Here is a 53,989-nt window from a genome sequence, read left to right as displayed (position 1 = left end):
GGTGATGTCAGGTTTCTTTCTTGCTAGCTCAAGTGGTAAACCATATAAGACTTTACTCATAATCAACCTGACATTTAGTCAACTTGATTGTGAGATATCCTGACGGAAAAGAAAGAAGGGCTATACCCTCCGGCCAAAAGTAACTTTCCAGCCTTCGAACCCTCTCCGGATGGTATTTTGGCACTTCTGCCGAAATTAATTTTCTTACGCACAAAAAAGGGGTACTGCTCCCAATAGGATGTTCCTCTGAAAATACAGAGTCGTGAAGGAAAAAAGTGGTGACGCATTGCTGCAAAGTTAAAAGCTGACGCTTTTCATAAATTGGCTTTGACGCTTGTGCTGTATGTTGAATTGCCCATGTTATTCAAAATGCCTAGGAGGTTGGCAGCGTATATTTTGTTAGTCAGAAGTATCGGGTTGTCCGGACGAAGGTCCGGCAACGGGCGGAGCTAAATCAGTATAAAGTTTTATCAGTCTCACTTGGCTCTTCTTCTTTTCGTCAGGTTTTCTTCTCCACAGAAACATTTTGCTAAGAAAAAGCGGTACCCTGGTTTTGAGCTAACAAGAAAAAAGTGACATACCAACGATATGAAGAAATTTAAAAAACCCAAAAGTGTATGCTGAACATTAAAACAAGAAAGTTGAAATGCAATCCGGGCAATACATCTATTAAATATAGAATCGAGAGGAATGTGATATCACCTTGAATGTCATAACATTTTTACAGACAGATCTAAAAAAATCAGATATCGTAATATCGTTATCGATAGGTTTCTGACAACAATTCTCTATAAAGCAGCTGGTATATTATAAATAAAAGCTATATAATGAGACTCACTCTCATTTATACCACCTATCCGTGGTCTTTATGCCTTTTGCGACAATTTTGGTATAAAAATTGTCACACTTGTCTGCCACACATTTTTTGTCACCAAAATGAAAAACACCCTAAATCATGGCGGTTTAATGACAATTGATCAAAAAAGCGAAGCGCTGCATAATCTATTCTTACAAATATGTCCGGTTTTACGACAATTGTCACTGCATTAATGATTTTGTCCCTTTTTAGAGGGCAAAAAACCGGGAACAGACAATGCATCTATTGCTGCGAAGTACATGGACGGGTCTTAACGGAGTCGTTTAAAACAAGGAGAATAATATGGCAGAACTTCGCCAAATTGCATTTTACGGAAAAGGTGGGATTGGTAAATCAACCACATCTCAAAACACGTTGGCTTCTATGGCTCACTACTTTGAAAAGAACATTATGATTGTCGGTTGTGATCCAAAAGCGGACTCGACTCGTCTCATTCTTCACGAAAAAGCACAAAACACTATTCTTCAGCTTGCTGCTGAAATGGGTACTGTTGAAGATCTTGAGCTTGAAGATGCATGTAAACCGGGTGCAGGTATGTTTGCTCCAGACACACCGGGCGGTTGGATCAACTGTACTGAGTCTGGTGGACCAGAGCCGGGTGTTGGTTGTGCAGGTCGCGGTGTTATTACAGCGATTAACTTTCTTGAAGAAGAGGGTGCTTACGAAGAAGAAGGTCTAGACTTCGTCTCTTATGACGTACTTGGTGACGTTGTTTGTGGTGGATTCGCAATGCCGATTCGTGAAGGTAAAGCACAAGAGATCTACATCGTTATGTCTGGTGAGATGATGGCAATGTACGCTGCGAACAATATTTCAAAAGGTATTTTGAAGTATGCAAACACGGGTGGTGTACGTCTTGCAGGTCTTATCTGTAACGCTCGTATGACAGACCGCGAATACGATCTTGCATGGGCATTGGCTCGTGAACTTGGTACACAAATGATCCACTTCGTACCACGTAACAATATCGTTCAGCACGCTGAGCTTCGCCGTATGACAGTTGTTGAGTACAGCCCGCAGTCTGACCAGGCTCTTGAGTACAAAGAACTTGCACGCAAGATAATTAACAACGACATGAAAATCATCCCTACGCCACTTGAGATGGACGATCTTGAAGACCTTCTAATGGAATACGGTCTTGAAGAAGAAGCGGATGAAGAAAACGTAGGTAAGGCAGCGGCAGAAGCGTAAGCCTCTTTCGCCCGTCAAATAATCTATAGGATGTCCCTTGGGACTAAGGTAGCCTGAGAGGCTATGCCTCTTGGGTGCATTCTCATAATGAAAAGAAAATAACAGAAAAAGCAGGAGAATTACAATGTTTATTTTAGGTTTCCACTTCCCAGCAGAGATGGGTAATACAGTTCCAGATGAAGCAGTTGTTCAAAAACTGGCAGAAGCAGATGTTGATACAAGCGATATCAATGAGATCAAAATGGTGAGCGAGTCTCACGGTGTTAAAGAAGAGCTTTCTTATACGAATAAAGACACGTTCATGTTCAAAGCGTTGGCGCACTACATCAAAACGGCACCGACGGATTACATGATCTATACAAACCGTTACCAGATTTCTGAGCTTTCTAAACGTTTAGACAGTGATGATGAGACAATGGCTCTTTGTAAAAAATTCGACTCAATGGCTCATTTTAAAGTAGCAGCTGCGTAAGCAGGCTGTCAACACACCGACAAGCAGAGCCCTAGGCCGGCTTGCTTGTTTCTGACATTGCAATCATCCCCTTTTAGAGGTCAATTCCAGTGTTCAGAAGTTGAGTATCAAAAAGAATTTGAAGGAGAATACTATGGGTCCAGAATCATTGGAAGCAAAACAGAAAGCAGCTATCGAGGAAGTGCTTAAGGCATACCCTTCGAAAGCGGCAAAAAACCGTGCGAAGCACTTAGGTGTCGGTTCACCGGAAGACGAAAGTCAAAAAACATGCGGTAACGTCCGTTCGAATAAGAAAACTGTTCCAGGTGTAATGAGTCAACGTGGTTGTGCTTACGCCGGTTCAAAAGGTGTTGTATGGGGTCCGGTAAAAGATATGGTTCATATCTCTCACGGTCCTATCGGTTGTGGTCAGTACTCACGTGCCGGCCGTCGTAACTACTACATCGGTACAACTGGTGTCGATACATTCGTTACGATGAACTTCTCTTCGGATTTCCAAGAGAAAGATATCGTTTTCGGCGGGGATAAAAAACTTGCTGTATGTTTCGAAGAGATTGACGAGCTTTTCCCGTTGAACAACGGTATCACAGTTCAATCTGAGTGTCCGATCGGTCTGATCGGTGATGATATCAATGCGACATCAAAACAGTATGCTAAGAAGACAGGTAACACAATCGTTCCGGTAAACTGTGAAGGTTTCCGCGGGGTTTCTCAATCTCTAGGTCACCACATCGCAAATGACACGGTTCGTGACTACGTTTTCGACGGTAACATCGACACATTGGGTGAAGCGATCGAGCAGACTGATTATGATGTTGCTATCATCGGTGACTATAACATCGGTGGTGATGCATGGTCAAGCCGTATCCTTCTCGAAGAGATGGGTCTACGTGTTGTTGCTCAGTGGTCAGGTGATGCTACTCTTAAAGAGATGGCTGCCACACCGAAAGTAAAATTGAACCTACTTCACTGTTACCGTTCAATGAACTACATCTCCCGTCACATGGAGAAAGAGTTCGGTATTCCTTGGGTTGAGTACAACTTCTTCGGTCCAAGCCAGACGATCAAATCACTTCGCAAGATCGCAGCGTTCTTCGACGAGTCTATCCAGGCGAAATGTGAAGAAGTGATCGCGAAGTATCAGCCGATGATCGATGCTGTAACTGAGAAGTACCGTCCACGTCTTGAAGGCAAGCAGGTTATGTTGTTTGTCGGTGGTCTACGTCCTCGTCACGTTATCGGCGCTTACGAAGATCTTGGTATGGAAGTTATCGGTACAGGTTATGAGTTCGCCCACGACGACGATTACAAACGTACTAAAGATGAGATCTTCCGTTCGACTGTCATCTATGATGATGTTAATGAGTACGAACTTGAAGCCTTTGTTAAAAAACTTGAGCCAGACTTGGTCGCTTCAGGTATTAAAGAGAAATATGTGTTCCAGAAAATGGGTCTGCCATACCGTCAGATGCACTCATGGGATTACAGCGGTCCGTACCATGGATATGACGGATTCGCGATCTTTGCAGCAGACATGGACCTTGCTATCAACTCTCCGGTTTGGGGACATAGCAAAGCACCTTGGGAATCAGAAGGAGAAGCGTAATGCAAGAAGTCGATAACATCATGAACGGCCAAAAGCTGTTCCAAAGACCAGAGTACCAAGACGTACTAAAGAAGAAAAAAGAGTTCGAAGGGGGTTACGGTGCCGTAAACCCTGAGAAAGTAAAAGAGATCGCTGAGTGGACAAAAACGTGGGATTACCGCGAGAAAAACCTTGCCCGCGAAGCGATCACGGTCAACCCGGCAAAAGCGTGTCAGCCGCTTGGTGCCGTTATGGTTGCACTAGGATTTGAAGAGACAATGCCGTATGTTCACGGTTCACACGGATGTGTTGCGTATTTCCGTTCATACTTCACACGTCACTTCAAAGAGCCGACACCATGTGTTTCCGACTCGATGACAGAAGACGCGGCGGTTTTCGGCGGTCTTGTCAACATGAAAGACGGTCTTAAAAACTGTGCGGCTGTCTATAAGCCGAAAATGATCGCTGTCTCTACAACATGTATGGCAGAGGTTATCGGTGATGACCTTTATGCGTTTGCTACAGCGGCGAAAGAGGAAGACGGCGGCGAGTACCTGCCGGAAGACTATCCGATCACATATGCGCATACACCGTCATTTACAGGTAGCCACATTACGGGTTACGACAACATGATGCACGGTATTATGTCGCAGTTGACAGAGGGTGTTGAAGAGAAGAAAAACGATAAAATCAACATCATCCCTGGTTTTGAGACATATATCGGTTCGATCCGTTCTATTAAATCTATCGTCGAGTCTTTCGGTGCCGAGTACACTATGTTGGGCGACCACTCTGACCAGTGGGACATGCCGGCTGGTGATTACAAAATGTTCGCCGGCGGTACGACGATCGAAGATGCTAAAGATTGTAAAAACTCTAAAGCAACGATCTCTCTACAGAAGTATGCAACAGTAAAAACCATGAAAATGGTGACAAAACGTTGGAAACAGAAAGAGAGCGCAAACCTTAACCCGATCGGTCTTAAAGGGACAGATGAGTTTGTCATGAAAATCGCTGAGTTGACAGGAAAAGAAGTACCTGAAAAACTTAAAACCGAGCGCGGCCGTCTTGTCGATGCTATGCAGGATTCTTATCCGTATATGCACGGTAAGAAATTCGCGATCTGGGGTGACCCTGACTTCCTGATCGGTGCGGTTTCATTCCTACTCGAGATGGGTGCTGAGCCGACACACGTGCTGTGTCACAATGCACCACGCGGTTGGGAAGAAGAGATGAGAGCACTGCTTGATACTTCTCCGGCTGCTGCTGACCTGAACGTCTGGGCTGGTAAAGACCTGTGGCACATGCGTTCACTTCTCTTTACTGAGCCGGTTGACTTCATGATCGGTAACTCGTACGGTAAAGAGCTTATGCGTGACACGGGCGTGCCTTTGATCTACATCGGCTTCCCGATCTTTGACCGTCACCACCTACACCGATACTCTATCTCAGGGTACGACGGTGCGCTGAACCTGTTGACCTGGATCACAAACAAGGTCCTTGATCAACTGGATGAAGATACTAAAGGTATCGCGTCAACAGACTACTTCTTTGACCTAATCCGCTAAGAAGTGTTTTAACTTTAATTTCAATCTCCTTAAGCTGTCCTCTTCGAGGGCAGCGACTTATCCCTTTTCTACTTACAGTTTTTTTGAACTACACAATGTATTCGTTCTTTGTATATCGCTTGAATGTTTTAGCTTTATCGACCATATTCTTTCCTTTTTGTCTCGCCAAAAACGAAACCAAAAAGCGCTCGTGACGGCTTCGAGGTCGGCGGCTGCTGACTTCCTTCCTTTCAGTTGTTCACGTCCTAAAAACGACAAACTCGCTACGCTCAGACAATGCCGTTTTTTTAACGGCCGTTCTCTCCTTACAGTCTGCTCTGCAGATGCCACGAAGCATTCAAACGGTAACGCATCTATTGAGACTAAAAGCTAATGCTTTTCAATTCGGCTAGGCCTCATTGTACGGAAAATAAACCATTCAACACTGTCTAAAATGTCTTAAAAGGCGGGGGTATATCGTTTGTTAGTCGGAAGTATTAGGTTGACCGGACGAAGGTCCGGCAACGGGCGGAGCCTGTCAAGTGCAAAGTTCAGGCAGGTTCATTTTGCACTTTCTTTTTTCCGTCAGGATATCTCATCGTCAAGCTGACTAAATGTCGGGTTGATAATGAGTAAAGTCTTATATGAATTACTTTTTGTGCAAGCAAAGAATAAAACACTAAAGTGTAATGCAGAGCGGCACTAAATGCCGCATCGCAAAAAGTGACATGCTAGTGCTATGAAGTAACAAAAGAAATTTGAAGGCCAGAAGAAGTAAACCTCTGTCCAAAGCACTGAACCAAAATTTGTAATGGCTTGTTTCAAAAGACCTTCCACTGGCACACTTAATGCATAATCCTTCACAAAAGGATAAATCATGAGTGTACAAGAACAGATCAAAGAGAACCTACTTAAAGAGATATATACAGACATCGACAAGATGTACGATTTTATGTCCCAGCACTTTATACTTGAGACTGAGCACGAAGATCTTATTATCAAACAGCTCAACAAGCTCAAAGACCAGTTCTACCTGATCTCCACCAACAGCAGGCTTTCGTAATGGCCCATCACATTGTTCTCGAAAAGCTCTGCTCCTGTGCCAGAAAACAGAGAGTAGAGCAGATTCGCACCTTCGAGAGCAGGGAGGAGGCAGAGGAGCATGCTTACGAGTGGGCCGATGCGCTCAACAACAATTTCTGCGGCAAACACGGCTTCGATATTGTCGAAGTGGATGACAATTTTGTCATCTCTGTCGAAGAAGGCGGTTTTGTGGAGGCTTGCGAGATCTGAAACCGAACTGCTTTTTCTCTCTTTCTCCCTCTTTAAACCCCAAAAAACAGGCCTGTAAACGAGTTTTTGACTGCGCACGGGAATAGTACATGCAATGGTTAGGATGAATGTCGTCTTTACAAACCTTATGCGGTCCCAGTTACGACTAGAGGTCTAGCTAATATGTTGGGGAACATAGGTCATTCTTGCAATACTGCGACCGCATAGGGTTTTTAGAGTAACACTGATTTTTTAAGAGAAAAGGAAAGATCATGGAATATCATGTAGTAGTGGAAAAAATGTGCGGGTGTGCCAAGCGCCAGAACATGCCTCAGATCAAAACATTTGATGACAAGGAGAATGCTTTGCGGGTCGCACGTGCATGGGCACAGCAGCTCAATGAGTCTTTTTGCGGAAAACATGAGTTTGACGTGATCCCGGTTGACGAAAACTTTGTCATCTCTGTCGGTGAAGGCAGTTATTAGGCATAATAGTACAAAAGGACTGTGTTGTCTGCAGCATAGCCTACGCTCTTTTAAAAGGAGATCAGATGATTATCGGTGTACCCAAAGAGATCAAAACGGATGAATACAGAGTCTCCGTCACGCCTGCGGGCGTGGCTGAGTTGGTTAAAGCAGGGCACAGAGTCTATGTCGAGAGCTGCGCCGGTGAGGGGAGCGGTTTTAGCGACAGTGCGTATGTCGATGCCGGTGCATCGCTGCTGCTGGAGGCGGCGGAGGTCTTTGAACTTTCAGAGTTGATCGTGAAGGTCAAAGAGCCGATTGCGAGCGAATACCCTCTCTTTAAGCCGGGACAGACACTCTTTACCTATCTCCACCTTGCCGCTGACGAGCCGCAGACCCGGTTTCTTCTCGAGAAGGGGATCCGGGCCTTCTCCTACGAAACGCTTAACGTCAAGGGCCGCCTGCCGCTGCTGGAGCCGATGAGCGAAGTCGCGGGCAAGATGGCGGCACTGATGGGTGCGGTGCACCTCGGCCGTTACCAGGGCGGCAGCGGTCTTCTGGCCGGCGGTGTCGTCGGGACAGCGCGGGCAAAAGTGATGGTGCTCGGCGGCGGTGTTGCCGGTAAAGCGGCGGCGGAGGTTGCCGCCGGTCTGGGTGCGGACGTCACCATTCTCGATATCAACACGGAGCGTCTGCACTATCTCAATGACGTTATGGCACCAAATATCGCGACGCTATACAGTTCAAGCGAAGCCATTGCGTCCCAGCTGGCGCAATGCGATATCGTTGTGGGCACGGTGCTCATCCCCGGAGCAAAAGCGCCGAAACTCATTACGCGTGAGATGCTAAAAAATATGAAACCCGGCAGTGTCCTGGTCGATGTCTCCATCGACCAGGGGGGCTGTTTTGAGAGCTCCCACGCGACGACGCACACGGACCCTACCTTCATTGAAGAGGGTGTGGTGCACTACTGTGTCGCCAACATGCCGGGCGCCTACCCGCGCACCTCGACCTATGCCCTGACCAATGCGACCCTGCCGTATGTCAAGGCGCTTGCCAAGTTCGGGGCCGAAGACATCTGTCGTGAATACCCTGTGATGATCTCGTCACTCAATACGTATGACGGCGTCCTCTATAATGAAGCTGTCGGCATTGCACATAATATACAAAGCAGTAAGTACATTGTATAAACACACGCTTTGCTAAAGTGCTTTTATACGTTGCAAAAGCACTTTGACTTCTCTTCCATATATAACAATTATTAAAATTACCAGCTAATACTCCACTTACTCACATGGATTATACTTTCGTCGTTACACGATAAAGGATTTGACATGAAATTACTATATATGATTCCACTTTTTATGGGAAGCACGCTCTTTGTAAGCCAGCTGAATGCGGATATGACAGAGCAGATACTTGCCGAAATTGAAAGTGGTGAAAGAAGTATTCGAAGCGAGATTCAGTCACTGAAGACCGTCCCGGTTCCCGAACCTACGGATTTGGATCTATATGTGAAAAATAAGAAGAACGCCATTGCTTTGGGTAAAGCGCTTTTCTGGGACATGCAGCTGGGAAGCGACGGTGCGACAGCATGTGCGTCATGCCACTTCAGTGCCGGTGCCGATAACCGTGCCAAAAATCAGATCAACCCCGGTTTTGCACGTTCAAATCAAGACGGTACATCTGACCACAGTGATGAGTTTGACAGTGACCAGGGTCCAAACTACCATTTAAAAAGATCAGACTTTCCGCGTCATGTTAAGGCGGACCCGAACCTGTTTATTTCAGATGTCCTGCGGGATACAGATGACGTACTCGGTTCGCAGGGCGTGCACTATACTCTCTTTACCGAAGCCGGTGAAGAAGAAATTGTAGCAGACCCGAATGGCTTTGACGTCGGCGGTGCAAATACAAGGCGCGTCCAAGCGAGAAACTCGCCCACAGTCATCAATGCCGTATTTAACCATCGCCAGTTCTGGGATGGCCGTGCAAGCAATATCTTCAACGGTAAAAATCCGCATGGGGATGCCGATAAAGATGCGCTTGTCTATAAAGTCATCGACGGTAAAGTCACCGGCGTCAATGTCAGCATCGACAATGCCTCTTTGGCGTCACAGGCTACAGGGCCTGTACTGAGTGACATTGAGATGTCTGCAGATGGCAGAACCTGGACAGATGTAGGAACAGAGGTCTTAAGTACCGATGCCGGAACATCCCAACTCAGAAGCGAACGCATCGCGGCAAGAACGCGTCAGATTCTCGCGTCACGGCCGTTGGCTTTACAAGAGGTTTCGCCTACCGACAGTGTTTTGGGAAAACTTGCAGATCAAAAAAACGGAACAGGCTTGCAGGTAGCGAGTTATGCACAGATGATCAGTGCTGCTTTTCAACCTGAGTGGTGGCAGTCAAATGATGCGATTGTATTGGATGACAATACGAGTCACACCCAGATGGAGATGAACTTTTCACTCTATTTTGGTCTCGCCGTTCAGCTGTATGAAGCGACGCTTGTGTCCGACAATACCCGCGTCGATCAATATTTAGAAGGGGATACGTCCGCTTTGACGGAGCAAGAGATAGTCGGTTTTCATTTGGCTGATGCTGAAGCACGTTGTCTTAACTGTCATGGTGGAAGCGAACTGACATTTGCATCTGTAAGTCGTATTGACCAACAGGGACTGACACGCAACAGAAAAGGCGATCTGATCGATGAAGGTTATAACAATATCGGCGTGCGCCCTACCTTGGAAGACCTTGGCGTCGGTGGTACAGATCCTTTTGGCAATGCCCTCGGGTATGCACGTCAAACGCAACTGGGTCTGTATGATAATCCCAATATTGACGGCATTGAAGAAGAGCTGACCGCCGATCTCGGAAATGACGGTGCTTTTAAAATTCCTTCGCTCAGAAATGTTGCCTTGACGGCACCGTATTTTCATAATGGCGGAGAAAGTACACTGGAAGACGTTATCGATTTTTATTTCCGCGGCGGTAATTTTAGAAGCCCGGATGCAGATCAATCCTACCCAATCATCGGCTACTCCGCAGATAGAGGGGCCGAGTCGCCGATTACAGGTCTGGGTATCTTGAGGGGCGAGCTGCTCGACTCGGGACCGGGTCTGGATGATGCGGATAAAGCGAGTCTTGTTGCCTTTTTAAAAGCCTTGACGGATGAACGTGTTGTATACCGTAAGGCGCCGTTTGACCATCCTCAACTGTTCATTCATGCCGGGCATGTAGGTGACAATAGTTATGTCGAAGTTGATGAATACGGACAGGCAAAAGATATTGTCGTTGAAATTCCGGCCGTCGGCGCGGAAGGCGGGGACCCTCTTCCGACATTCAATCAAAATTTAGCCGATTAACCCTGCTTGTGTCAACAGTACAGAGACTGTTGATACAACGGCCTTTTCGCCAGTGAAATAGAATGAAAGTTCACATAACCGAAAAAGCCGGTACCGTATCAGACAATATCCCCCTCTATCAAAAGGGTCCAAAGAAATATGTGATCCAAATACAAAAAATCTGAGTGATGAAACTGTAGAGTGTAGCAGATGGGGCAGCGCCCCGGTTAGAAGAAGGGATCCTTACAGATCGTTCTCGTGTTTAGCCAAGTACTCGGCAACACCGGCAGTGTCGGCTTTCATCCCTTCGTCGCCTTTGTTCCAGCCCGCCGCACACACTTCACCGTGCTCGTTGGTGAACAGCATCGCGTCGACCATACGGATCATCTCATCGATGTTACGTCCAAGCGGAAGGTCATTGATGACCGCGTGACGTACGGTACCGTCTTTGTCGATCAGGAACGAACCGCGAAGCGCAACGCCGCCGTCAAGAAGAACGTCATACTCTTTGGCGATCTCTTTGGTCAGGTCGGCAACCAGCGGGTAACGGATCTGGCCGATGCCGCCTTCGTTTACCGGTGTGTTCTTCCAGGCAAAGTGGGAGAACTGACTGTCTATAGAGACACCGATCACTTCAATACCGCGTGACTTGAACTCATCCAGACGGTGGTCGAATGCAATGATCTCAGATGGGCATACAAAGGTGAAGTCCAGCGGGTAGAAGAAAAGAACCGTACCGTTCTCACCGAAGTTTTCGTAGAGGTTGAAGTCCTCTTTGATCTCATTGTTTCCCATGACGGTCGTCGCCGTAAAGTCGGGTGCTTTGTTTGTTACTAACATTTTTGTCTCCTTGTGGTGTTTTGTATCGAAACCTCTGAGCAGATGTCACAGAAGCGTGTCATCTGTTCAAAGGTCCCAATTGTCTGTCGCATCATTATGAAAAGATCACCAGGGGGCGCCCGAAAGGGACCTTCGCCGGACGCGAGAGGGCCCAGAGCACCTCATAGCTCGGTGGAAATTTCGGGAACCAGCCGTCGCCGTCGGTGAAATAGAGCAGCATCGTGTTCATCGGGATGTTCGCATCGATGTACTCGAAGACGGGCCGGTAGTCCGTTCCGCCCCCGCCTTTGATCTTGAATTCCAGCTTCTCGCCGCCCTGGAAAGTGTAGTGGGCGTGGATCCTCGCATCGCAGATCAGCAGCTCTATCCTGACCGCCGGAAAGTTGGTCATAATGGCCTTGAACTCCTCCATAAAAGCCCCCAGAAGGTACTCGTCGATAGAGCCCGATGAGTCGACCGCCACACAGAGGCTCAGGGTGTCGCTGGCGAGAGATGGCAGGGCGAAACCGCGGTAGAGGTGTTTTTTGTTCGGCGGCATAAAAGCGTAGTTGTTGCGCATATGTCGGTTGACGGCATTGTAAAGTTCAAAACGCCAATCCACCCCGCTGGCCTTGACCTTTTTGCCCAGCCGCTCGAAGCCGGAGGGGGTGACACTTTTGCGTGCGGCCACCTCGTTTGCCGTTGAGGCGGCATACTCCCAGTTCGACTCCGTCTGCGGGTCGAGCTCGTCGTCAATGCTATCGAGCGAAGCGAAGGCTTTTTGATCCGCCTCTTCCTGTCCGGCGTCGTTGATCTCCATCTTGGGCGGCGCATCGCTGCCGAAACCGTCATCCTCGTCAAAGGCGTCCGCCCCGCCGAAATACTCCTCTTTGAGCAGTTCATAGATCTCCTCGGCGTACATCTTGGCGTACTCTTCGTTGAAGTTTGCCCCCTGGGGGATCGGCATGCCGTTTTGATGCAGTATGTTGTTGATGGCGAAGTCCGTCGCCAGCTGCCAGAGGTTTCCTTTGCGGTTGAGGCGGCGCTGCTGGTGGGCGAGGACGTGGTGCATGACGCAGTTGGTCAAAATGAACATCAGCTCATCTATCGTGCGCCGCTGTATAAAGGCTTCGTTGTACAAAAAGCGCACGCCGTTGCTGGCATAGGCGCTGATTTCCTCTTTGGGCTCCTGTCTCAGGCGCGAGGCGAGCATACCGAAGTAGGGGTGTCTGACACTGAGCTGGCTTTTCGCCTTGACGAGGAGGTCATTAGAATTCATCGGGCCTCTTACCGCAGCAGCTGGTTGAAGTTTTTCATCCATAAGGTCCAGTTGTCGACATGGTCAAGCTCGATCTCGCGCTGACGCAGGTCCTGAACGATCATCACCGCGAACTCCCCCGGCATCTTCAGGGTGTAGCCGACAAGGTTGTTGAGTTTTTTGGTCGAGGTCCCCTGGTCGATACGCATACTCAGGGCCGTACTCAGCATATGCAGGGCGGAGGGGTCGTGCGGCACCTCGGTGCAGCTGCCGTCCAAGATGGTGTCGATGTCGGGCAGCTCGCTTGCGACCACCCTGAAGCCGAGGAAGGCCGCGGCCAGCTCTTCGCCGATGGCACCGCTGACCAGCGGCATCAAGAGGTCGTTTTCCGGCTCGGAGGCGATCACCTCGTTGACATACTCCCAGGTGCGCGGGGTGGCGAAAGAGCGGCTGTCGCTCTGGGTGTCGAAACTGAAAAGGGCGTCGGGACGGTAGGAGATAAACCCGATAATGGAGCTGTCGATCCCTTTGCCGACGGCCCAGGTTTTCCAGTCCTCCACACTGCTCTCCATCTCAAGGTGGATAAAACGGTTTGAGAGCGGCGCGGCCATGCGAAAGACCACCCCGCGGTCGCTTTCGCGGTTCCCGGCGGCGATGATGGACCAGCCCTCAGGCAGGGTGTACTCGCCGATCTTCCTGTCGAGGATAAGCTGGTAGGCCGAGGCCTGGACCATCGGTGCCGCGGTGTTGAGCTCGTCGAGGAAGAGGATGCCCTCTTTTTCGCTTCCGTCAGGCAGGAAAGAGGCGGGGGCCCAGATGGCTTTGTCGTTCTTGGAATCGAAGAAGGGGATACCGCGAAGGTCGGTGGGGTCAAGCAGGGAGAGGCGAAGGTCGATAAAGCCGATCTTCTTCTCTTTGGCGATCTGCGCTACGATGGAGGATTTTCCGATCCCCGGAGGACCCCACAGGAAAACGGGCACCTTCCTTTCACTGAGATGCTGGAGTGAACGTTTGGTGTGCAGGGGGTTCATAATATTCCTTGATTCTGTATTACTGCAGTAAGTGCAATTATGGTGCGAAGAAGGGTGTAAAAGAGGAATTCGGAGGGCTTTTTACATATAAGATACATTAATTGGTCATTTTGTTTGAAAACAAATACCTTATCGACCTTATCTTTCTTTTGTCACCCGGCAAAAAAAAGAAACAAAAAAAGCTCTCGAAACGGCTTTGAGGCACGGAACATCAGATTTCCTACACAATTCAAAATGTCAACGAAGTTGATGTCGTGATGCGTCCGGAGAGTAATTCCGGCAGCAGTGCCGGAATGCCACCGAGATGAAGGTCAAAGTTCGAGCAGTAACTTCTGGCCGAAGGGTATTGCTCTTCTTTCTTTTCCGTCAGGTTTCTTTCTTGAGCAAGCAAGAAAGAAAAGTGACAACACTACTATCAAATCTAATTTATGAAAGAAGTGAGTACAGAAAAAACCGAGACAAATAGGAGAATTTTCCTCTGATATACGCAAAATAGACAGAATTTGCCAAAAATTACGACAATTTTGTCGTAAAAGTAGAAAAATAGTATGAAAAATGCATATTGCCGCGCATTTTTCAGGAATGTGAAATGTATTAGTAAGAGTAGAAATTCGGGCTGAGGCCCATACAAAGGAAAACACCATGTATGAAATGATCCAATATGAAGACGAAAAGTTGAACCACTACCTTAACCACTTTGACGAGTGTGATACGGACCATATTGCGTTTAATGAAGAGTATGACTGTATTGAAGTAGCGGCAGAGTTGATCGAAGAGATTCTTTGGTCGTAAGTATCTGTTACCCTTTCTTGAATCCGAAAGTGTATCAGTAAGAGTAGAAATTCGGGCCAAAGCCCATAAAAAGGAAAATACCATGTACGAAATGATTGAATATGAAGACGAAATGTTTAACCACTACCTTCACCACTTTGACGAGTGTGATACGGAGCATATTGCGTTTAATGATGAGTATGACTGTATTGAAGTGGCAGCAGAGTTGATCGAAGAGATCATTTGGAACTAGTCGTCCGGGTCTCACATACAATTCTGGAACAGGCTAGGCGTCTATCGGGTTCACTCCGGTGCATCGGCTAGACGCCTAAACACGCGCATTACTTTTTAAACCCCAGGAGTGTCAACGCGCTTTTTGTCGCGGCGGCGATAATGCTCGGGTCGGGACGAAACATCACGTCCGAGATCGCCTTGGACGTCTCAAAAATCTCACCGAAACCGAAATCCGGATAGCTACTCTGAAGAACAAGTTTTTGCATCGGAAGTTTTGCCAGCTTCTCGGCGTCGAAGGCTTTGACATTGCCGGGACCGATGGCGAGGTAAAAGTTCTCCAGCTCATCATGAACGCGAAGGGCATTAAGAACAATACCGCGGTACCCGCCTTCACTGAGCACCCTGGTCATCGTTGCATCGAGCTGTGACTCGTCGACAAACAGCGGTTTTCCCGCGGCAGACGCGAGCGCGCCGATGTCATCGACAAAAAAGCCGACACAGTTGTCGTCGGTTTTGTCGCTGAGTGTCAGGGGTGCGCTGTAAAAGAGGGCGGTATGCTCATTGGCCTGCATCTTCGCCGCCTCGAGGGCAGCCGGGTCCCTCGGCTGCAGGATGAACATCTGCACCATCGTATCTTCAATGATCTCGTCGATATCCTCCAGAAATGCCGCGTCGGCATAACGTACGTTGACATCGACCGTCATCGGGCACTGTTCCGTAGCATCTTGAGGATTTTCGGCGTGACGGCCAGTTCAAGCGCCGTAAAGTCATCGGGGTTTTTGACGGTCGTGTCGGCGCCGGCGTCGAGGAGCATCCTGACCATGCTCTCCTTGCCGCTCGAAGCCGCATACATCAGGGAGGTCACCCCGTTGACGTTCGGGGTGTCGATCTCAATGCCCGCGTCGATGAGCATTGCGACAACGTCGGGGTTCTCGCCGAAACAGGCCAGCCACAAGGCGGTATTGCCGTCAACGTTTTTGAGACTGATGTCGGCACCTTCCGCGAGCAGTTCCGCCACGATCCCGGCATCGCCTTCACGGGCTGCTTTCATCAGCGCCGTGTTGCCGTAGCTGCCTTGAAAGTTCAGCTCCTCGGGAGTGTAACCGTTCCTGGCCATCCATTGTAGTGTCTTCTCATTCATTGCCGCACTTCTCCATCTCCAGTTGTTCTCTTTTATACCGGTTGACATTCTTGAAAAAACAGTCGTCGTCATAGTAGTAGGTATTGTGTGCAAACGTAATATGCTCACTCTCTTGCGCCTGCATTATCCTGACATCTTCGAGGGGGACGTCATAATGCCGTGCACAGTGTTTGCAATAGAGTCTTGCTGTCATCTCTGCCCTTTATCATTGGTATGGTGTTTATCGATATGCAATTGCTGTTCGGAACGGTAGTTGCATCAGAGGTTATAAAGGATTTGCCATGGAGACATTTTTTTACTGCCAAAGCTGTGATAGCAAAATCACGATCGACCAACTTGCACTGTTAAACGAGGGGAAGTGCCCGTCCTGCGGCAGTATCGAAGGGTTTTCGTCGGTGCCGAAAAACGAAGGTGACCCTTTTGAAACCGTCACGGTCATCAACGATGCCGAGCTGCTTGAAAAGAGCTTTGAGGAAGGTAATCAGTAGAGCAGCGGTAAACAGAGGGCTTTAGAGAAGCGTGTTTATCTCCGCGATGGAGTCCAGGACGATGTCCGGTTCGATGCCCCATTTAAGATCGTCCGGTGTGAACTTACCCGTCCTGACCAGGACGGCTTTGATACCGGCCTCCTGCGCACCGAGAATATCGCCCTCGATATCGTCGCCCACCATCACCGTCTCTTCGGGGGATATCCCCATCGAGGCGCAGGCGAGGCGGTAGAACTCCGGGCTGGGCTTTCCGACGATGCGGGCCTCCTTGTTGCTGGCGTATTCCAGCGCCGCCACAAAACCGCCGGCATCCATGCTCAGTTCGCCGTCTTCGTCTTTAAAGTAACGGTTCTTTGCCGCGGCAAGGAGTTCGCCGCCCTGCAGCAGTACCCTGAAGGCGCGGTTGAGGTTTTCGTAACTGAAGTTCTTCTGCGCGTCGCCGACGACGACGTAGCGGCAGGGCTCTTTCGGGAGGTCGTCGAAAAACGAAGCGGCATCATCGGTCAGCAGGAAGAGGGCGCCGCTCTTTTCGCGTTCGAGCAGCATCTTCGTGACGTCGAGCGCCGTAATGACTTCATCGGGTCCGATGTCGAACCCCATCGCCTGCAGTTTGCCGACAACCTGCGCGCCTGTTTTTTGGGTCGTGTTGGTCAAAAAACGCACCGGAACATGTTCTTTTAGGCGGGCGATCGCTTCGACGGCCCCCTCTATCGGGGTGTCACCTACATACAGCACCCCGCCGATATCACACAATAATGCTTTCATAGGCGGCTCCTTCTGGAACTAATCTGTTTTTGAGTTGCCTTTTATTGTAGCAATATTTTTGGTGGTGGTATGACATAATTGTCGTACTTTCTCTTATTTTGCACGCTTTTTGATGTCGAGCAGGGGATTGAGCATATAGGCGCTTCGCATTTTCAGCTTGTCGCTGTCAAGGATCTGTGTCTGTTCGCAGCTCAGAGAGGTGTCGTTGCCGTTGACCTTGTCGTAGATCTTTTCAAGGCTGCCGCCGACGAGTGTCTGCACGTCGGAGCGCTTGACCATGGCATCGAGGGTGTCCAGCCCCTCTGTCGGCATCGGCAGGTCGCAGTGGTAATCCCCGACACTGTTGACGCCCCAGTAGACAACGCCCAGGGAGAGGTAAAAGTCCAGTGATTTGGAGATGGAGTCCAGCTTGAACCGCTTGACCTGTTTTTTGATCGCAAGCGCAAAGACCATGTTCAAAAGTTCATGGGCATACCCTTTCCTGCGCCGGGCAAGCGGGGTGAAGATGTTGTGGATCGTGAGGTACCTGTTGTAGCGGTCGATCTTGTAAAAGAGGTAGCAGAGGTGGTTCTCCTGCTCATCGCACAGGACGGTGCACCCCTGGGAGCGCCAACTGAAGTGGCGGTCCCACCACTTCATGGACATGGTGGCAAAACGGACGCTTCTCTCATCGTCGATGGTGTTGATGGAGGCGATATAGTCGTTACGGTCAAGCGACGCGAGGTGTAATTTCGGCATGGGGCTCCCTGTGACGCACCTGTTGATGCAAGAGGAATGCTGCCATGCCTGATTCAAGAAAAAGTGGGTTTATTGTTATAGTAGATGCATTTTTAGTTCTACCCCCGACGTTAGAGCAGCTTTTCGATTGTGCGGATCTCTGAAGGGAGGAGCTCAAAGGTGAAGATATCCAGGTCCTCTGCCATATGCTCCAGCGAGGTCGTGCCGTCCAGCGGGACGATCCCGATGGCGTTTAGAAAGGCATAGAAGATCTGCGCTTCGCTTTTGCGGTATTTGCGGGCAAGTGTAAAAACTGCCTCGCTGCCGAGGAGGTGCGGGTTGGCGGTCAGGCTCCAGAAACTCTGGTAGATAATGCCCTGTTCGCCGCACCACCGGCGCAGTTCTGTGTCATAGCCCGATGCGTCGTAAAACCTGTTCTGCACGAGTACGGGTTTGACCCTGGCTTCGCTGTAGAGCCGTTTCAGCAGGGCGAGGTCGTCACAGTTGCTGATGCCGAGCTGGCGTGCACCGCCGCTTTTTTGGATCTTCTCCATGGCCCGCCATACGCTGAGCAGGTGCGAGAACGGAAAGAGGGGTGTATGCAGGAGAAGGGCATCCACATAGTCGCTCTGGAGGTTCTTTTGAGAGGCAGCGAACGATTGCGCGACCTGTTCGGCCAGGGGCGCCTCTCTGTCGTAGGGGATGGTGCCTGCATCCTGCCCCGCAACCGGTGTGAACTTGGTCTGCACATAGAGTTCTTCGCGTTTGATGCCCTGCTTACGGAGGGTTGTCAGCGCGTCACCGACGCCTGCTTCATGGTAGTGTTTCGGCTGGCAGGCGGTGTCGATGCCTCTGAAACCGGCCTGAACGGCCTCGACGACCAGTTCTGCCGTACGCTCTTTCTTCCATGCGGTACCGTAGATGAGGCTGGGCATCGTGACGCCGGCGGTTGTCATGACATAACGGTTCTCTTGCATTATTTCTCCTGCCTAAGCCCGTGCTCTTTTAAGAACATCGCCAGCTGGGAGTCAATATTGGTGACGTGGCGCTTGAACTTCTCATAGGCGTAGTCGTTGATGTAGGAGCGCCCTATCATCGGCATGCGCTTCGATTTTTCGTAAAAGTATTTCATCTCGCCCAGGAGGTTCGCGTGTTCATCAAGGTGCTCCTGCCGTGCGTAAAAGTTGTAGGTGTGCATCATATCTTCTTCGAAGGCAAAATGCTCTTGCGTGTGTTCGACCATCTCGTTGAAAAGCGGCAGGAACTCTGCGTTGCCGCAGGATCGGATCTTGTCCAACAGCGCCAGGAAGTCGTCGTGTTTTTCGTCCATCGAAGCGATGTTGAGTCTTAGGTTGTCGGGCATTATGACCTTCTCGTAGGGGGATCACGTTAGCTATGCATATGATGTACTACGGGGTAGAGCTGTTTTTTTTGTATTTTAAGCTTGTCGGCCCGTGTCCCGGGCACTTATCCAGGCTCAGAATGACGAAATAAGCAACAATATTGTCATAAAATTATCGGACAAACAGCTCTTTGGAACGGTAATTGCATTTCTGTCAAACATAATATTAAATATAAGGAAAAAAATATGCAACAACCGACACCGATCGATGAACCTGTCAAGATGGACAAATATAAATACATCATGAGCCGTACGGACATCAAAGGAAATATTGAATTTGGAAACGATTATTTTTTTGAGATCTCGGGTTATGCTCCTAACGAATTGATAGGCCGGTCACACAACCTCATACGTCACCCGGACATGCCGAAGGTGATCTTCAAGCTGATGTGGGAGCGTCTGAAACAGGGGAAAAACATCTTTGCCGTCGTCAAAAACCTGTCGAAAGACGGACGCTACTACTGGGTCACGACCAAGTTCGAGATCAAGAAAGATTCGCTGGACAGCTCGATAAAAAGCTACATGGCGTACCGTCAGGCGGCCAAACCGCAAGCGATCAGCGCCATCAGCAAGCTGTACAATGAACTTCTGGATATTGAAAAAAGCGGCGGTGTGGAAGCATCTGAAAAGTACCTCTCGGGCTATCTGGACTCCAAACGCCAAACATACGATGAGTTTATTGACGACATCATTGGCAACCGGGGCGCCTTCAAGGTCTTCTTTGCGACGATGGCCAAGATGTTCGGCGGTAAATAGAGGGGCTTGCTGCGCTTCTGGCATATTTCATGCAAATAGGGTAAAAAAAATACAAAAGGAGACCGTTATGGACCATCACGTTATCATCGAAAAACTTTGCAGCTGTGCTAAAAGAGAGGGCTTCGCACAGTTTGAGACCTTCGAGGAGAAGGCGTTGGCAAAAGAGGGTGCCGAGGCTCAGCTGGCGTTCATGCAGCAGAGTTTCTGCGGTAAACACAACTTTGACATCACCGAAGTCGACGACCACTATGTCATCGGCATGACCGGCGGCGGCTGCGGCTGCGGCACGCACGATAAACACTAACAACAGGCGGACGCTGCAGTCTGTTTTTTTCCATGTAGCGTATTCTCCATCATGACCCTCTTTCCTGTTTTCGAACAACCGCGCCGGCAAAGCCATGTACGAAGCGGAAGGGATCGGGCGAAATATCCCCCCCCGTTTTGCTACTTGTATAAATCCTACTTCTTCATAGTATTTGTTTACATAATGCTAAATTCTGTATAAACCCCTATTTTACGGGATTTAATATTTTGAAATTTAATTCATTTATTCAAAATAATAGGCTATAATCGAACAAGATTATTTGAGGTTGTATTTTATGATAAAACGTTTACACAATGTGCTGTCGAACCTTGAGCTGAAATATCATATGCTCGACAGCGTCAATGAGGATTCCATTGTTCTGGTCGCGAAGTCGCTCGATGCTGAAGGTGTTATGGAAGTCATGTACATCAAAGAGCTGGCGGACAAGTACAGTCTGGTCACCAAATGGGACGGCTCTAACATCGAGATCAGGCGGTAACCTTCGCCCTTTTGCTGCTGCCATAGACAGTTGCGTTTCTGACAAGCCATGCGGCAGCCCTCTCTTCCTGCCTCTTCTCTCTAGGGAAGTCGCTTCTCCATTTTGTAGTCATCCATCACGAACCCCTTGCCGATCTCCTGGACAACCTCGCCGACGTTGACAAAACCGAGCTTTGCATAGGCTTTCAGGGCGAGGGTGTTGTTCCTGTTGACGGTCAGAACGATCTTCTGCAGCTTCTGTTCGGCGGCGAGCGTTGTCAGAAAAGCGAGGGCGGCTCTGCCGTACCCCCGGCCGCGACGGGCGGCTTTGACGTAGAACTTGCTCAAAAAGAGCTGCCCGCTCTCGGGCCTGACGGCCATGTAGCCGACCGCTTCGCCGTCGTCTTTCAGGAGGTAGTAGCGGTACCCTTCGCCGAGCTGCCGCAGCATGGCCGCCGCCGTCTGGAAGGTCTCGAGCATGTACTCCACCTGGGCCTGCCCGATGATGGGGGTGTAGTGCTCCTGCCAGATCTCTCTCGCCAGCGCCTCGACGCGCTGCATCTGCTGCGGGGTGTCTATCTTTTCTATGGTCACGGGGCCGCTCCTTTCGTACCATTATACTCTTCAAACTCTTGTTATCGAACAAAGCGAAACAGCAGGTGCGGCCGGCAGCACGCCTTGTTAAAAATATAACTTTAAATAATTAAACGTGCATGTAACCGATACTCCTGTTTTAGACTAATGGGTATAGACTTGTTTATTAGAGAAAAGAACAAGGAGGCGTGTCATGCAAGAAGAAACAAGACTCAAGTATCTGAAAATAGCCCTCAATGTGTTCGGGGTCATTTTCATCGCAGGCATCTACGTGATGATGATGTGGGTATGGCCCGACGGCTGGGGATGGACCCCGAGACAGCCCGAATACGAGCAGATGATCATGGGTATCTATGCCACGCTGGGGGTCTTTCTGATCCTCGCCGCGAAAGACCCCATGGCCAATGCAAGCCTGATCTGGTTCACGATCTGGTCGAGCATCGTCCACGGCGGCATCATGCTCGTTCAGGCTATTGTCGATGAGACGGAACGGGCAAACCTTCTGGGTGATATTCCGGCCCTCTTTCTTGTGGCCGCTGTCCTCTGGTACCTCATGCCCAAGAGCGCGCAGGAAAGGTAAACGGCTGCTGCGGCAAGGTGCCGGTTTCAGGCGCTCCTGAGGCTCTTTTTAGGCATGCGGGAGAGTCTGAAAAAGGTCTCGTCCGGCAGCTCGGCCATGATGTTCTCAAGGCGGTTCATCTGCCGCCTGAGCCGGTCGCAGAGCAGGACCATCTCGTCGTAATGCCGCCGGATCTTTGCCGTCTGCGCCTGAGGGATCTCTCTTTTCAGACCGATCAGACCCAGCAGGCCGCCGGCGCGTCTGCCGTAGTAGGCAGCATAGATCTCGCCGAAGTGTGCATGGAATTCGGTCATGGTCTCTTCGATGTCACGCAGGGAGTCACGGCAGCCGTCTGACGAAAAAAGCAGCGCTTCGCCGTAAAACCATCTTCCGAGGACCGTTTCGGTCAGTTCGGGAATGAAGTGGCTTTTGTCGATGTCGAGGCCGGAGCCCAGCAGCTTGAGAGAGTGGAGCTGCCGTACGTTGGAGGTCCTGGCCTGCTGCATGTTCCGGACGTAACGCTCCTTCACCATCGGCAGACTTTCTCTTTTGCAGTACAGTTCCAAGATCATAGCGTTTTGACGGAAAAACCGGGTGTTTTGTTGGTTAAATAATAGTCACAAAGTCAGTCCAGCTGCTCAGAAAAGAGCTCAAAGACCTCGCCGTCCCTGTCCTGCATGAGAGCGATGCGCTTGCCGAGCCGCGAGAAGGTCTCGACGATCTCCACCGGGTGCCCCCTCGAAAGTGTAGTCGCGATGCTTCGGCTCCTCCCGGACCCTTCTGCTGTAAATGCATTTTGCTGCGGTGTGTGCTGTTCGATAGATCTTCCATAGTGCAATGATGGCACATCGGCCGCGAAAGCGGTTGAATTATGTCAGGGTGGCATCCCGTTATTTTTGTTGGTTTGACCTCAGGGTGTCGATAAACTCTCTGGCGCTGTCACCCCGCCAATATTCCGCCAGACCTGTAAGGCCGTCGCTCAGGTAGCGCACGTCATACCCCTGGAGCTTGAGGAAGACCTGTGCGATGATGGCCCGGTCTTTATGAGGGCATGCGGTGACGATCGTCTTGCTTTTGTCGAGCTCATCCAGCCTTTTGGGAAGTTCGTTGAGAGGGATACTTAGCGCTGCGGGCATATTCCACGCTTCGTACTCCTCTTTGAAACGGATGTCGACCAACTGGGCGGTTCCCTCTTCAAGCATGACACTCAGCTCCACACTGTTTATCTTCATCGCCTTGCGCTCTTCGTAACCGAAGCCTGCCAGATAGGCGTTAAAACTTGTCGGTTTCTCCCCGGCAAAGAGCCCGAGGGCACAGAGAGATGCCAGAAGCAGTTTTTTCATGGGTCTTCCTTTTTGATGATGAGATTTTTGTTATAGCAGCGGCTATCTCCTGTGCAGATCAGCATATCAGCATATAACCCAGTGGTAAGACGGCAAGTGAAAGTGCCGAGAAAACTCTGGCCGGAAAACGCGCCCCTGCTGCTGCCATCGATACACGGTGCCAGATCAGCCATACCGTCCAGATCACCGCAATGTAGTCAAAAACGACAAAGTAGTGCAGCCACGGTGCATCGGAACGGGCCAGCGGTTCGATGAAGCTGAAAGGCAGTGCGAATGCCTCTATGAAACCGTTGACAACCGAGTGAAAATAGCGCGTAAAGAAAGAAGTGGCCGCATAGCCGAACGATGCGATAAGCGGCAACGGGGCATAGGCGTAGCCGACCTCCGCGAAAAGCGTCCAAAACGCTGTGTCAAGAATCTTCGATGCGGCAAAGAAGGCGGCAAATACGGTCATCAGCGTCACGCCGACGGAGAAGAGCAGGGTGGTGACGGCTTCGAAGTCTACAGCGCTGTCGGGAAATGCCAGAGAGAGTGCATGGCTTAACTGCACCCAGGGAAGCATCGGAGCGATCTGCGAACTGTTATAGAGCGTAATGACCTTTAGCGTCAGGGTCATAAAGGCAAAGAGAAGCAGATAGCTCCAGACATCGACCGCCCTTGCTCTTTTGATCGGTGACAGGAGGGAAAAGCCCGGTTTGTTGATTTTGAAACTGACCGCTTCGCAGGCCTGTGCGCAATCCATGCAGAGAATACAGTCTGCCATGGAGCTGTTCCTGTCGAAATTGAAAGGGGATTGGCCGAATTCGCAGGCTTTGGCGCATTCAAAGGTCTTGCAGCTGCTGCAGGCATCCTGGTAGGTACCCAGCCACATGAATGAGATACGCGAAAAGGCGTTTCGAATGGAGCTGACGGGGCAGATATAGGCGCAGTAGGACATGTCTTTAAAAAAATAGAAAAAGCCGAAAGCCATCAGTGCAAAAAAAGTGTAAAAAGCAGCAACGGCGATCGGTTGGGAGAAGACACCGGGAAAGGCAAAGAAGAGCCCCCAGTAGACGACCAGGACGACTCCGAGGCTGATGTAGGGGTTTCGAAGAAAACGCGGCATCGCAAGCGGCCTCTTTTTGACGTGCTTGAGTTTTTTCCCGACAAAAGAGAGCGGGCAGATAGAGCAGAAATAGGCCCCCAGCGTCGGCAGGGAGAGAAACATGAAAAACGGCCAGAAAAACGACCAGAACAAGGCCGTTGTAAAGTGGTTGTCCGACGGGTCGGGATAGATAAAAGCATACACCAAAGCGTATACGAAAAGCGCAAGTGCCGCAGAACGGACAATAAACAGCACAATAGGATTTTTGAAAAAGGTCTCCCCGATTTTGTACCGGAAAAGATCATCTTTATCACGTTGGTAGCTGTCCACCATGAAAAAAACCTTTTTACTGTTTTACTGCCGGACAAGTCCAAAAAGAGCCATCGATAGCATAGGAGGTATGACTATTATACCCACTTTAACAGACGCACCCACCCGGGCTTCACCTCTTTTTGCACCGGCACTCTGTAAAGATTCATACGGCCGTGCAAACGGTTCTATGACCGCCTGGTCAATTTACAAACAGTGATGTTTTGTAAAAAGGTTCCACGGGACCGGAGATCACAAAGCTTCCGACCGGGCCGGCAGCCATTTTGAAGCGCGGGTCAAGATGGGAGTTTTCATGATCCCAGACACTTTCCCAGGTTCCGTGCATAATATAATCTCTTTGATCGCCCTTGGGAAATGCATTGCGTAAGATCTCCGTCGTCACGGCACGTTTGTAGTAGCGGTTTTCGGCTGAGCCCGGCAGACCGTTCTCTTTGCGCTCTTGCGGCTGGTACGTTGTCTGGGCAGTTTCAAGCAATTGGGAGACTTTTGATTCGAACATCGTCAGTGAAGACTCCTTGATGGAAACATGGTTTTCCACGGTGATCAGGTCCGGCATCTTCTTCTCTGTACCGTTTTTGAGGAAGGTCTTGATCTCCTCTTCGCTCTTGTAGATCCTGTGCATATCGCCGGCAACAACTGTTTGAAAGACACCTTCATAATAGTCCATCTTGAGAGGAAGTTTCACCGCCCCTTTCGGGGTGGGCTTATAGGCATGAAAATGGCCGCCGGCTTTATCTCTAAACCACGCCTGAACGTTTGAAGCCTGCATGCCCGTATAGCTCTCGAACCTGAAAAAGAGGGCATAAAAATAGGGGAGCGTGCCTTCATTTGCACCATCTTCATAAGAAGAAGCCAGGATGCCTTTATAGTTTTCCGGGTAGTTCTTGACCATCGTTGAATCACCGATCATCTGTTTCATGGAAAAACTCAGCAGCCCTTTCTCTTTAAGTCTTGCCGCTTCCGTTTGGAGCAGGGTATGCAGTGCTTTGACTTCAGGTTTTGCTACGCGTATCTCATAATAGAGTGTGACCGCACCCGAGGGAGCCTGGAGCTTTTTTTCACTTGCCTGGAGTTCAGTGAGGGAGCCAAATCCTACGGCGGCCGTTACAGCTAAAAAATTTCTTCTATTCATTATCTTCCTTTTTATTCAGTGCAACCAAGAGTATCGGTGATATACCTGAAAGCCCCGCTTTTCAGCAACATGGTCACGTCAGGCGAACAATTCGAATTGGATTGTAGCAGATTCAGATCATTAAATCAACATATCTTGATATTATAAACAGATTTGACTACAATACCGCTATCCAAAACAGAAAAAGGAATAATTATGAAACGACTTCATATCCATATCGCCGTAGAAGAACTTGACAAAAGCCGGGCATTCTATACCGCTTTGTTCGGGATGGAGCCGACCAAGGTCAAAGAGGACTATCTGCAGTGGCTGGTCGATGACCCGGCCGTCAACTTTGCCATCTCGAAGGGCAAAGGCAAACGCGGTCTCAACCACCTTGGCCTGCAGTTCGACAGTGACGAGGCGGTCGCCGAGACTGAAGCACGTCTGGTCGCTGCGGGCATCGCGGGCGAGAAGCAGAGCGGCGCTCAGTGCTGTTACGCCGAGTCGAACAAGTACTGGGTCCAGGATCCCGAGGAGATTATCTGGGAAAACTACCATACCATGGAGCAGACCGAAGTGTTCGGCGGTGATTCGTTTACCGGGGGAACGGGCTGCTGCGAACCGACCTTTTCCAAAGATGGAAAATGGTCCGCGTCGGCGTGCTGCTGAGGCAGATTCAGCGTTAGCGCAGCAAAAAGGATTCCTTCCGTTCTCTGTATGACTTATAGACCAAGGATGTAAGCTATGCATAAAAAGAGAGTATTGGTTTTTTGCACGGGCAACAGCTACCGCTCTATCACGGCCGAAGCACTGACCAACGCCAAACTCGGCGAGTGTGTCGAAGCGTTCGGCTCCCGGTGTGGAAAGCTGGTTACCGCCAAACCCCTGTAATCGGTTACGGGAAAAATGCTGTATAATAAATTCAGATGCGTTATGTATAAGTTTTTTTGTTGCTGAAAAGCGTTTTTTAGTTCCGGAACAGGAAGGAGAAAAAGCAAAATGAAACGCCTGAAGGTATCTGTTTCTGTTTTCGAACTGATTCTTGTTCGCGTATTTGACAGGTTTTTTACCGAACTGACCGCCGATCCCTATCACGCCGACTTTTTGAAAGAGGCCGACTTTAAGCGGCTCAAGGAAGCGCAGCGTATTAATTTTATTGAATCCGTCGGTGACGACAAAGACGCCTTCTTCCTGCGCTACAAATCGCTCGGCAGGTTTCATTTTGAGAAGGGGCTTTCCTATGTGGAGTACTATGACGCTTTTAACATGCTGCGTACGCTCCTGACGGAAGAGGCGGAGGAGTCCGACGGCATCGGGGACGCCAAGATGATCCGCGAAGCGATCGAAACCTACATCAAGAAGGCGATCAACGCCAGTGCCGCGGGCTACCTCGAAGAAACGCTTGGGAACGACAGAATAACGCTACTGCGCCAGATCGGCCGGCAGTTCGACATTGTCGCCATTAAAGAGCATCTGCAGTGGGTCCTGGATGTGACCGACGATATCAGCCAGATGAACGCCCGTCCCTCCGTCAAGTTCGATGAGGAGAAATGCAATTGCGGCCGATGGCTTAACAGCAGCGAATTTGAAAAGTTCTTTGAAGACCCCCTGGTGCGCCAGGAGATCATGCAGAAGCACCACGATATCCATATGGTCACCCGAAACATCTACCGCTCCATTGAACGGGAGGATTACCACAAGATATTTATCGATTACATCAACATGGTGCGGCAGTCCATGTACCTGTACCAGGAGCTGAACTTCAACGTTACCCAGCAGTCCATGATCGAAGACGTCTCCAAAGACGCCTTGACGGGGCTGCTGAACCGCCGCTACCTTAACGAAGTGCTCAAAAGCGAAGTGCATCTGCACGCATTGAGCGGCGGGGCCTTTACGGTCGTCATGTTCGACCTGGACCATTTCAAGGCAGTCAACGATACCTGCGGCCACCAGGGGGGCGATGATGTCATCGTCACCTTTGCCGGGCTGCTGAAACGGCATCTGCGCAAAACCGACAACATTTTCCGCTACGGCGGGGAGGAGTTCCTGGTCATCCTGCCGGGGACGGCGGCGGAAGAAGCGTTCGCGGTCTGCGAAAAGATCCGCAGTGATTTTGAAAAACAGACGTGGAGCGGCTGTCTGGAAAATATGCCGATTACCGTCAGCATCGGCATCTCCCAATATACGGATGCACTCAAAGAAAACCCCCGGCGCGTCATCTTCGATGCCGACAAAAACCTCTACCGTGCCAAAGTACTCGGACGCAACCGGACGGTGAAGTGATGAACGTCACAGAAAAAACAACAAGCCTGTAAGGCGGGCCAGCGCCTCGACGCGCTGCATCTGCTGCCGGCTGTGTATGTTTTCTATTGTCATGGTGAAAGTATAGCGTTTACCGGCTGCGGCCGCCTCTTTTGTTACGCGGTGTCGCAGACGATACGGTTACGGCCGCTGCGCTTGGCGTCGTAGAGCGCTTTGTCCGCCTTGTTGAGAATGGCGGGAACGTCGCATAACGGGTCGGGGACCATGGTGGTGATGCCGATGCTGACCGTGAGCTTATCGGCAACGCTCGAAGCGGTATGCATGATGCGCAGGGCCTGGATGTCCTCAAGGATCCGTTCGGCGATATGCCGGGCTTCCTGGCATTCGGTGTTCGGCAGGATCACGGCGAACTCCTCGCCGCCGTAGCGTGCGACCATGTCCCGTTCGCTGCGGATGCTCTTCTTCAGGGTCTGGGCGACGGCGCTGAGGCAGCGGTCGCCTTCCACGTGGCCGTAGGTGTCGTTGTACTGTTTGAAGTAGTCGATATCGATGAAGAGCACGGAGAGCGCCCTGGTGCTTTGCAGGTGCGTCTTCCATTCGTCTGAGAGGAAACGGTCCATGGAACGGCGGTTGAACGTCTGGGTCAGCGGGTCGATCTCGGCTAGCCGGGTCAGCTGTTTGTTGGAGTGGGCCAGGCTGTCTGCCAGCTTTTCGTTTTCGAGCTGCAGCCTGAGGGTCTGGGTCAGCCGGTTGTAAAACCGGATGGAAGAGGTGTGCATCGCGGTGACGTAGATGAGGAAAAGCAGTGCCAGCCCGACCTGTCCCTCTTCGTGCTGCAACAGGGCGTACATCAAAAAGGCGATCAGGGGAAGGTAGAAGGCCGGGAAGGCCATGGAGACAGAGGCGTTGGTGTTGAACGACGCGCCGATGAGGCCGGTGAAGATGATGAACAGCATCACCTGGTAAAGCATCGGCCATTGCGGCTCGTAAAAGAGGGCGAAGGCACCCCAGGCAACTCCGGAAGCGAAGGTGCCGGCACTGTAGATCTTCTCCCATTTGTCTGCGTCGAAATCGTCGTCGGCAACACGCAAAAACCTCTCATTGATCAAAAGGCGCGTGAAAAGGACGAGCACAACGACCGCGAGCCACATCAGCAGGGCGGTGTGGTCTGCGACGTTCCAGAAGAGCATCGCGGAAACAACGGCGATGAAAATACCCATTAGCTGGATCATGCTCCCCTGCTGATAGAGCAGACGGACCTGTTCGTTTTTAATCTCAGTCGAAGGCTTTTCCGGAAAAAGTATGGACATGCGGCTCCCACTTAATGGTCTATTATCTATTCTAGCACAATGTGGGGATGTAGCGGTTTAGTCCGCCGTCCGACCGACTTTCCGTGACGCTGTGACGGTGCACCGGTCGGGAAGGCAGGGGGTTGTTGCAGGGCATCGGTAGCGAAGCCGTCGGCCGAAAAGTCGGCTAACAGCACTCCAGTTCACAGCGCCTGAGCGCGTTCAGCCCGGCTTCGTCTTCGGCATCTTCGAAGAGCTCTTCGAGGTAGAAGACGTTGGAGCAGACAAGGTAGAGCAGGGCCTCTTTCTCGTCGGCTTTGGGGTCTCTGTCGTAGTAGGCCTGCGGGATCGTCGGGACGATCTTCTTCCAGTACATGTTGACGTGCCCGGCATCTTCGAGCACCGCTAAAAGCCGGTCGATGGCCAGGCAGGCGTTTTCAAAACAGTCGATGTTCTCAAACGAGACATACCGCTCGTCTATGCGTATTTCATTGGTTCCCATTACAGTCCTTGGCGTAGTATTAAAATACTATGCAATTATGGTACTACTGTTTTTTCGGGGTCGCTGCAGTCGGTCAAAGCAAAGCGCTGAAGCTTCATTGTGCGCTCAGGCGCTCAAAAGTCTCTTTTCGGGCATACGGGCGAGTTTGGAAAACGTCTCATCCGGCATCTTCTTTAAAATCGCCTCCAGGCGGTGCATGAGCTCTCTGAGCCGATCGGACAGCGCGACCATCGCGTCATAGTGGCGCTGCGCCGACGCCGTCTGTGCGGGCGCGGGTTTTCTTTTTATGCCCAGCAGCCCCAGCAGCCCGCCGGCGCGTCTGCCGTAGTAGATGGCATATATCTCGCTGAAGTGGCCGTGGAATCGAAGCATGGTCTCTTCGATGTCGTTAAGGCAGGGACGGCTGTTCTCCGACGAAAAAAGCACCGCTTCGCCGTAAAACCATTTGCCGAAGACCGTTTCGGCCAGTTCGGGGGTGAAGTGGCTTTTGTCGATGTCGAGGCCGGAGACGAGCAGTTTAAGCGAGTGGAGCTGCCGCATGTTGGAGGTTTTGGCCTGCTGCATGTTCCAAACGTAGCGCTCTTTTACCATTGACAGACTCCCCTCTTTGCATTGCAGTTCACCGATTATAGCGTCTGGGCGGGGCGGGGAGGGTGCTGTTCTTGGTTAAATAATAGTCACAGAAAGGGGTCAGTCCAGCTGTTCAAAGAAGACTTCGAACACCTCGCCCTCCCTGTCCTCGATGACGGCGATGCGCTTGCCGCCCCGCGAGAAGGTCTCGACGATGGCCACGGGGTGCCCCTCGAACAGGTAATCGTGCCCCTGCGCCTCCTCCCGGTCTCTTCTGTTCTGCTGTGATTGTATTTTGCTGCGGTGTGCGCTATTCGATAGATTTTCCATGACAGAATGATGGCACATCGGTCGGGAAGGCGGGTGAATTATGGCAGGGTGTCAATGATTTGAAAAGTTGGCGAGAATTTTTGGAGGACCAAGGGTTAGTCGAAGCGGAGATTCAACTCCCGGGGTGTAATTTTGGCTGCTCGCTGGTCTCCGCCTAACAGGCCGGAAACTAGTGGGCGGCTGCGGCTTCCTGCTCGGCGATCTTTTTACGGACCATCTCCATGTCGAGCGCCTTCGCCTTTTCGACGATCTCCGTCAACCTCTCCTGGAACAGGACCCCCTCCTGCACAAGCACAACGATCTCCTCTTTCATTACAATGGTCGTCGGGATGGAACGGATCTGAAACTCTGAGGCTATTGCGGGTTCATTATCGGTGTTGACTTTCGCAAATGTAACGCCGGGGGTGTTCTCCGCCACTCTTTCAAATATGGGTCCGTACTGCTTGCAGGGCCCGCACCACTGAGCCCAAAAATCCATAATAATAATTTCGTTCTCCGCAATGGTTTTTTCAAAGTTCTCTTCTGTCAATTTCATTAATGCCATGTTTTATCCTTGTCTGTTTACTGGCGCAATGCATATTGGGTTCGAGGTGGGTTTGAGGAGAAGGTGAGCTTCGAACTTGGGTGTGGTGAAAAGTGGAGATTCAACCACTAGGGTGGACTTTCTTCTGTTCTGTTGCGATTGCATTTTGCTGCGATGCTCGCTGTTCGATAGATTTTCCATGAGGTACTGATGGCACATCGATTGGGAAAGTGGGTGAATTATGGCAAAGCAGCCTGTAAAAGGTAGGTAAAAGTTTATGTTTGAATTAATGCTTCAACATTAGATTGAATTATTGAATAAATTTCATTTTTTAATTCAAGATTTTTTTGGATACTGATTTGAGGCATCCATTGTTGTACTAGGTTTATAATTTCTTGTTTACTATTGTAATACATATTTATAAGAATTGAACCATCAGAGTTTTCTATGACAAAATCAAAATTTTCCTTCTGTAAAAGCCCTTCTCTTTTGAAAAAATTGGCACTATATGGCATTAGTTTTAATGTCACAAATCTATCTTTCTCGTAAAGTCCATAGGCATTACCCGTTTGTTCTATCCTGAATCTATCATCTTTGACGTATTCATAGGGAGTTATTGCTCCCATCCCATTAAATCCCAATGATCTATGTTGGCCAACATCTTTTATATTTTTTTCATCGTATGAACAATATAGATAATATGTTAAGCCTGTTGATATGATTGTGTGAGGTCTGATAAATTTTATTTCTTTTGGTTTAGAATTACCAGAATATTCAATTTCAAGAATACAATTGTGATTTGTTGCAATATCACATAAAATGATTCTATGAGCTAAGTCTGATAGAGTCGAAGTATCAATCATTAAAACATCGCTTGTATCTAAACTGATTGATTTCCCTATTTCAATAAAGTCATTTTTTATTACATTGTTTCCAATACTGTTTTGAAATAATTTAAAAAATGATTCATAAGAAATATATTGTGGTAACAAATTCTTAAACCGATAAGCACTTAATTTTCTATCATAAATAATGTCATTTTTATAATTACTAATCGTATTTTCTATTGTCTTAGTACTTACTTCGAAGAGTTCTGCAAAATATTCTTTTGAACGAGGGCTTTTATAAAGTTCTTGATAGATCTTTTTAATTCTTTCATCCATAAGTATCCTTGCTTGCAAAGTGGAAGAATATTAGCATTTATATTCTTTTAATAGTATTTAATTACATTTTGCTAAATATATTGCAATTAAAATACAATAATAGCACATATATTTTCTATTTATAATATATATATCATATAATATATTATAAATAGAAGAAATATTGACATTTTCTTCTATTTGCAGTATGATACAGCTAACCAGAGTTTACTTTGGCCAAAATTCAAAACAGGAGTTACGATTGAGTAACCACGAAAATAATCGGGATACAATCCCCGGACAGGAAAAAGAGTTTTCTATCATCATTAATGGTGTAGAACATGACTTTAATGAGAAAGGAATCTCATATGAAAACGTTGTTCAACTTGCTGATATACCTTCAGTTGGATCAAACAGTATGGTAACGGTAGCTTATGAGCGAGGGGAAAATGGTAAAAGTGGCAGTTTAATAGCCGGCGATGAAGTAAAAGTAAAAGAGGGGATGTTTTTTCATGTTGAATTTACAAATCGATCATAGTTCGGATCTAAAACGGCTAAGAGACGAAGGTTATACTGTTTATATAAAAAATGGTGTATTGGTTATGGAAGATATTCCGTATGTAAACAGTAAACGAGAGGTTGCTATCGGAACCTTGATATCTAAACTAAATCTTTCTGGCGGGAAAGCAGTTTATGCTCAAGATCACGTAGCACATTTCATCGGTGAGGTACCGTGCCATAAAGATGGTAGAGAAATGAGTGAAATTCTTCATAGTAGAGCTATAGAAAATCACGGAAGCGATATCATATCACAAATGAGTTTCTCTAGCAAGCCGCAAGGCAACTACAGGGACTACTATCATAAGATGGTAGCATATGTTGCAATGATTTCTTCTCCTGCTCAATCAGTAGACCCGACAGTAACTCCAAAAAAATATAAAGTGATTCAGGAAATAGAGCAAGATTCAATGTTTGAGTATCCTGACGCTAATGCAAGTCGTGCATCGATCTTACATATTGCCGATAAACTCAAACCTTATAAAATTGGTATTATCGGTTTAGGTGGTACAGGGTCTTATATTTTGGATTTTGTTGCTAAGACACCAGTGTCTGAAATACATTTGTTTGATGGGGATGAGTTCTTTTCACACAATACGTTTCGTGCGCCAGGTGCACCTTGTATTGAAGAGCTTAATGCCGGTATGAAAAAGGTTGATTATCTCGAAAAAATATATTCTAAAATGCATCGAGGTATTACTACTCATCCAGTTTTTATGGATGAAGAGAATCTTCCTATGCTTGATGAAATAGATTTTGTTTTTGTTGCTGTGGATGAAGGTAGTATCAAAAAAGTTATTTTTGCATATCTCGATGATAAAGATATTGAATATGTTGATGTTGGAATGGGTGTCAGTATTAAAGGGGATAAGCTTTCCGGGATGTTGCGTACCACATCTTTTGTCACGCCTAATAGTAAGCGGCTCCAAGCCACTATTAACTATAGCAACGCGGAAGAAGACATCTACAGTAGTAATATACAAATTGCTGAATTAAATGCGCTTAATGCATCACTTGCAGTCTTAGCATGGAAGCAGTCGGCAGGATTTTATCAGACACTCATAGATGTTGAGCAAACAATGTTTACACTGTCTACAATGAGTTTGATTAAGACAGAAGATGCAGCATAAGTTTGTAACCACTATCCCTCACGAATTACAAGAGGGAGTCTTATATATTTCAGTCGAGTATAAGACTGCGTCACATCTTTGTGCTTGTGGTTGTGGTAGTAAAGTTGTCACATCAATTACGCCAACAGGTTGGACGCTCTCTTATAATGGAGAGAGTGTTTCACTGAACCCTTCAATTGGAAGTTGGAGTTTACCATGCCGATCACACTACTGGATTAAGAACGGACAAGTCCTTTGGGCGGGGTCGTGGACAAACGAACAGATAGATGCTGTTAAACGTAAAGACATGTTGGATAAAGCTAAATATTTTAATAACAAAATAGATTTTGCAGAGTTTCAAAGTCATAGTCCAAAATTTATAATAAAAATTTGGTCAAAAATAAAAAGCTTATTTTCTTAAAAGATAAAACTTTACAGTTAGGAAAGGAATAAATAAAATGGCAACAACAAACAAAAAAATAACTAGTGCTAAGACGGCAACAAAGGCTTCTAAAACACTAGCGAGTAAAAGCACTGGCTCGAAGTCAAAAACTGCTGCAGCAAGTGCTTTGTCTCAAGCAAAAGCTCCGAAAAAACAAACTTCTACAAAGGCTGCAAGCGCGGCATCAAAGGTTCTTCAGGATGGTAGAACCAGTAAACAATCGAAGTCTGCAGCTGGAAGTGCATTAGCTCAAGCAAAAAAGAAAAGTAAGTAAATACAACATGGTGTAATAAGTTACTTCGCTTGTCACTGATTTTAAGAGACATTTCCATTTTTCGCCTTCTCGCACATCTATTAAACAATATAGCAATATAGGGGTCAGGTGATACTTATACTAACGTAAGGCAAAATTCAAAATAGTAGGGCAGGTTACCAATATTAATTTTTATCTCTACTTTTACTAACTTTTTACCAACTGAAAACCCTGTTTTTCCCAGTTTTTTTGGCAAGGCAGAGCGCTTTGTTACCTTGTTCGAAGAGGGTGTCGAAGGTGTCGTTGGGGTTTTTTGCGGCGCTATCGCCGAAGAGATCAGGCTAAGTGGGGACAGGCTGTTTTTGACGGGGTCTTGACAGTCCCTTTACCTGTTCTCACTGTTGCCATCTTTTACGTTATAGGGAGGGTGACGTCTAGTTATAGCCTATGATCGGGTCGTCTTCTTTGGCTTCCCAGTTGTCTGAAACGAATTTCCAGTTTATGAGTTTCCACCAGTTCTTCAGGTACGCCGCACGTGCATTGCGCTGGTCGATGTAGTAGGCGTGTTCCCAGACATCGCACACCAGCAGCGGTCTGAGCCCGTCTTTCACAGGTGTTTCTGCATTGGCATATTTTTTGATCGCGAGGCTGCCGTTTTGGTTGACCAGCCAGACCCAGCCTGAACCGAAGAGGCTCATGGCCGCGTTCAGGAAGGCCTCATTAAAGTCCTCCATGGAACCGTGGTCATGCTCTATCTTATCCATCAGCACCGTGGACGGCGACGTCTTTTCCGTTGTCAGGCCGTACCAGTAAAAATCATGGTTGAACACCTGCGCGGCATTATTGAACGTCGGCCCTTTGGATTTGCGAATAATCTCAAGCAGCGGTGCGTTTTCATATTTGCCGCCTGCAATCAACTCGTTGAGTTTGTTCACATACCCCTGATGGTGCTTTCCGTAGTGGTATGAAATGGTCTCCGCAGAGATCATAGGCTCCAGTGCCGCCTCTTCGAAAGGCAGTTTCATCAATTCAAATGCCATGTTTTTACTCCTTAATAGCGTCATTTTTTTATTTGTTTGCATAAGCTAACTTAATATGCAAGAACGAATCTCATCGTAGGTCCAACAGGGGGATTGCGCAAAGATCAAACAACAGATGAAGGCGAGCGCCTGCTCTCATAAGACCAACAAGAAAAAAGAGGAAGGTGTGCGGAATGCCAAAGCCGGCCTCGGCTTTGTAGCAATTGACCTGTTACGCGATGATTTGGTTCTTGCCGGAAATAAGGGGTCAGGTCTTCAATCTTCAATTTCAAGCAAGGAAAAGAGGAAAAGGTATAAGGTGCTAACTATAACGCATGCGTGACTACGACAGATAACAAAACCTTTACGTAAAATTTATACTCATAGATTATACTGGTCAAAAAAAGAAGGATTTGCTATGCGTCGTCTGTTCCTGACCGCTCTGTTCCCTCTCTCCCTGCTGGCTATCTCCCTGCCCGAAAAAGCGCTCTACCTCGAAGGCGGCAGCGACAAGGGCGTCATCTTGGCGCACGGCAAGGGGATGCACCCCGACTTCAAGGTCGTCAAGCCCCTGCGGCTCTCACTGCACGAAGACCTGGACTACCACACCCTCTCTTTGCAGATGCCGGTAAACCATAAAGCGTACGAAGACTATGAAGTGGAGCAGCCGCGGGTTGACGCCATGATCGACCGGGCGGTCGCGTACCTGCAGGAGAAAGGGGTCAAGACGATCTACCTTGTGGGCCACTCGCTGGGGGCGGGGATGACGAGCAGCTATCTGGTCTCTCATCCCGAGGCGCCCGTTGCGGGCTACATCGCCGTGGGGTGCCGCGGCAACAAGAGCACGCTGATCTCATGCAACGACAACATGCCGAAGATCAGGGTCAGGGTTCTGGACGTCTGGGGCAGGGCGAACAAAGAGGACGAAGGCTACGCGCAGACGCGCAAGCAACTCGTCGGGCCTCAATACAGACAGTACGGCATCGAGGGGGCGAACCACGTCCTTGATGGCGCCACGGAGTTTTTTGTCGATGAGGTGGAAACGTGGCTGGAAGAGGACGGGCAGGAGTAGAGGGGAAATGGTGTTGTTCACTGCCGTGAAGGTTTTATGGGCACCGGAACTGTGCTAAACTCCCGTACACTGCAATTTTATATTGCAAACATGACAGCAATGACATTGCGACAAAGGAGCAGACAGTGGCGTATTTCATTACAAAGCTCATCATTACGTCCATACTGATCGTGCTGATCTCTGAGATAAGCAAGCGTTACAGTCTGGCGGGAGCGCTCCTGGCAGCTATCCCTCTGGTCTCGATTCTTGCGATGACCTGGATGTATATCGATACAGGGAGTCCGGGCAGTGCGGTTCAATTTTCAGAGAAGATCGTATGGCTGATAGCCCCGTCTATGACACTCTTTTTGGTGTTTCCTCTCCTGATCAGGAAGGGAATGGGGTTTTATCCGAGCATGTTCATTGCGACGGCGATGACAATTGCGGCCTATTACAGTGTCATCTTTATTGTCGGAAAGTTCGGTGTTAAACTGTAGGCACAATTCAATGACACAAGGCTGCTTTTTCTACAGCAGACACTCACTTGCAAAAGGTCATGGCGTTAACCGGCAAAAACCATGAAAGAGTAATAAAGCAGCACTAAATCGTATCAAGGCATAGAAAGCACAAGTATTGAATTTCAGAAGAGCCCGGCTTTGTAGCAATTGACCTGTTACGCGATGATCCGGTTCTTGCCGGAGTCTTTTGCCGCGTAGAGGTTCCGGTCGATCTCTTTGAAAAAGAGTTCAAACGATTTCTGCCCCTGATGGTTGTACTCGTTGATGCCGATGCTTAGCGAAGAGTAAAAAGGTTTATGCCCTTCGGCCGTGAAATTGTAACCGGTAAATTCGTCCTTGATCTTCTCGCAGACATGTCTGGCATCATGCACCCTGGCATTTTTCAGAAGGATGGCGATCTCGTCGCCGCCGATGCGGAACCCCATGTCTGAGATCCGCGTATGTTTGCGGATGATCTTGCCGAGGGTCTCGAGCACGTTGTCGCCGACGAAGTGGCCGTATTTGTCATTGATGCCCTTGAAATCGTCCAGGTCGATGAAGGCGACGCTGAAACAGTACTCCGGGTCGCGCTGGACCAGCGCCATCTCTTTGACCACCATCGTTTCAAACAGGTCCTTTCTGAACAGCAGGGTCAGCTTGTCGAGCTTCATGTCGTCAATGACCTTGTTCGCGTACTCGATGGTCATCGCGTTGTTCATGATGAGGGCAAGTTTGTAGATGTTGAGCAAAGAGGTGTAGAGCGGCAAAATCTCCGTGTACTCCTGCCTTTTCAGAAAATAGAAGAGGTTCTGGGTGTCGTAGAGGATGCGCTGTTCCATCTCCTGAAAGAAGACCCTTTTGTCTTCGGGGATGAACTGGAGCTCTTTTTTCCAGATCTCGAAATAGTGCTTCGTCTCCTCGCTCCAGTCCCCGTCGTTCTTGATCGCATTGAGCATCCCCTTGAGCCAGTTGATCTTGTTCAGCGTGACCTTGTTCGGCAGATAGGTCTGGTCGATCGTATCGATGTTCTCGCCGAAAAGATCGATGTCCTGGCTGTCCTCTTCGAGCATCTTGTTGAGGTACCCTTTGGCGGTAAACGCCTGTATCATTTTGAAATACTCGTAGATCTCGCTGATAAGCTCTTTGGAGGCATTCGCCTGATAAGAGGTGATAATAAAGTGCTCCTGCAGGATTTCGCTTCCTTTGATGAAGTCGATATAGGGGATCTTCAAAAGGTAGTGGTACTCGCCGAGGCGGACGTAGGTGTCACGCATCTCCTCGCGGGACATCTTGAGCGAAGCGACAAAGTAGCTTTTCTGTTTCCCTATCAGCGCTTTGATCTGTTCTTCGTTCTCGAAAAAGATGGAGAGCCGACTGTCTTTAAGCATGGTGTTGTAGAAAGTTTTGAATGCGTCATCCACCCATGGCATGATCGTGTGCAGATTTTCAAATTGGGGCATTGTGTCTCCGATATTTGTTAGGATTTCTATAAAGATATACCTCCTTTTAATAATAATACCATGTTTTCATAGAGTAATTGAATTCGGCCGGTAACTGGGGACGGAAACGCCTTGATGTCCGCGCCGTTGAAGCCGACGCTGTTCAGCTGTGCCGAAAACGGTAGGTCAGAGGTAGTTTTTCGTCAGGAAATCCACCATTTTACGGTTGACAAGCCCGGCTTTCTCCATGTGCAGGCCGTGCCCCGTCTGCGGAACGATCTCGATCTTTGCATGGGGCAACGCCTCGGCGGCTGCCGCGGCAAAGGCTGACGGGTCTTTGTAGAGGATCGGTTTGCCCCCGGCCATGATGAGGAGCGGCATACGCACCGTCTCAAGTTCATTTCGCCTGAAAATCCGGTGCTGCGGGATGTCAAACATCCCGACAGAACCGTGTTCGATAACGTCCACCATATGCTCCAGCCAGATATCCGACGCCGGCGTACGGAACCCGCCTCCCATCCAGTCAAAGAAACGGCGGTATTTTCTGCGGTTGGGGAAGAAGACAAAATTCCAAAACCCCTTCCAGACAATCCCGCCGTCCATCTTGATGAAGCTCTCGGAAGGGTCCAGCATGATAACGGCCGCAATGCGTTTCGGCATTTCCCGGGCCAGCGCCAGTGCCAGCCAGCCGCCGTAGGAGAGCCCGGCTACCGCTGTCTGCCTGTGGCCTAAGTGCCGCATGATCTGTTCAAACCAGGCCGCATAATCCTCCACCTGCGCCACCTTTTTCCCCGAAGGTTCGCTCTTGCCGCCGTAGGTGATATGATCCAGGCAGTAGATTCGGCAGTGTTTGGCCAGCTCCCCTGCATTGGCATACCACATGGTCGCATCGGCAAAGAGCCCCGGCAGCAGATACAGCGGCTTCTTTCCTTCTGCTCCGGAGATGACGACGTGGGTCTTTCCGTACTCCGTCTCCACCCAGATCTCTTCATAGGGCACCGGCCAAAGCGTCATGACCCTGTCGTAACTCGCGTATGCCGCTTCTTTGGCCGCCTGGTTTTTATAGAGTCCCATTATCTGCCTCTTACTGCTCTTCAACCGAACAGCGCATCGGAAAACCCTCTTTGCGGGCCTGCTGCCTCACAATGGAGGCTTTGGTCTCCGCGATCTCATAGCTGTAGACACCGCACAGCCCTTTTCCCTTGGTATGGATATCGTGCGTAATAGCGTCTGCCTCCTGGACGGTTTTGTGAAATACGGTGCTGATGATACGGATACAGAACTCCCATGTCGTAAAGTCGTCATTGAGCATAAATACGGCAAATTTTTTAGGTTCGCCTGTAAGAAGTTCCGTCTGATTTTCAAGTTGTATTGCCATGAAGTTAGTCTAGCATATTTATCGAATACAAGGGTTACATACCGATCTGTTTCAGGCAATATCTCTTCATCGGCAGAGAGCCGTATACCGTTGCGCATAGCGCTGAACAAGAGGAGCAGGAAGAGCAGGGTGGTACTGCCGGTCTGCGATTTGCAGCGTCCGAAATCACCGAATTTACGATTGTTCTATGGAATCATTTGATATAGTGCGTTCATGTTTAACAATATTATTCTTTCTGCACTATTACACCCGGTCCATGCGAGTCCGGGGATCGAGAAAACGAGGGTCACGTTTTTAAACCTTTTGCTGCTCTTTGCGATCCTTATCCTCGGGTTCGACCTCTACAACAGCGTGACCTATGAATTTATGCTGATGGCCTATGCGGAGACACTCGCGCTGCTCGTTTTGATCACGACCTACCTGCTGTCGCGGCGCAACCTGCCATTCATGGCCGCCTCCTATCTGCTGGTCGGGACGGTGGCTTTCATGGCGGTGTTTGCGTTGACGGTCGAGGGTTACGGCAAGGAGTCCGCACTCTTCTGGACCGCTTCGCTGCCTATCTACGTCTTTCTGCTGCTGGGAACCTGCCACGGGTTGAGGGTGAGCGCGCTCATTCTGGCGGGCATCGTCTGGAGTACGGCCAATGCCTACTATCTGTGGATAGCGCCTATTTTCGAATTTGATGTGCTGATCCAGATGGCGCTGGGCTACACCGCCATTACCTTGTCGGTCTACTATTTTGAAAAGATGCGCAGCGGTTACGAAGTCGAGCTCTCAAAAGCGCTGGAGGAGCGCGAGGCGCTCTATGAGGAGCTCAACGGACAAAAAGATCAGATCGAAACGTCCAACCGCGAACTGGCCCAGAAGATCGATGAGGTCAAAGAGCAGGAGAACATGCTCATCGCCCAGTCGCGGCTTGCGGCCATGGGCGAAATGATGAGTATGATCGCGCACCAATGGCGTCAACCCCTCTCTACCATGAGCCTGATGATCGCCAACTACAACGTCAAGGCGATGATCGGCGACAGACCGAAAGACGAGCGCGACAAAATACTCGAGGAGGTCTCCGTGACCCTGCAGTATCTTTCCGAGACCGTGGAGGATTTCCAGACCTATTTCAAACCGACGAACACGACCGAAAGCAGCTCGATCCGCGCCATACTCGAGCGTGCCGCCGAATTTACCAAGACGCGCCTGCAGTTCAACAACATCACCCTGCTCAATAACTGCACAGACGGGTATATGATCCATACGCATAGCAACGAGATGGTCCAGGTCGTGATCAACATCATCAACAACGCCGTCGACGCGATCGTGCAGAACGGATCGCAGCAGAGAGAAATCCGTATCGACACCGAAGAGAGACCGGAGCATATCATCCTCCGCATAAGCGACACCGGCGGCGGCATCGACGAAGCGATCATCGACAGGATCTTCGAGCCCTATTACAGTACGAAATCCAAAAACGGAACGGGGCTGGGGCTATATATGGCGAAGATGATCGTCGCCAAGCACAACAACGGAGAGATCGACGCGGCAAACAACGGCGGCGGATGTACGTTTACGCTGAAGCTGCCGAAGATATAGGAAGCCGCCCCTCTCATTTTCAATATGAATACCGGATCGGCGGACTTACAGCGCCTTAGATGTCAAAGAAACAAATAAAACACCTCCGTTATTACTGAGAGGTGCCTTCTCGCACAGAACTTGCACAGTCATTTCTAACGAAGAAAGTATGCGGATGAGCTGCTTCACCACCACCTAAGGAAAGACCTATGGTAAACCGCGCAAAGATCAAAGAACTGATGAACGAGAGCGCCTGCTCTCACAGCAAAGACAAGAAGCCGGGGGCCGGGTGCGATATGCCCAAACCCGGGATGGCGGCGGGGGGCTGCGCCTTTGACGGGGCGCAGATCTCGCTTTTCCCGTATGCCGACGCCGTGCACCTGGTGCACGGGCCGCAGACCTGTCTGGGGGCCTCCTGGGAGACCCGCGAGACGCTCAGCTCCTACGAGGGGCGCGACCATACGGTGATGGGCTTCACGACCGGGATCACGACAAACGACGTCATTTTCGGCGGCGACAAACGTCTTGAAGACTCCATCGACTACATTATGGAACACTACAAGCCCGAGGCGATCTTCGTCTACTCCACCTGTGTCACGGCGATGGTGGGCGACGACATCGACATGACCTGCAAGCTCGGCAGCGAAAAACACGGCGTGCCGGTCGTCCCGGTCCATGCGCCGGGCTTCGTCGGCGGCAAGAACCTCGGGTCGCGTCTGGCGGGCGAGGCGGTGCTGGAGCATCTTATCGGTACGAAGGAGCCGGAGAAGACGACACCCTACGACATCAACCTCATAGGCGACTACAACGTCACGGGCGACATGTGGCAGTACCTGCCCATCTTCGAGAGGATCGGCATCCGCGTGCTCAGTTCGATGAGCGGCGACGGGCGTGTCGGTGACATCCGCGGCGCCCACCGTGCCAAGCTCAACGTCATCGTCTGCGCCAAGTCGCTGGTGACCCTGACGCGCAAGATGCAGGAGCGTTACGGCATCCCCTGGATCTCGGTCTCCTTCTACGGCAAGCGCGACACCACCTTCGCCATCCGCGAGATCGTCAAGGCGCTCGGCGACCCTGAACTCATCGCCAGGGCCGAAGCGGTGATCGCCGAAGAGGAGGCGAAGCTCGAAGCCGACCTCATGCCGTACCGAACACTGTTCGCGGGCAAGAAGGCGGTGCTCAACACCGGCGGCAACAAGGCGTGGTCCATCGCCTCGGGGCTGCAGGACCTCGGTATCGAGGTGGTGGCGACCTCCATCCGCAAGTCGACCGAAGACGACATCGAGAAGGCGCGTGACTACCTCGGTCCTAACGGGGTGCTGATGAAAGCGCCGGCCTCCGAGCAGTCCAAGGTCATCGACGAGCGCGGCGCCCACATCCTGCTTGCGGGCGGGCGCAGCCTCTACACCGCGATCAAGAAGAAGATCTCCTTTATCGACGTCAACCAGGAGAAGAAGGTGAGCTACGGCGGCTACAACGGGCTGCTCAACCTCGCCGAAGATCTCAAATACGCCTTCGCGAACCCGGTCTTCGCCAATGTCTCCAAAAAGGCGCCGTGGGAAGCATAAGCGCTTCCCCTTACAAAGGGTCTCTCTGAAATCCTATGCTGTCCTAATAGGGTTTCACAGAGACTCTTTTTTTCTACATGTAGCAGTACTCTTACATTTTTGTCGGTTTTGTTGTTTGCAGTTCTGTCAGTTTTTTTTAAACGTCTTTTGATAGTTGAAATGTCACTTTTTACGATGCGGGATTTTACGATTCGTCATTTAGTGACTCTCTGTATTGTGCTGTTGGCACTTAAGTACTGCCCTGCATAACACTTTAGTGTTTTATTCTTTGCTTGCACAAGTGGTAAACCATATAAGACTTTACTCACAATCAACCTGACATTTAGTCAGCTTGATTGTGAGATATCCTGACGGAAAAAAGAAAGTGCAAAATGAACCTGCCTGAACTTTGTACTTGGTTGACTCCGCCCGTTGCCGGATCTTCGTCCGGTCAACTTAATACATCTTACTAAAATACAGACCCTCCACTAGGCTGGGCCTCATTGTACGGAAAATCAAACTTTCAACACTGTTCAAAATGTCATGTAGGTTGCTACTATTTTGCGTCAGAAGATTAATTCCGGCAGAAGTGACGGAATGCCACCGGTTGACAGGTGAAAGTAATGACAGTAACTTCTGGCCGAAGGGTATTATCCTTTTCTTTTTTGGTTACTTTTTCTTTTGGATAAGCAAAAGAAAAAAGTGACACCCCTATTATCAAAAAGCATTCAAAAGAAGATAATAGGTTTTGAGTCTTGTTGTGTAAGTGTCAGGAGTAACAAACTTCATCGCCTTCTCTTTCTTTTTTTACGCCGCAAAAAAAAGAAACAAAAAAAGCTCTCGAAACGGCTTCGAGGTCGGTGGCTACCGACTACCTTCCTTCCACTCGTTCACTCCCTAGAAATGCATGGGTCACTACGTTCAATGCATTTTCTTAACGGTCGCTCTCTCCTTACAGTCAGCTCTGCAGATTTTTCGAAAAAGAGCCAAACGGTGACGCATCTATTGAGACTAAAAGCTGACGCTTTTACAAATCGGCTGCGCCTTCTTGTGTCGAACTTTCAACTTTCAAGACGATTCAAATTTCATGGAAGGTTATGTTCCATGTGCGTCAGAACATTAATTCCGGCAGAAGTGACGGAATGCCACCGGGAGAAAGGTCAAAGTCGTGACAGTGACTTTTGGCCGGAGGGTATAGCTCTTCTTCTTTTTCGTTAGGTTTTCTTCTTGAGCTAGCAAGAAGAAAAAGTGACAATTCTACTATCAAAAAATATTCAAAATATAAAAATATTAAAACCGAAGAATCCCCCTGATTAAAGGCGTTAAAAGCACTTTTAGATGGATATAAAAACCATCGGGAACCCCAATTCGAACAGTTCTTGCATTACGTCTGGCAACAAGGAGCCGCCATGGAAATAGAACTCAGCAAACACGAACACAAACCCCTGCAGGTCAACCCCATCAAACATTCCCAGCCGATGGGCGCGGCGCTCGCCTTCATGGGCATACGCAACTGCATGCCGCTGATGCACGCTTCGCAGGGATGCGCTTCGTATACCAAGGTCTTTTACACCCGCCACTTCAACGAACCTATCGCCATGTACAACACCTCCGTCAGCGACATCACGGCGGTGCTCGACGGCGGGGACTACTCTATCCTGATGGCCATCGAGAACATCACCAAGAAGAACAAGAGCCTCAAACCCGAACTGATCGGGCTGCACACGACCGGGCTGACCGAGACCAAGGGCGACGACGTCCGCGGGGTGGGGATGCACATCGAGATCCCCTACTGCTACGTTAACACCCCCGATTACGAGGGGGGCATGCAGAGCGGCTGGGCGCTGGCGGTCAAGGCGCTCATCGAGCAGCACACCGAAGAGACGACGGAAATCAAACCCAACAAACTGCTTATCCTGCCGCACGTGAGCATGCAGCCGGTCGAGGTCGAGAAGATCAAAGAGCTGTGCGCGGGGTTCGGTTTCGAGACCTACGCGCTGCCCGACCTCTCGACCTCGCTCGACGGTTACCTGAGCGAAGGACAGGGCAAACTGGGCACGGGGGCGATCGGGATCGAAGAGATCAGGGAGCTGGGCAACTGCGCTACCGCGGTGACCATAGGTGCTTCGATGGAACCCGCCTCAAAAGCGCTGCTGCAAAAGAACCCGGCCATTACCCATCTGCACTTTGACCACCTGATGGGGCAGGAGAACAACGACAATTTTGTCGCAGCCCTGATGGAAATACGACAAATCGAACCGGCGCCTTTGGTGAAACGGTGGCGGGGCAGGCTGCAGGACGCTATGCTCGACAGCCACTTCCTCATCGGATCGTCGCACTTTGTGGTGACGGGCGAGCCGGACATGTGCATCGGCATCTGTGAACTGCTGCAGAGTGTCGGCGGCACCGTCGATGCCGTGGTGGCGACGAACTACAGCCCTGTTTTGGAGAAGATCGAGGCGGCCAACGTCTTCGTCGGCGATCTCGAAGATGCGGCAGAGCACTTTAAAACGGCCGACCTGGTCATCAGCAATTTCCATGCGGAACGGTTATTGCATATGCAGGAGAAACATACGGCACTCATTCTTCGGGGATTCCCGAATTATGAAGAGCTGGGCAACCAGCTGAAAAACGACCAGCTCTATGAGGGGAGTACCTACTTCCTCTTTGAGGTGGCGAATGCGCTCCGTCCTATCAAACACGGGGCGTAGGCGAAGACGCAGCGGCGTAAAGGCCGACAAAATTCAATAAGGGGTAAACATTATGGGTGAATCAACAAAGATTACGGTCGAGAGTACAGGTTCGATAGAAAATGCGATGAAAGTGGCGTTTGCAACCAAAGACATGGAGACCATAAACGCCCACTTCGGCGGGGCAAAAGAGTTTGTCGTCTACAACCTCGGCAGGGAGGGGTTTGAGCTTAGCAATGTGGTGAAGACCGACACTTCGAAGCTCAACGGCGACGACAAGACGGATTTCAAAGTCAAGGCGCTCAAGGGGGTCAACATCATGTATTGCGAATCCATCGGCGGTACGGCGGCGGCGAAGGTGATCCGTGCCGGGATCAACCCGATGAAGGTGCCGGAACCGAGAAAGATCGAAGCGGTCCTGAACGAGCTGGTGGCGATGGTCAACGGCAACCCGCCGCCGTGGGTCAAGCGCATTATGAACATCGAAACGACGGAAGATCCCCGTCTGGCACGCTGGGCCGCAGAGTAGCATTGCCCGGTCCCGTCAGCACGTTACAGGACGGGATCCAACGGCGTGCGGCTTGCTGCACGCGGACATGACGCAAGGGGATTTTCTTGGAAAAACCCGGCGTCATCGTAGCGGATGGGGCTTTGCTCCATTCGTGTAAAAACAGATAAAAGGAATTTATATGAGCGATGTACTCGAAGCCAATGCATTTACCGAGGAGTTGATCCGTCAACTCAGAGCGACCGATCAGTTCGGAAACTGGTCCAAGATGAGCGATGAAGAGCTGCTGACAAAGAAGTTCGTCAAGACGAAAGAGGATCTCAAAAAGATCCCGATCATTGCCGATATAGATGAGATGCTCATCGGGGAGATCAAGATGATCTTCAAGGCGATCGCCCTGCAGTTCGAACGCGAAACAGGGGTGATGTGCAACGTTGTCATGGAGATGAGCCACGAAGGGTTCGGACGCTGTATCGTCATAGCCGGCCGTATCGTTCTCGTCGACAAGTATTTCAAAGATGCGCACCGTTTCGGTTTCCGCACCCTTGAAAAACTGTACGAAGAGGGGCAGAAATACCTTGACAAATCGTATGAGGTGTACGAGCAGTACAAACCGTGCAAAGATGCAAACAACTAAAACAGAGGAGATGTGAATGGCGAGTGTAGGAATATTTGTAGGCAGCAGCGGCGGCGTAACCCAGGAAGCGGCAGAGAAGCTTGAGGAGCTTTTTGACGGTGCGGAACTGATCAACATGGAAGAAGATTATGATGACCTTGACCAGTTTGACGAGTTTGATGTCCTGCTGATCGGTTCATCGACCTGGGGGCAGGGCGACCCGCAGCGTGACTGGGTCGATCCCCTCTACGAGATGGAGAACGAGGAGCCTGACTTCAGCGGCAAGAAGGTCGCTTTTTTCGGTGCCGGCGACCAGAAGACGCACGGCGAGCACTTTGTCAGCGCTCTGGGGAAGATGGAAGAGATCTTTCACAAATGCGGCGCGAAGACCGGGTTCGGACACTGGCCGACGGACGGGTATGAGTACGACTACTCCTATGCGGAGAAGGCGGGCCGCTTCTGCGGTCTTCCGATCGATGACATCAACCAGGAGGAGCTGACGGAGGAACGCATCACGTCATGGGCTGCCCAGGTCAAAGGCGAGATGGGGCTTTAACGCCCGCTTTAGGCGCCCAGGGCGTGCAGCCGGAAACCGGCTGGAAAGCGTAGGATAAACTACGACAAATTTGTAGTATTTCGTGCGTTTTACACCGTTTTGAGCAACAATCTCAAGAGTGGGAATTGCACAGTATAAGATAACTGATCATTTAGAAGGAAAGATCATGAGCAGACTGGAAGAATTTAAAACATTAACGGATACGGAAGAGTTTTTTGACTTTTTTGACCTCGACTACGATGAGCGGCTGGTCTACGTCAAACGCTTCCACATCATGAAGAAATACGGCGAGATGGTGGAGAAAGCAGAGGGCAACGACTTCGGCAGCGATGAGAAGCTGCTGGACTATTACAAGTTCGCCCTCATCACCGTCTATAAAAACTTTGAAAACGGGTATTCACCGTCGGCAGCCGAGGTGTGGGACACCTTTGACAAGCCGAGTGCCTGCAGTACCTGTTCCACGTCAACCGAATGTAGCGATGTAGAGGAGGTCAGCAATGGAGTTCACGCATGCACAAGCCAGCCAGATATCAGCTTCAACTAAAGACGAGATCCTACCGGTCTTTCGTATAGGACAGCGCGTCCGCATCACGAAGCCGGTACGCAATGACGGCTCCAACCCCTTTAACGAACCGAATGAGATATTGGTGCCGGCGGGCGCCGAAGGGTATGTCAAACATATCGGCGACTGGCTTCAGGTGATCCGTATCTATGAAGTCCATTTTATTGAAGAGGGTGACACGTACGGCTGCCGCGAAGCCGAACTTGTAGCGATAGACGATGTCGACGGCTACGACGAAGTTGAAGAAGAACTGCGGTGGATACGTGAGCATCGGGCCAAGAAAGCTGCAAAAAAGGCTGCAGAAGAAGCGGCCAAGCAATCTCATAAAGAAGGAGAATAACCGACTTTTTGGGTATTGATAAGCGGTAGATCATCGTCATAAGTGGTCTGTCGTGGAAAAACGAAGGAGAAAAAATGGTAAATGTTATTTTTTGCGGTTTTGGTGACGGCATGGATAAACGTGTTATCGCACGCGGAGGCGATGTGCTGTTACGTGTTGCGGAGAGCAACGGTGTCAAGATCCCGACAGACTGCAAAGATGGTACCTGCGGCAGTTGCGCGGTCAAGGTCGAAGACCTGAGTGTAACCGAGGCAATGTCCTCTATCGAGGAAGACTATGATGCCAATGCACAGTCTGTCTACATGGAAGACAAAGAGCTTGACACCCTAGTCGAGATGGCTGCGATCACGAAAAAAGAGGCGGAAGTTGCTCAGCAGTTCAACCGTCAGACACCGGTTCGCCTGGCATGCCAATGTATCATCAAAAGTGATATGCTGGTTAAACCGTTCGAATAAAAAACAAGGAATAGATGATGACAACACGCGTAGAGATAGTAAATGACTTTTTGGCGATCAACGTCAAGCCCGGAAAAACAATCCAGGACATTGTTGAAGCTTCGGGGAGTGCCCTTCCTTTCGGCTGCCGTGACGGCGAATGCGGTACCTGTATCGTAAGTATCGAATCGGGAATGGAGTTTTTAAGCGACGTAACCGAAAAAGAGAAAGCGGTTATGAAGATGCTGAACGAGACCAGCCCGAAAGCGCGTCTCTCGTGTCAGATGAAGATCGTACAGCCCAACGGACTCGTCCGTCTCAAGTACTAGAAAATCTGCCCCTCCCGGGGCACAACCTGTCAACTCTCTTACAAAACCACTGTCCCAACTTTCTGGAACAAAATATGCAGCTGTATAAAAAAGAATCTATAAACATGTAGTATTAAGGCAATTTATAGCTTATAATCTAGAAAGAAGATAAAACAATGAAACAGAATTTTAACCTTAAACAGAAACAATTACCACGACTCTCCATGCAGACCTGGCTTCCGTTGCTGCAGTGTTCGCTCAGCGACCTGGACAAGCACCTTCAGGTCGCTACCAGCGAGAACCCCTGCCTGGAGGTGGACTCCGGGTTTGAAATCTCGGAGAGCTCCAGCGACTCTTCCCACCGCGCCTACCTGGAGTACCAGAACCACGTCTCTAACGCTTCGAGCGACGAGATCGAATGGATGAGCGTTTCCAGCCAGTCGCTCTATGAAAAACTCGATGACCAGATCACAGCGCCTCTTTTCCCGACGCCGATCTCCCAAAAGATCGCCCGTCAGATCATCTTCTATATCAATGACGAAGGGTATTTTGAAGGCGATATCGACGAGATCGCGGAGCAGTGCGGCACGGATCCCTACAAGGTCGAGCAGGTACGCCAGCGTTTTGCCTACCTGGAACCTTCGGGTGTCGGGGCGGTGGACTACAAGGAGTCCTTCCTGTTCCAGCTGAACGACTATGAGCTTGACGACGAGCTGAGTATCCTGCTCAGTGCGGTGATCGTGCAGTTCGACCATATCGAGAAGTTCGTGGATCATCCGAGGATGCACGATGCCAAAGAGGTCCTTCAGCGCTTCAGGAACCCGCCGGCGATGGAGTATATGAGCAATGACGAGCAGTTGCTGCCCGACGTTTTCGTCGAGTTCAAGAAAGACGAACTGTCCATACGCATCAACCACGCGTTCTATCCGGATCTGACGGTGAACCAGATAGACAAGTACGACAACTTCGCCAAGCAGAAATTCAAAGAGGCGCGCGAACTGGTAAAACTGCTCGACCTTCGCAAGGCGACCCTCTACAATGTCGCTTTGGTTCTGATAGAAAAACAGTACGCCTTTTTCATGGGAGGTGAGCTCAAGCCTTTGCGCCTGCAGGATGTGGCCGATGAGCTGGGCTTCAACGAATCGACGATCTCCCGTGCCATCAGCGACAAGTACCTCGAATGCGAACGCGGCATCTTCGCTTTTAAGGATTTCTTCTCCAACGCGATCGGCAATGTGTCGACTTCCGAGATAAAACATTTCCTGCAACGGCTTGTTACGAGCGAAGACAAGCAGAAACCTTTCAGCGACAAGATCCTGCATGAGAAGATCGAGGAGCGTTTCGGTGTCCAGATGGTCCGCCGCTCCATCGCCAAATACCGCCAGGAGCTCGATATCCCCTCTTTCAAAGAGCGTAAATTCCTCTATAAGCTCGAGATGCTGTAGGCGAATCATCGTCATCAGACATTTTTGTAGCTGCTTGCAGCAGGATCGTCTACCCCAACTCTTTCTTTTTTCACAATTTTGTTACGCCTCATTGTATTGAACGACAGACTCTCAATACAGTTCAAAATGTCATAGAAATTTGTATGCCATGTGCGTTATGGCATTGATTCCGGCAGAAGTGACGGAATGGCACCGATTGAAAGTTTAAAGTTTCAGCAGAGACTTTTGGCTGGAGGGTATCGTATTCTCTTTTTTTCCTCAAGGTTTTTTCTCTGTACGAGCAGAGAAAAAAAGTTGAATTCTAACGATATGAAGTAATTAAAAAGTACAAGAAAAAGGTAAATCCAAATATAGAAGACCTGGTCAAAAGTGTTCAAGTTTATACTTCAAAGACTACACTCTTACTTTTTTGCGATTCGCCATTTAGTGCCTCTCTGCATTGCGCTGTTGGCGCTGATACGCCGCAAAAAAAGTAAGCAAAAAAGCTCTCGAAACGGCTTTACCCGAGGGCATTTCCTTTGGTCACGGCCCGACAGGCTGTCGACTACCTTCCTTCCACTCTCTTTTTCACTAAAAATCCCTAACTCGCTTACGCTCAGACAGCGTGATTTTCTTAACGAGAAAAAGAGAGTTTCAGTCAGCTCTGCAGATTTTTCGAAAAGAGCCAAGCGGTGACGCATCTATTTGAGATTAAAAGCTGACACTTTTACAATTCGGCTACGCCTTATTGCACGGAATATCAGATTTTCTACATAATTTAAAATGTCAAAGAAGTTGATGATGTGATGCGTCCGGAGATTAATTCCGGCAGAAGTGACGGAATGCCATTGGTTGACAGGTGAAAGTCTTGGCAGTGAATTTTGGCCGAAGGGTATTACACTTTCTTTTTTCCGCTAGGTTTTTCTTTGTGTAGGCAAAGAAAAAAGTAGCATCACTACTATCAAAAAACATTCAAAAAAGTTGCATATTTCAGAAGCATTGTGATGAAAGTGCAGAAACAAACAACTTTTGTCTCATATCTCTTAGATATGAGAACACTACTACAATGTGATTGAAAGAGGGGGACAGGGAGATTCCCTGCCGGATGAGGATTAGCTCGCGGGGGTGTCGATGGCGGTATAGTAGCTGTCGTGAAAGATCTTCTTGCTTTTGCTGCTTTGCGTCAGCGCAGCCTCGTTCGTCTCTCCGGTACGGATGCGTTCGACTTCGAGCACCGGGGTGACCCACATCTTGCCCGAACCGTGCCCGGTGTCCTGTGCATTGGAGCGGATGGCCTCTTTGGCGATCTCTTTGTAGATATCATTAGAGATAATGATGTCGATGCGCACTTTCTCGTCGAGGTCGATATCGCCGTTCTCTTCGATAAAGCCGATGCCCCCTTTGCCGATGACACTGCTGACGGTGACCCCCTCTATTTCTCGTTCAAAAAGCTCCTGCAACACATCCTTCAGACAGCTTCGGTTAAAAATCGCGGTGAGTTGATACATCTTTCATCCTTTATGAGGGCTGCGGCCCCTTTATTATGATAAAAGTATGCATAAGGCGTTCTACTTTATGAAACAAAAAGACGATTTTGTCGTTCTTGACGTGTTGCAACAAAAATGTGGCGCTTTTTGGGAAAAGAGCAAGAACGGCAATTGCATTATCAGCTAAAAGTACTATATTGGAGAGTGACATTATGGCAAGAGATGATTTAATCGGCGGAGCGCTCTGGGAAGAGTATTCGCAAGAGGTACAGAGAAGAATGGACGCGCCTATGCACATGGGCGAGATCACTGAAGAAGAGGCGGGTGATAACAAACTTATCATCGCCGACTTCGGTGCAGAGAGCTGCGGGGATGCGGTGCGTCTCTACTGGCTGATCGATCCTAAAAGCGATGTGATCAAAAAGAGCAAGTTCAAAAGCTTCGGCTGCGGTACGGCGATCGCCTCATCGGATATGATGGCAGAGCTCTGCATGGACAAAACGGTCGAAGAGGCACTCAAGATCACCAACATCGACGTCGAAAAGGCTCTGCGGGACAACGAAGATGTGCCGGCGGTACCGGGTCAGAAGATGCACTGTTCGGTTATGGCGTACGATGTCATCAAAAAAGCGGCCTCTATGTATATGGGTGTCGATATGGAGAGCCTCGAATCGGAATTCATCATCTGTGAATGTGCCCGTGTCTCGCAGGACACGTTAAAAGAGGTCATCAAGCTCAACAAGCTGAGCACCATCGAAGAGATCACCGACTACACCAAAGCGGGCGGTTTCTGTAAATCGTGCATCAAGCCGGGCGGCCACGAAGCGAAAGATGTCTACCTGGTCGATCTGTTGGCCGAAGTGGCCGAAGCGCTGGAAGCGGAAGAGAAGTCGCGCAAGATCATCGAAGCCAAGGGCGACGGTACCTTTGACTCCATGGGTCTCGTTCAGAAGATCAAAGCGGTGGAATCCATCCTGGAAGAGTATATCCGTCCGACGCTCAAAGCCGACGGCGGTGACGTCGAGTTGATCGATATCAAAGAGACGGATGGCATCTTCGAGGTGCTCATCAAGTACCAGGGCGAATGTATGAGCTGTTCGATGAACACGACGACGACCCTTGCCGGTATCGAAGATATGTTGAAATTCAAACTCAAGGCGCCGATCAAGGTGATCGTAACCTAATGAAAGAGTATGCGACGAAAGAGGGAACCTTCAGCTACCTGAAACAGTTCCCGAAATACAGCAGGGATTTCTACCGTTTCGACGGCGATGTCTTTGTCTCATCATTAGGGCTGGGTACTTTTCGCAAAGAGCCTTACCGCGAAGAGAACTACATCGTAAACTATAAAGACGCTGTCAAAACGGCCGTACTCAACGGCATCAATCTAATCGATACCGCCATAAACTACCGCTATCAGACAAGCGAACGCGAGATCGGCGAAGCGCTGAAGGAACTTTTTTCCGAAGGCAGTGCCGTCCGCGAGCAGCTTGTCGTCACTTCGAAAGCGGGGTTCCTGCCCCTGGATTTCCCTTTCCCGGAAAACCCCTACCAATGGATAGAAGATCATGTCCTGACTCCGGGGCTTGCGACAAAAGAGGAGGTCATCGTCGACCAGCACTGTATCACCCCGGCCTATCTGCGC

At 49.6% G+C, this 53,989-nt stretch carries 65 protein-coding genes and 1 pseudogene (1 of these 66 cut by a window edge); 39 read left to right on the top strand and 27 right to left on the bottom strand.

Annotated features, from left to right (window positions below; genetic code table 11):
- Window positions 1–1,159: 1,159 nt before the first annotated feature.
- The 9 genes from nifH to WCY20_RS13345 all read left to right on the top strand — a co-directional run bounded on the left by nifH (window position 1,160) and on the right by WCY20_RS13345 (window position 10,776).
- Window positions 1,160–2,068 (top strand): nitrogenase iron protein, encoded by a 909-nt coding sequence (gene nifH, locus WCY20_RS13385; protein ID WP_345975862.1) that lies wholly within the window; start codon window positions 1,160–1,162, stop codon window positions 2,066–2,068.
- Window positions 2,069–2,192: 124 nt separating this feature from the next.
- Window positions 2,193–2,540 carry a hypothetical protein gene (locus WCY20_RS13380; RefSeq protein WP_345975860.1) on the top strand — a complete coding sequence of 116 codons (348 nt, stop codon included), beginning with the start codon at window positions 2,193–2,195 and terminating at the stop codon, window positions 2,538–2,540.
- A gap of 133 nt (window positions 2,541–2,673) precedes the next feature.
- Entirely contained in the window at window positions 2,674–4,146 is a 1,473-nt protein-coding gene (gene nifD / locus WCY20_RS13375) for a nitrogenase molybdenum-iron protein alpha chain (RefSeq protein ID WP_345975858.1), read from the top strand.
- Window positions 4,146–5,693: a nitrogenase molybdenum-iron protein subunit beta gene (nifK, locus tag WCY20_RS13370; RefSeq protein ID WP_345975856.1), complete on the top strand. Its 1,548-nt coding sequence runs from the start codon at window positions 4,146–4,148 to the stop codon at window positions 5,691–5,693. The genes nifD and nifK overlap by 1 nt, the downstream gene beginning before the upstream one ends.
- 856 nt (window positions 5,694–6,549) lie before the next feature.
- Window positions 6,550–6,735, top strand: coding sequence for a hypothetical protein (locus WCY20_RS13365; protein WP_345975854.1), 186 nt, complete (start codon window positions 6,550–6,552; stop codon window positions 6,733–6,735).
- Window positions 6,735–6,965, top strand: a complete 231-nt coding sequence (locus WCY20_RS13360; protein ID WP_345975852.1) for a hypothetical protein — start codon at window positions 6,735–6,737, stop codon at window positions 6,963–6,965. The genes WCY20_RS13365 and WCY20_RS13360 overlap by 1 nt, the downstream gene beginning before the upstream one ends.
- A 251-nt stretch (window positions 6,966–7,216) precedes the next feature.
- On the top strand, window positions 7,217–7,429 hold the full coding sequence (locus WCY20_RS13355; RefSeq protein ID WP_345975850.1) for a hypothetical protein: 213 nt from the start codon (window positions 7,217–7,219) through the stop codon (window positions 7,427–7,429).
- Between the two features lie 65 nt (window positions 7,430–7,494).
- Window positions 7,495–8,598 carry an alanine dehydrogenase gene (gene ald / locus WCY20_RS13350; protein ID WP_345975849.1) on the top strand — a complete coding sequence of 368 codons (1,104 nt, stop codon included), beginning with the start codon at window positions 7,495–7,497 and terminating at the stop codon, window positions 8,596–8,598.
- Window positions 8,599–8,742: 144 nt separating this feature from the next.
- On the top strand, window positions 8,743–10,776 hold the full coding sequence (locus WCY20_RS13345) for a cytochrome c peroxidase (protein ID WP_345975847.1): 2,034 nt from the start codon (window positions 8,743–8,745) through the stop codon (window positions 10,774–10,776).
- 222 nt (window positions 10,777–10,998) lie between these two features.
- On the opposite strand, the gene WCY20_RS13340 is transcribed toward WCY20_RS13345, so the two are convergent.
- The 3 genes from WCY20_RS13340 to WCY20_RS13330 form a co-directional block, all read right to left on the bottom strand.
- Window positions 10,999–11,595, bottom strand: coding sequence for a peroxiredoxin (locus WCY20_RS13340; protein ID WP_345975845.1), 597 nt, complete (start codon window positions 11,593–11,595; stop codon window positions 10,999–11,001).
- Between the two features lie 94 nt (window positions 11,596–11,689).
- Complete coding sequence (locus WCY20_RS13335; RefSeq protein ID WP_345975843.1) at window positions 11,690–12,853, bottom strand: VWA-like domain-containing protein; 1,164 nt, start codon at window positions 12,851–12,853, stop codon at window positions 11,690–11,692.
- A gap of 8 nt (window positions 12,854–12,861) precedes the next feature.
- Window positions 12,862–13,863 (bottom strand): MoxR family ATPase, encoded by a 1,002-nt coding sequence (locus WCY20_RS13330; protein WP_345975841.1) that lies wholly within the window; start codon window positions 13,861–13,863, stop codon window positions 12,862–12,864.
- A gap of 642 nt (window positions 13,864–14,505) precedes the next feature.
- Here WCY20_RS13330 and WCY20_RS13325 point away from each other — a divergent pair.
- On the top strand, window positions 14,506–14,655 hold the full coding sequence (locus WCY20_RS13325; RefSeq protein ID WP_345975840.1) for a hypothetical protein: 150 nt from the start codon (window positions 14,506–14,508) through the stop codon (window positions 14,653–14,655).
- An 82-nt stretch (window positions 14,656–14,737) separates the two neighbouring features.
- Window positions 14,738–14,887: a hypothetical protein gene (locus WCY20_RS13320; RefSeq protein ID WP_345975838.1), complete on the top strand. Its 150-nt coding sequence runs from the start codon at window positions 14,738–14,740 to the stop codon at window positions 14,885–14,887.
- Between the two features lie 88 nt (window positions 14,888–14,975).
- Here the strand turns inward: WCY20_RS13320 and WCY20_RS13315 are convergent, their stop codons facing one another.
- From WCY20_RS13315 to WCY20_RS13305, 3 genes are read right to left on the bottom strand one after another with little or no spacing between them, the layout of a single operon-like run.
- Window positions 14,976–15,572, bottom strand: a complete 597-nt coding sequence (locus WCY20_RS13315) for a hypothetical protein (protein ID WP_345975836.1) — start codon at window positions 15,570–15,572, stop codon at window positions 14,976–14,978.
- Complete coding sequence (locus tag WCY20_RS13310) at window positions 15,569–16,009, bottom strand: ankyrin repeat domain-containing protein (RefSeq protein WP_345975834.1); 441 nt, start codon at window positions 16,007–16,009, stop codon at window positions 15,569–15,571. The genes WCY20_RS13315 and WCY20_RS13310 overlap by 4 nt, the downstream gene beginning before the upstream one ends.
- A complete protein-coding gene (locus WCY20_RS13305) occupies window positions 16,002–16,202 on the bottom strand; it encodes a hypothetical protein (protein ID WP_345975832.1) in 201 nt (66 codons plus the stop codon). The genes WCY20_RS13310 and WCY20_RS13305 overlap by 8 nt, the downstream gene beginning before the upstream one ends.
- 88 nt (window positions 16,203–16,290) lie before the next feature.
- On the opposite strand from WCY20_RS13305, the gene WCY20_RS13300 reads away from it, so the two are divergent.
- Entirely contained in the window at window positions 16,291–16,497 is a 207-nt protein-coding gene (locus tag WCY20_RS13300; RefSeq protein WP_345975830.1) for a hypothetical protein, read from the top strand.
- Between the two features lie 21 nt (window positions 16,498–16,518).
- On the opposite strand, the gene WCY20_RS13295 is transcribed toward WCY20_RS13300, so the two are convergent.
- From WCY20_RS13295 to WCY20_RS13280, 4 genes are all read right to left on the bottom strand, one after another.
- Window positions 16,519–17,262 carry a TIGR01458 family HAD-type hydrolase gene (locus tag WCY20_RS13295; protein WP_345975829.1) on the bottom strand — a complete coding sequence of 248 codons (744 nt, stop codon included), beginning with the start codon at window positions 17,260–17,262 and terminating at the stop codon, window positions 16,519–16,521.
- A 93-nt stretch (window positions 17,263–17,355) separates the two neighbouring features.
- Window positions 17,356–18,000, bottom strand: a complete 645-nt coding sequence (locus WCY20_RS13290) for a GNAT family N-acetyltransferase (RefSeq protein ID WP_345975827.1) — start codon at window positions 17,998–18,000, stop codon at window positions 17,356–17,358.
- Window positions 18,001–18,110: 110 nt separating this feature from the next.
- On the bottom strand, window positions 18,111–18,956 hold the full coding sequence (locus WCY20_RS13285; RefSeq protein ID WP_345975826.1) for an aldo/keto reductase: 846 nt from the start codon (window positions 18,954–18,956) through the stop codon (window positions 18,111–18,113).
- Entirely contained in the window at window positions 18,956–19,342 is a 387-nt protein-coding gene (locus tag WCY20_RS13280) for a hemerythrin family protein (RefSeq protein ID WP_345975825.1), read from the bottom strand. Before WCY20_RS13280 ends, WCY20_RS13285 begins: the two co-directional genes overlap by 1 nt.
- Window positions 19,343–19,567: 225 nt before the next feature.
- On the opposite strand from WCY20_RS13280, the gene WCY20_RS13275 reads away from it, so the two are divergent.
- The 3 genes from WCY20_RS13275 (at window position 19,568) to WCY20_RS13265 (ending at window position 20,940) form a co-directional block, all read left to right on the top strand.
- Entirely contained in the window at window positions 19,568–20,137 is a 570-nt protein-coding gene (locus tag WCY20_RS13275; protein ID WP_345975823.1) for a PAS domain-containing protein, read from the top strand.
- 67 nt (window positions 20,138–20,204) lie between these two features.
- Complete coding sequence (locus tag WCY20_RS13270) at window positions 20,205–20,441, top strand: hypothetical protein (RefSeq protein ID WP_345975821.1); 237 nt, start codon at window positions 20,205–20,207, stop codon at window positions 20,439–20,441.
- A gap of 295 nt (window positions 20,442–20,736) precedes the next feature.
- On the top strand, window positions 20,737–20,940 hold the full coding sequence (locus WCY20_RS13265) for a hypothetical protein (protein ID WP_345975819.1): 204 nt from the start codon (window positions 20,737–20,739) through the stop codon (window positions 20,938–20,940).
- Window positions 20,941–21,020: 80 nt separating this feature from the next.
- Here the strand turns inward: WCY20_RS13265 and WCY20_RS13260 are convergent, their stop codons facing one another.
- The gene (locus tag WCY20_RS13260) at window positions 21,021–21,512 is read right to left on the bottom strand and encodes a GNAT family N-acetyltransferase (RefSeq protein ID WP_345975818.1); all 492 of its coding nucleotides are present in this window, start codon (window positions 21,510–21,512) and stop codon (window positions 21,021–21,023) included.
- A 193-nt stretch (window positions 21,513–21,705) separates the two neighbouring features.
- On the opposite strand from WCY20_RS13260, the gene WCY20_RS13255 reads away from it, so the two are divergent.
- A complete protein-coding gene (locus WCY20_RS13255; protein ID WP_345975817.1) occupies window positions 21,706–22,092 on the top strand; it encodes a DUF6632 domain-containing protein in 387 nt (128 codons plus the stop codon).
- A 26-nt stretch (window positions 22,093–22,118) separates the two neighbouring features.
- Here WCY20_RS13255 and WCY20_RS13250 read toward each other — a convergent pair whose 3' ends face one another.
- From WCY20_RS13250 to WCY20_RS13230, 5 genes are all read right to left on the bottom strand, one after another.
- Window positions 22,119–22,604 (bottom strand): hypothetical protein, encoded by a 486-nt coding sequence (locus tag WCY20_RS13250; RefSeq protein ID WP_345975815.1) that lies wholly within the window; start codon window positions 22,602–22,604, stop codon window positions 22,119–22,121.
- A 92-nt stretch (window positions 22,605–22,696) separates the two neighbouring features.
- Window positions 22,697–22,909: a hypothetical protein gene (locus tag WCY20_RS13245; RefSeq protein ID WP_345975813.1), complete on the bottom strand. Its 213-nt coding sequence runs from the start codon at window positions 22,907–22,909 to the stop codon at window positions 22,697–22,699.
- 52 nt (window positions 22,910–22,961) lie between these two features.
- Window positions 22,962–23,414: a rhodanese-like domain-containing protein gene (locus WCY20_RS13240; RefSeq protein WP_345975812.1), complete on the bottom strand. Its 453-nt coding sequence runs from the start codon at window positions 23,412–23,414 to the stop codon at window positions 22,962–22,964.
- Window positions 23,415–23,472: 58 nt separating this feature from the next.
- Window positions 23,473–24,831, bottom strand: coding sequence for a hypothetical protein (locus WCY20_RS13235; protein ID WP_345975810.1), 1,359 nt, complete (start codon window positions 24,829–24,831; stop codon window positions 23,473–23,475).
- A 178-nt stretch (window positions 24,832–25,009) separates the two neighbouring features.
- Window positions 25,010–25,960, bottom strand: coding sequence for a hypothetical protein (locus WCY20_RS13230; RefSeq protein ID WP_345975809.1), 951 nt, complete (start codon window positions 25,958–25,960; stop codon window positions 25,010–25,012).
- Between the two features lie 195 nt (window positions 25,961–26,155).
- Between WCY20_RS13230 and WCY20_RS13225 the strand changes: the two genes are divergently transcribed.
- The 3 genes and pseudogenes from WCY20_RS13225 to WCY20_RS13215 all read left to right on the top strand — a co-directional run bounded on the left by WCY20_RS13225 (window position 26,156) and on the right by WCY20_RS13215 (window position 28,225).
- Complete coding sequence (locus tag WCY20_RS13225; RefSeq protein ID WP_345975808.1) at window positions 26,156–26,611, top strand: ArsI/CadI family heavy metal resistance metalloenzyme; 456 nt, start codon at window positions 26,156–26,158, stop codon at window positions 26,609–26,611.
- Between the two features lie 75 nt (window positions 26,612–26,686).
- Window positions 26,687–26,788 (top strand): annotated as a pseudogene (locus WCY20_RS13220) (arsenate reductase ArsC); the annotation flags it as partial.
- Between the two features lie 153 nt (window positions 26,789–26,941).
- Window positions 26,942–28,225, top strand: coding sequence for a diguanylate cyclase (locus WCY20_RS13215; protein WP_345975807.1), 1,284 nt, complete (start codon window positions 26,942–26,944; stop codon window positions 28,223–28,225).
- A 134-nt stretch (window positions 28,226–28,359) separates the two neighbouring features.
- On the opposite strand, the gene WCY20_RS13210 is transcribed toward WCY20_RS13215, so the two are convergent.
- The 6 genes from WCY20_RS13210 to WCY20_RS13185 form a co-directional block, all read right to left on the bottom strand.
- A complete protein-coding gene (locus WCY20_RS13210) occupies window positions 28,360–29,514 on the bottom strand; it encodes a diguanylate cyclase (protein WP_345975806.1) in 1,155 nt (384 codons plus the stop codon).
- Window positions 29,515–29,680: 166 nt separating this feature from the next.
- Window positions 29,681–29,995, bottom strand: a complete 315-nt coding sequence (gene cowN / locus WCY20_RS13205; protein WP_345975804.1) for a N(2)-fixation sustaining protein CowN — start codon at window positions 29,993–29,995, stop codon at window positions 29,681–29,683.
- Between the two features lie 105 nt (window positions 29,996–30,100).
- Entirely contained in the window at window positions 30,101–30,586 is a 486-nt protein-coding gene (locus tag WCY20_RS13200) for a hypothetical protein (RefSeq protein ID WP_345975802.1), read from the bottom strand.
- 99 nt (window positions 30,587–30,685) lie between these two features.
- The gene (locus WCY20_RS13195) at window positions 30,686–30,895 is read right to left on the bottom strand and encodes a hypothetical protein (RefSeq protein ID WP_345975800.1); all 210 of its coding nucleotides are present in this window, start codon (window positions 30,893–30,895) and stop codon (window positions 30,686–30,688) included.
- Between the two features lie 169 nt (window positions 30,896–31,064).
- Window positions 31,065–31,439 (bottom strand): thioredoxin, encoded by a 375-nt coding sequence (gene trxA, locus WCY20_RS13190; protein ID WP_345975798.1) that lies wholly within the window; start codon window positions 31,437–31,439, stop codon window positions 31,065–31,067.
- A 254-nt stretch (window positions 31,440–31,693) separates the two neighbouring features.
- Window positions 31,694–32,581 carry a WYL domain-containing protein gene (locus WCY20_RS13185; RefSeq protein WP_345975797.1) on the bottom strand — a complete coding sequence of 296 codons (888 nt, stop codon included), beginning with the start codon at window positions 32,579–32,581 and terminating at the stop codon, window positions 31,694–31,696.
- 241 nt (window positions 32,582–32,822) lie between these two features.
- On the opposite strand from WCY20_RS13185, the gene WCY20_RS13180 reads away from it, so the two are divergent.
- Genes WCY20_RS13180 through WCY20_RS13165 form a run of 4 tightly spaced genes read left to right on the top strand, consistent with a single transcriptional unit; the run spans window position 32,823 to window position 34,943 of the window.
- Window positions 32,823–33,098 carry a multiubiquitin domain-containing protein gene (locus tag WCY20_RS13180; RefSeq protein WP_345975796.1) on the top strand — a complete coding sequence of 92 codons (276 nt, stop codon included), beginning with the start codon at window positions 32,823–32,825 and terminating at the stop codon, window positions 33,096–33,098.
- Complete coding sequence (locus WCY20_RS13175; protein ID WP_345975794.1) at window positions 33,073–34,248, top strand: ThiF family adenylyltransferase; 1,176 nt, start codon at window positions 33,073–33,075, stop codon at window positions 34,246–34,248. The genes WCY20_RS13180 and WCY20_RS13175 overlap by 26 nt, the downstream gene beginning before the upstream one ends.
- The gene (locus WCY20_RS13170) at window positions 34,238–34,648 is read left to right on the top strand and encodes a DUF6527 family protein (protein WP_345975793.1); all 411 of its coding nucleotides are present in this window, start codon (window positions 34,238–34,240) and stop codon (window positions 34,646–34,648) included. Before WCY20_RS13175 ends, WCY20_RS13170 begins: the two co-directional genes overlap by 11 nt.
- A gap of 37 nt (window positions 34,649–34,685) precedes the next feature.
- Window positions 34,686–34,943, top strand: a complete 258-nt coding sequence (locus WCY20_RS13165; RefSeq protein ID WP_345975791.1) for a hypothetical protein — start codon at window positions 34,686–34,688, stop codon at window positions 34,941–34,943.
- 413 nt (window positions 34,944–35,356) lie between these two features.
- Here WCY20_RS13165 and WCY20_RS13160 read toward each other — a convergent pair whose 3' ends face one another.
- Window positions 35,357–35,962, bottom strand: coding sequence for a superoxide dismutase (locus WCY20_RS13160; RefSeq protein WP_345975789.1), 606 nt, complete (start codon window positions 35,960–35,962; stop codon window positions 35,357–35,359).
- A 115-nt stretch (window positions 35,963–36,077) separates the two neighbouring features.
- Between WCY20_RS13160 and WCY20_RS13155 the strand changes: the two genes are divergently transcribed.
- From WCY20_RS13155 to WCY20_RS13145, 3 genes are all read left to right on the top strand, one after another.
- Window positions 36,078–36,284 (top strand): hypothetical protein, encoded by a 207-nt coding sequence (locus WCY20_RS13155; protein ID WP_345975787.1) that lies wholly within the window; start codon window positions 36,078–36,080, stop codon window positions 36,282–36,284.
- A 75-nt stretch (window positions 36,285–36,359) separates the two neighbouring features.
- On the top strand, window positions 36,360–37,013 hold the full coding sequence (locus tag WCY20_RS13150) for a DUF3530 family protein (RefSeq protein ID WP_345975785.1): 654 nt from the start codon (window positions 36,360–36,362) through the stop codon (window positions 37,011–37,013).
- A 125-nt stretch (window positions 37,014–37,138) separates the two neighbouring features.
- The gene (locus WCY20_RS13145) at window positions 37,139–37,489 is read left to right on the top strand and encodes a DUF3147 family protein (RefSeq protein ID WP_345975783.1); all 351 of its coding nucleotides are present in this window, start codon (window positions 37,139–37,141) and stop codon (window positions 37,487–37,489) included.
- A gap of 176 nt (window positions 37,490–37,665) precedes the next feature.
- Here the strand turns inward: WCY20_RS13145 and WCY20_RS13140 are convergent, their stop codons facing one another.
- The 3 genes from WCY20_RS13140 to WCY20_RS13130 all read right to left on the bottom strand — a co-directional run bounded on the left by WCY20_RS13140 (window position 37,666) and on the right by WCY20_RS13130 (window position 40,306).
- Window positions 37,666–38,949 carry a GGDEF domain-containing protein gene (locus WCY20_RS13140; RefSeq protein WP_345975782.1) on the bottom strand — a complete coding sequence of 428 codons (1,284 nt, stop codon included), beginning with the start codon at window positions 38,947–38,949 and terminating at the stop codon, window positions 37,666–37,668.
- Window positions 38,950–39,114: 165 nt separating this feature from the next.
- Window positions 39,115–40,002: an alpha/beta hydrolase gene (locus WCY20_RS13135; RefSeq protein ID WP_345975781.1), complete on the bottom strand. Its 888-nt coding sequence runs from the start codon at window positions 40,000–40,002 to the stop codon at window positions 39,115–39,117.
- A gap of 10 nt (window positions 40,003–40,012) precedes the next feature.
- Window positions 40,013–40,306, bottom strand: coding sequence for an ATP-dependent Clp protease adaptor ClpS (locus tag WCY20_RS13130; RefSeq protein WP_345975780.1), 294 nt, complete (start codon window positions 40,304–40,306; stop codon window positions 40,013–40,015).
- Between the two features lie 213 nt (window positions 40,307–40,519).
- On the opposite strand from WCY20_RS13130, the gene WCY20_RS13125 reads away from it, so the two are divergent.
- The 11 genes from WCY20_RS13125 (at window position 40,520) to rpoN (ending at window position 50,878) form a co-directional block, all read left to right on the top strand.
- Window positions 40,520–41,893: a HAMP domain-containing sensor histidine kinase gene (locus WCY20_RS13125; RefSeq protein WP_345975779.1), complete on the top strand. Its 1,374-nt coding sequence runs from the start codon at window positions 40,520–40,522 to the stop codon at window positions 41,891–41,893.
- Between the two features lie 188 nt (window positions 41,894–42,081).
- On the top strand, window positions 42,082–43,440 hold the full coding sequence (gene nifE / locus WCY20_RS13120; RefSeq protein WP_345975777.1) for a nitrogenase iron-molybdenum cofactor biosynthesis protein NifE: 1,359 nt from the start codon (window positions 42,082–42,084) through the stop codon (window positions 43,438–43,440).
- A gap of 1,388 nt (window positions 43,441–44,828) precedes the next feature.
- Window positions 44,829–46,130, top strand: coding sequence for a nitrogenase iron-molybdenum cofactor biosynthesis protein NifN (gene nifN / locus WCY20_RS13115; protein WP_345975776.1), 1,302 nt, complete (start codon window positions 44,829–44,831; stop codon window positions 46,128–46,130).
- Window positions 46,131–46,182: 52 nt separating this feature from the next.
- Window positions 46,183–46,638 carry a nitrogen fixation protein NifX gene (gene nifX, locus WCY20_RS13110; protein WP_345975774.1) on the top strand — a complete coding sequence of 152 codons (456 nt, stop codon included), beginning with the start codon at window positions 46,183–46,185 and terminating at the stop codon, window positions 46,636–46,638.
- Between the two features lie 160 nt (window positions 46,639–46,798).
- Entirely contained in the window at window positions 46,799–47,254 is a 456-nt protein-coding gene (locus tag WCY20_RS13105) for a NifX-associated nitrogen fixation protein (protein WP_345975772.1), read from the top strand.
- A 16-nt stretch (window positions 47,255–47,270) separates the two neighbouring features.
- Complete coding sequence (locus tag WCY20_RS13100) at window positions 47,271–47,789, top strand: flavodoxin (RefSeq protein ID WP_345975770.1); 519 nt, start codon at window positions 47,271–47,273, stop codon at window positions 47,787–47,789.
- A gap of 166 nt (window positions 47,790–47,955) precedes the next feature.
- Window positions 47,956–48,333: a nitrogenase-stabilizing/protective protein NifW gene (locus WCY20_RS13095; protein ID WP_345975769.1), complete on the top strand. Its 378-nt coding sequence runs from the start codon at window positions 47,956–47,958 to the stop codon at window positions 48,331–48,333.
- Window positions 48,287–48,691 (top strand): nitrogen fixation protein NifZ, encoded by a 405-nt coding sequence (locus WCY20_RS13090; protein ID WP_345975768.1) that lies wholly within the window; start codon window positions 48,287–48,289, stop codon window positions 48,689–48,691. The genes WCY20_RS13095 and WCY20_RS13090 overlap by 47 nt, the downstream gene beginning before the upstream one ends.
- Window positions 48,692–48,765: 74 nt before the next feature.
- Window positions 48,766–49,146 (top strand): 2Fe-2S iron-sulfur cluster binding domain-containing protein, encoded by a 381-nt coding sequence (locus WCY20_RS13085; RefSeq protein ID WP_345975767.1) that lies wholly within the window; start codon window positions 48,766–48,768, stop codon window positions 49,144–49,146.
- A 14-nt stretch (window positions 49,147–49,160) separates the two neighbouring features.
- A complete protein-coding gene (locus WCY20_RS13080; protein ID WP_345975765.1) occupies window positions 49,161–49,454 on the top strand; it encodes a 2Fe-2S iron-sulfur cluster binding domain-containing protein in 294 nt (97 codons plus the stop codon).
- A gap of 155 nt (window positions 49,455–49,609) precedes the next feature.
- A complete protein-coding gene (gene rpoN, locus WCY20_RS13075; RefSeq protein WP_345975764.1) occupies window positions 49,610–50,878 on the top strand; it encodes an RNA polymerase factor sigma-54 in 1,269 nt (422 codons plus the stop codon).
- Between the two features lie 1,091 nt (window positions 50,879–51,969).
- On the opposite strand, the gene WCY20_RS13070 is transcribed toward rpoN, so the two are convergent.
- Window positions 51,970–52,365, bottom strand: coding sequence for a P-II family nitrogen regulator (locus tag WCY20_RS13070; protein WP_345975762.1), 396 nt, complete (start codon window positions 52,363–52,365; stop codon window positions 51,970–51,972).
- 191 nt (window positions 52,366–52,556) lie between these two features.
- Between WCY20_RS13070 and WCY20_RS13065 the strand changes: the two genes are divergently transcribed.
- Both WCY20_RS13065 and WCY20_RS13060 read left to right on the top strand, forming a co-directional pair.
- Window positions 52,557–53,528: an iron-sulfur cluster assembly scaffold protein gene (locus WCY20_RS13065; RefSeq protein WP_345975760.1), complete on the top strand. Its 972-nt coding sequence runs from the start codon at window positions 52,557–52,559 to the stop codon at window positions 53,526–53,528.
- Window positions 53,528–53,989, top strand: the 5' portion of a protein-coding gene (locus WCY20_RS13060; RefSeq protein WP_345975758.1) for an aldo/keto reductase. Its footprint extends 663 nt past the window's final position; 462 of the gene's 1,125 nt are visible here — the first part of the coding sequence; it begins with the start codon at window positions 53,528–53,530; its stop codon lies beyond the right edge, outside the window. The genes WCY20_RS13065 and WCY20_RS13060 overlap by 1 nt, the downstream gene beginning before the upstream one ends.

Source organism: Sulfurimonas sp. HSL3-7 (genome assembly GCF_039645985.1).
Lineage (GTDB): Bacteria > Campylobacterota > Campylobacteria > Campylobacterales > Sulfurimonadaceae > Sulfonitrofixus > Sulfonitrofixus jiaomeiensis.
This window is presented reverse-complemented; position numbering and strand designations above follow the sequence as displayed.

Bases quoted from the DNA above. Each gene is read 5' to 3' on its own strand.
- WCY20_RS13330 (WP_345975841.1), bottom strand. From the start codon at position 13,863: ATGAACCCCCTGCACACCAAACGTTCACTCCAGCATCTCAGTGAAAGG.
- WCY20_RS13125 (WP_345975779.1), top strand. From the start codon at position 40,520: ATGTTTAACAATATTATTCTTTCTGCACTATTACACCCGGTCCATGCG.
- WCY20_RS13090 (WP_345975768.1), top strand. From the start codon at position 48,287: ATGGAGTTCACGCATGCACAAGCCAGCCAGATATCAGCTTCAACTAAA.
- WCY20_RS13265 (WP_345975819.1), top strand. From the start codon at position 20,737: ATGATAAAACGTTTACACAATGTGCTGTCGAACCTTGAGCTGAAATAT.
- WCY20_RS13150 (WP_345975785.1), top strand. From the start codon at position 36,360: ATGCGTCGTCTGTTCCTGACCGCTCTGTTCCCTCTCTCCCTGCTGGCT.
- trxA (WP_345975798.1), bottom strand. From the start codon at position 31,439: ATGGCATTAATGAAATTGACAGAAGAGAACTTTGAAAAAACCATTGCG.
- WCY20_RS13185 (WP_345975797.1), bottom strand. From the start codon at position 32,581: ATGGATGAAAGAATTAAAAAGATCTATCAAGAACTTTATAAAAGCCCT.
- rpoN (WP_345975764.1), top strand. From the start codon at position 49,610: ATGAAACAGAATTTTAACCTTAAACAGAAACAATTACCACGACTCTCC.
- WCY20_RS13170 (WP_345975793.1), top strand. From the start codon at position 34,238: ATGCAGCATAAGTTTGTAACCACTATCCCTCACGAATTACAAGAGGGA.
- WCY20_RS13380 (WP_345975860.1), top strand. From the start codon at position 2,193: ATGTTTATTTTAGGTTTCCACTTCCCAGCAGAGATGGGTAATACAGTT.
- WCY20_RS13105 (WP_345975772.1), top strand. From the start codon at position 46,799: ATGAGCGATGTACTCGAAGCCAATGCATTTACCGAGGAGTTGATCCGT.
- WCY20_RS13160 (WP_345975789.1), bottom strand. From the start codon at position 35,962: ATGGCATTTGAATTGATGAAACTGCCTTTCGAAGAGGCGGCACTGGAG.
- WCY20_RS13135 (WP_345975781.1), bottom strand. From the start codon at position 40,002: ATGGGACTCTATAAAAACCAGGCGGCCAAAGAAGCGGCATACGCGAGT.
- nifE (WP_345975777.1), top strand. From the start codon at position 42,082: ATGGTAAACCGCGCAAAGATCAAAGAACTGATGAACGAGAGCGCCTGC.
- WCY20_RS13230 (WP_345975809.1), bottom strand. From the start codon at position 25,960: ATGAATAGAAGAAATTTTTTAGCTGTAACGGCCGCCGTAGGATTTGGC.
- WCY20_RS13310 (WP_345975834.1), bottom strand. From the start codon at position 16,009: ATGAATGAGAAGACACTACAATGGATGGCCAGGAACGGTTACACTCCC.
- WCY20_RS13355 (WP_345975850.1), top strand. From the start codon at position 7,217: ATGGAATATCATGTAGTAGTGGAAAAAATGTGCGGGTGTGCCAAGCGC.
- WCY20_RS13200 (WP_345975802.1), bottom strand. From the start codon at position 30,586: ATGGTAAAAGAGCGCTACGTTTGGAACATGCAGCAGGCCAAAACCTCC.
- WCY20_RS13320 (WP_345975838.1), top strand. From the start codon at position 14,738: ATGTACGAAATGATTGAATATGAAGACGAAATGTTTAACCACTACCTT.
- WCY20_RS13100 (WP_345975770.1), top strand. From the start codon at position 47,271: ATGGCGAGTGTAGGAATATTTGTAGGCAGCAGCGGCGGCGTAACCCAG.
- WCY20_RS13195 (WP_345975800.1), bottom strand. From the start codon at position 30,895: ATGGAAAATCTATCGAATAGCGCACACCGCAGCAAAATACAATCACAG.
- WCY20_RS13340 (WP_345975845.1), bottom strand. From the start codon at position 11,595: ATGTTAGTAACAAACAAAGCACCCGACTTTACGGCGACGACCGTCATG.
- WCY20_RS13360 (WP_345975852.1), top strand. From the start codon at position 6,735: ATGGCCCATCACATTGTTCTCGAAAAGCTCTGCTCCTGTGCCAGAAAA.
- WCY20_RS13255 (WP_345975817.1), top strand. From the start codon at position 21,706: ATGCAAGAAGAAACAAGACTCAAGTATCTGAAAATAGCCCTCAATGTG.
- WCY20_RS13140 (WP_345975782.1), bottom strand. From the start codon at position 38,949: ATGCCCCAATTTGAAAATCTGCACACGATCATGCCATGGGTGGATGAC.
- WCY20_RS13280 (WP_345975825.1), bottom strand. From the start codon at position 19,342: ATGCCCGACAACCTAAGACTCAACATCGCTTCGATGGACGAAAAACAC.
- WCY20_RS13345 (WP_345975847.1), top strand. From the start codon at position 8,743: ATGAAATTACTATATATGATTCCACTTTTTATGGGAAGCACGCTCTTT.
- WCY20_RS13325 (WP_345975840.1), top strand. From the start codon at position 14,506: ATGTATGAAATGATCCAATATGAAGACGAAAAGTTGAACCACTACCTT.
- WCY20_RS13290 (WP_345975827.1), bottom strand. From the start codon at position 18,000: ATGCCGAAATTACACCTCGCGTCGCTTGACCGTAACGACTATATCGCC.
- WCY20_RS13065 (WP_345975760.1), top strand. From the start codon at position 52,557: ATGGCAAGAGATGATTTAATCGGCGGAGCGCTCTGGGAAGAGTATTCG.
- WCY20_RS13175 (WP_345975794.1), top strand. From the start codon at position 33,073: ATGTTGAATTTACAAATCGATCATAGTTCGGATCTAAAACGGCTAAGA.
- WCY20_RS13235 (WP_345975810.1), bottom strand. From the start codon at position 24,831: ATGGTGGACAGCTACCAACGTGATAAAGATGATCTTTTCCGGTACAAA.
- WCY20_RS13305 (WP_345975832.1), bottom strand. From the start codon at position 16,202: ATGACAGCAAGACTCTATTGCAAACACTGTGCACGGCATTATGACGTC.
- WCY20_RS13155 (WP_345975787.1), top strand. From the start codon at position 36,078: ATGAAGGCGAGCGCCTGCTCTCATAAGACCAACAAGAAAAAAGAGGAA.
- WCY20_RS13070 (WP_345975762.1), bottom strand. From the start codon at position 52,365: ATGTATCAACTCACCGCGATTTTTAACCGAAGCTGTCTGAAGGATGTG.
- nifK (WP_345975856.1), top strand. From the start codon at position 4,146: ATGCAAGAAGTCGATAACATCATGAACGGCCAAAAGCTGTTCCAAAGA.
- WCY20_RS13225 (WP_345975808.1), top strand. From the start codon at position 26,156: ATGAAACGACTTCATATCCATATCGCCGTAGAAGAACTTGACAAAAGC.
- WCY20_RS13215 (WP_345975807.1), top strand. From the start codon at position 26,942: ATGAAACGCCTGAAGGTATCTGTTTCTGTTTTCGAACTGATTCTTGTT.
- WCY20_RS13085 (WP_345975767.1), top strand. From the start codon at position 48,766: ATGGTAAATGTTATTTTTTGCGGTTTTGGTGACGGCATGGATAAACGT.
- WCY20_RS13365 (WP_345975854.1), top strand. From the start codon at position 6,550: ATGAGTGTACAAGAACAGATCAAAGAGAACCTACTTAAAGAGATATAT.
- WCY20_RS13300 (WP_345975830.1), top strand. From the start codon at position 16,291: ATGGAGACATTTTTTTACTGCCAAAGCTGTGATAGCAAAATCACGATC.
- ald (WP_345975849.1), top strand. From the start codon at position 7,495: ATGATTATCGGTGTACCCAAAGAGATCAAAACGGATGAATACAGAGTC.
- WCY20_RS13095 (WP_345975769.1), top strand. From the start codon at position 47,956: ATGAGCAGACTGGAAGAATTTAAAACATTAACGGATACGGAAGAGTTT.
- WCY20_RS13275 (WP_345975823.1), top strand. From the start codon at position 19,568: ATGCAACAACCGACACCGATCGATGAACCTGTCAAGATGGACAAATAT.
- WCY20_RS13270 (WP_345975821.1), top strand. From the start codon at position 20,205: ATGGACCATCACGTTATCATCGAAAAACTTTGCAGCTGTGCTAAAAGA.
- nifN (WP_345975776.1), top strand. From the start codon at position 44,829: ATGGAAATAGAACTCAGCAAACACGAACACAAACCCCTGCAGGTCAAC.
- cowN (WP_345975804.1), bottom strand. From the start codon at position 29,995: ATGGGAACCAATGAAATACGCATAGACGAGCGGTATGTCTCGTTTGAG.
- WCY20_RS13165 (WP_345975791.1), top strand. From the start codon at position 34,686: ATGGCAACAACAAACAAAAAAATAACTAGTGCTAAGACGGCAACAAAG.
- WCY20_RS13335 (WP_345975843.1), bottom strand. From the start codon at position 12,853: ATGAATTCTAATGACCTCCTCGTCAAGGCGAAAAGCCAGCTCAGTGTC.
- WCY20_RS13240 (WP_345975812.1), bottom strand. From the start codon at position 23,414: ATGAAAAAACTGCTTCTGGCATCTCTCTGTGCCCTCGGGCTCTTTGCC.
- WCY20_RS13210 (WP_345975806.1), bottom strand. From the start codon at position 29,514: ATGTCCATACTTTTTCCGGAAAAGCCTTCGACTGAGATTAAAAACGAA.
- WCY20_RS13250 (WP_345975815.1), bottom strand. From the start codon at position 22,604: ATGGTGAAGGAGCGTTACGTCCGGAACATGCAGCAGGCCAGGACCTCC.
- WCY20_RS13295 (WP_345975829.1), bottom strand. From the start codon at position 17,262: ATGAAAGCATTATTGTGTGATATCGGCGGGGTGCTGTATGTAGGTGAC.
- nifX (WP_345975774.1), top strand. From the start codon at position 46,183: ATGGGTGAATCAACAAAGATTACGGTCGAGAGTACAGGTTCGATAGAA.
- WCY20_RS13285 (WP_345975826.1), bottom strand. From the start codon at position 18,956: ATGCAAGAGAACCGTTATGTCATGACAACCGCCGGCGTCACGATGCCC.
- WCY20_RS13130 (WP_345975780.1), bottom strand. From the start codon at position 40,306: ATGGCAATACAACTTGAAAATCAGACGGAACTTCTTACAGGCGAACCT.
- nifD (WP_345975858.1), top strand. From the start codon at position 2,674: ATGGGTCCAGAATCATTGGAAGCAAAACAGAAAGCAGCTATCGAGGAA.
- WCY20_RS13315 (WP_345975836.1), bottom strand. From the start codon at position 15,572: ATGACGGTCGATGTCAACGTACGTTATGCCGACGCGGCATTTCTGGAG.
- WCY20_RS13080 (WP_345975765.1), top strand. From the start codon at position 49,161: ATGATGACAACACGCGTAGAGATAGTAAATGACTTTTTGGCGATCAAC.
- nifH (WP_345975862.1), top strand. From the start codon at position 1,160: ATGGCAGAACTTCGCCAAATTGCATTTTACGGAAAAGGTGGGATTGGT.